This is a genomic window from Stenotrophomonas sp. 22DLJC03, from assembly GCF_056861405.1.
In genome coordinates this window covers 1-57,671 of the sequence record NZ_JBSPUG010000009.1, presented here as the reverse complement: position 1 = coordinate 57,671, position 57,671 = coordinate 1, and the positions used below count along the sequence as shown (strand labels likewise).

The 57,671-nt window shown below is 67.6% G+C and carries 47 protein-coding genes (1 of these 47 running past the window's edge); 24 read left to right on the top strand and 23 right to left on the bottom strand.

The features are described 5' to 3' along the window. From yidC to AC13GA_RS19990, 4 genes are all read left to right on the top strand, one after another. Positions 1-978 carry the 3' portion of a membrane protein insertase YidC gene (gene yidC, locus AC13GA_RS20005; protein WP_253077910.1) on the top strand. The gene continues 738 nt to the left of window position 1, outside the view, so 978 of the gene's 1,716 nt are visible here — the last part of the coding sequence; its start codon lies off the left edge, out of view; its stop codon occupies positions 976-978. A 119-nt stretch (positions 979-1,097) separates the two neighbouring features. After that, entirely contained in the window at positions 1,098-3,770 is a 2,673-nt protein-coding gene (locus tag AC13GA_RS20000) for a polysaccharide deacetylase family protein (RefSeq protein WP_482998815.1), read from the top strand. A 3-nt stretch (positions 3,771-3,773) separates the two neighbouring features. Next, positions 3,774-5,123, top strand: coding sequence for a tRNA uridine-5-carboxymethylaminomethyl(34) synthesis GTPase MnmE (mnmE, locus tag AC13GA_RS19995; protein WP_482998814.1), 1,350 nt, complete (start codon positions 3,774-3,776; stop codon positions 5,121-5,123). A 292-nt stretch (positions 5,124-5,415) separates the two neighbouring features. Further along, positions 5,416-6,531: a glycerophosphodiester phosphodiesterase gene (locus tag AC13GA_RS19990; RefSeq protein WP_482998813.1), complete on the top strand. Its 1,116-nt coding sequence runs from the start codon at positions 5,416-5,418 to the stop codon at positions 6,529-6,531. Positions 6,532-6,658: 127 nt separating this feature from the next. Here the strand turns inward: AC13GA_RS19990 and AC13GA_RS19985 are convergent, their stop codons facing one another. Further along, the gene (locus AC13GA_RS19985; RefSeq protein ID WP_253077907.1) at positions 6,659-7,429 is read right to left on the bottom strand and encodes a rhomboid family intramembrane serine protease; all 771 of its coding nucleotides are present in this window, start codon (positions 7,427-7,429) and stop codon (positions 6,659-6,661) included. Between the two features lie 94 nt (positions 7,430-7,523). After that, a complete protein-coding gene (locus AC13GA_RS19980) occupies positions 7,524-8,486 on the bottom strand; it encodes a TerC family protein (RefSeq protein WP_012512556.1) in 963 nt (320 codons plus the stop codon). A gap of 349 nt (positions 8,487-8,835) precedes the next feature. On the opposite strand from AC13GA_RS19980, the gene AC13GA_RS19975 reads away from it, so the two are divergent. Both AC13GA_RS19975 and AC13GA_RS19970 read left to right on the top strand, forming a co-directional pair. Beyond that, positions 8,836-10,005: a class I SAM-dependent rRNA methyltransferase gene (locus AC13GA_RS19975; protein WP_046983836.1), complete on the top strand. Its 1,170-nt coding sequence runs from the start codon at positions 8,836-8,838 to the stop codon at positions 10,003-10,005. Positions 10,006-10,099: 94 nt separating this feature from the next. Then, entirely contained in the window at positions 10,100-11,341 is a 1,242-nt protein-coding gene (locus tag AC13GA_RS19970; RefSeq protein ID WP_046983835.1) for a dipeptidase, read from the top strand. 58 nt (positions 11,342-11,399) lie between these two features. On the opposite strand, the gene AC13GA_RS19965 is transcribed toward AC13GA_RS19970, so the two are convergent. The 3 genes from AC13GA_RS19965 to AC13GA_RS19955 all read right to left on the bottom strand — a co-directional run bounded on the left by AC13GA_RS19965 (position 11,400) and on the right by AC13GA_RS19955 (position 14,528). Continuing rightward, the gene (locus tag AC13GA_RS19965) at positions 11,400-12,827 is read right to left on the bottom strand and encodes an amino acid permease (protein WP_046983834.1); all 1,428 of its coding nucleotides are present in this window, start codon (positions 12,825-12,827) and stop codon (positions 11,400-11,402) included. A gap of 158 nt (positions 12,828-12,985) precedes the next feature. Then, positions 12,986-13,405 (bottom strand): hypothetical protein, encoded by a 420-nt coding sequence (locus AC13GA_RS19960; RefSeq protein ID WP_482998812.1) that lies wholly within the window; start codon positions 13,403-13,405, stop codon positions 12,986-12,988. A gap of 52 nt (positions 13,406-13,457) precedes the next feature. Beyond that, positions 13,458-14,528 carry an aldo/keto reductase gene (locus AC13GA_RS19955; protein WP_428709493.1) on the bottom strand — a complete coding sequence of 357 codons (1,071 nt, stop codon included), beginning with the start codon at positions 14,526-14,528 and terminating at the stop codon, positions 13,458-13,460. A gap of 113 nt (positions 14,529-14,641) precedes the next feature. On the opposite strand from AC13GA_RS19955, the gene AC13GA_RS19950 reads away from it, so the two are divergent. Then, the gene (locus AC13GA_RS19950; protein ID WP_136639521.1) at positions 14,642-15,544 is read left to right on the top strand and encodes a LysR family transcriptional regulator; all 903 of its coding nucleotides are present in this window, start codon (positions 14,642-14,644) and stop codon (positions 15,542-15,544) included. 124 nt (positions 15,545-15,668) lie between these two features. Here the strand turns inward: AC13GA_RS19950 and leuE are convergent, their stop codons facing one another. Further along, a complete protein-coding gene (gene leuE / locus AC13GA_RS19945) occupies positions 15,669-16,298 on the bottom strand; it encodes a leucine efflux protein LeuE (RefSeq protein WP_046983831.1) in 630 nt (209 codons plus the stop codon). A gap of 15 nt (positions 16,299-16,313) precedes the next feature. Then, a complete protein-coding gene (locus AC13GA_RS19940) occupies positions 16,314-17,285 on the bottom strand; it encodes a LysR family transcriptional regulator (RefSeq protein WP_046983830.1) in 972 nt (323 codons plus the stop codon). Positions 17,286-17,376: 91 nt separating this feature from the next. Between AC13GA_RS19940 and AC13GA_RS19935 the strand changes: the two genes are divergently transcribed. Next, on the top strand, positions 17,377-18,384 hold the full coding sequence (locus tag AC13GA_RS19935) for a zinc-binding alcohol dehydrogenase family protein (protein ID WP_430766764.1): 1,008 nt from the start codon (positions 17,377-17,379) through the stop codon (positions 18,382-18,384). 121 nt (positions 18,385-18,505) lie between these two features. On the opposite strand, the gene AC13GA_RS19930 is transcribed toward AC13GA_RS19935, so the two are convergent. After that, on the bottom strand, positions 18,506-19,111 hold the full coding sequence (locus AC13GA_RS19930; RefSeq protein ID WP_482998811.1) for a glutathione S-transferase family protein: 606 nt from the start codon (positions 19,109-19,111) through the stop codon (positions 18,506-18,508). Positions 19,112-19,156: 45 nt separating this feature from the next. On the opposite strand from AC13GA_RS19930, the gene AC13GA_RS19925 reads away from it, so the two are divergent. The 3 genes from AC13GA_RS19925 (at position 19,157) to AC13GA_RS19915 (ending at position 21,866) form a co-directional block, all read left to right on the top strand. After that, positions 19,157-20,713 carry a DNA recombination protein RmuC gene (locus AC13GA_RS19925; protein ID WP_046983827.1) on the top strand — a complete coding sequence of 519 codons (1,557 nt, stop codon included), beginning with the start codon at positions 19,157-19,159 and terminating at the stop codon, positions 20,711-20,713. A gap of 71 nt (positions 20,714-20,784) precedes the next feature. Then, complete coding sequence (locus AC13GA_RS19920; protein ID WP_482998810.1) at positions 20,785-21,183, top strand: hypothetical protein; 399 nt, start codon at positions 20,785-20,787, stop codon at positions 21,181-21,183. Between the two features lie 137 nt (positions 21,184-21,320). Continuing rightward, a complete protein-coding gene (locus AC13GA_RS19915) occupies positions 21,321-21,866 on the top strand; it encodes a glutathione peroxidase (RefSeq protein WP_046983825.1) in 546 nt (181 codons plus the stop codon). Positions 21,867-21,966: 100 nt separating this feature from the next. Here AC13GA_RS19915 and AC13GA_RS19910 read toward each other — a convergent pair whose 3' ends face one another. Genes AC13GA_RS19910 through AC13GA_RS19885 form a run of 6 tightly spaced genes read right to left on the bottom strand, consistent with a single transcriptional unit; the run spans position 21,967 to position 26,060 of the window. Beyond that, positions 21,967-22,977 (bottom strand): MlaA family lipoprotein, encoded by a 1,011-nt coding sequence (locus tag AC13GA_RS19910; protein WP_337302991.1) that lies wholly within the window; start codon positions 22,975-22,977, stop codon positions 21,967-21,969. Between the two features lies 1 nt (position 22,978). Then, on the bottom strand, positions 22,979-23,290 hold the full coding sequence (locus tag AC13GA_RS19905; protein WP_012512544.1) for an STAS domain-containing protein: 312 nt from the start codon (positions 23,288-23,290) through the stop codon (positions 22,979-22,981). Further along, the gene (locus AC13GA_RS19900; protein WP_046983823.1) at positions 23,280-23,942 is read right to left on the bottom strand and encodes an MlaC/ttg2D family ABC transporter substrate-binding protein; all 663 of its coding nucleotides are present in this window, start codon (positions 23,940-23,942) and stop codon (positions 23,280-23,282) included. Before AC13GA_RS19900 ends, AC13GA_RS19905 begins: the two co-directional genes overlap by 11 nt. After that, positions 23,939-24,463, bottom strand: a complete 525-nt coding sequence (mlaD, locus tag AC13GA_RS19895; RefSeq protein WP_010487482.1) for an outer membrane lipid asymmetry maintenance protein MlaD — start codon at positions 24,461-24,463, stop codon at positions 23,939-23,941. The genes AC13GA_RS19900 and mlaD overlap by 4 nt, the downstream gene beginning before the upstream one ends. A 59-nt stretch (positions 24,464-24,522) precedes the next feature. After that, complete coding sequence (locus tag AC13GA_RS19890) at positions 24,523-25,272, bottom strand: MlaE family lipid ABC transporter permease subunit (protein WP_046983822.1); 750 nt, start codon at positions 25,270-25,272, stop codon at positions 24,523-24,525. After that, positions 25,272-26,060 (bottom strand): ABC transporter ATP-binding protein, encoded by a 789-nt coding sequence (locus tag AC13GA_RS19885; RefSeq protein WP_046983848.1) that lies wholly within the window; start codon positions 26,058-26,060, stop codon positions 25,272-25,274. Before AC13GA_RS19885 ends, AC13GA_RS19890 begins: the two co-directional genes overlap by 1 nt. Positions 26,061-26,253: 193 nt before the next feature. On the opposite strand from AC13GA_RS19885, the gene recC reads away from it, so the two are divergent. The 3 genes from recC to recD are packed head-to-tail and all read left to right on the top strand — an operon-like array spanning position 26,254 to position 35,152. Next, entirely contained in the window at positions 26,254-29,598 is a 3,345-nt protein-coding gene (gene recC, locus AC13GA_RS19880) for an exodeoxyribonuclease V subunit gamma (protein WP_482998809.1), read from the top strand. Continuing rightward, entirely contained in the window at positions 29,595-33,275 is a 3,681-nt protein-coding gene (recB, locus tag AC13GA_RS19875; RefSeq protein ID WP_482998808.1) for an exodeoxyribonuclease V subunit beta, read from the top strand. Before recC ends, recB begins: the two co-directional genes overlap by 4 nt. Beyond that, positions 33,272-35,152 (top strand): exodeoxyribonuclease V subunit alpha, encoded by a 1,881-nt coding sequence (gene recD, locus AC13GA_RS19870; RefSeq protein ID WP_136639517.1) that lies wholly within the window; start codon positions 33,272-33,274, stop codon positions 35,150-35,152. Before recB ends, recD begins: the two co-directional genes overlap by 4 nt. Positions 35,153-35,258: 106 nt before the next feature. Here the strand turns inward: recD and AC13GA_RS19865 are convergent, their stop codons facing one another. From AC13GA_RS19865 to AC13GA_RS19840, 6 genes are all read right to left on the bottom strand, one after another. After that, positions 35,259-35,657 carry a hypothetical protein gene (locus AC13GA_RS19865; RefSeq protein ID WP_046988844.1) on the bottom strand — a complete coding sequence of 133 codons (399 nt, stop codon included), beginning with the start codon at positions 35,655-35,657 and terminating at the stop codon, positions 35,259-35,261. A gap of 94 nt (positions 35,658-35,751) precedes the next feature. Next, the gene (locus AC13GA_RS19860) at positions 35,752-37,791 is read right to left on the bottom strand and encodes an FUSC family protein (protein ID WP_482998807.1); all 2,040 of its coding nucleotides are present in this window, start codon (positions 37,789-37,791) and stop codon (positions 35,752-35,754) included. 3 nt (positions 37,792-37,794) lie between these two features. Then, positions 37,795-39,255 (bottom strand): efflux transporter outer membrane subunit, encoded by a 1,461-nt coding sequence (locus AC13GA_RS19855; RefSeq protein WP_482998806.1) that lies wholly within the window; start codon positions 39,253-39,255, stop codon positions 37,795-37,797. Beyond that, positions 39,252-40,169, bottom strand: a complete 918-nt coding sequence (locus AC13GA_RS19850; RefSeq protein WP_169050359.1) for an efflux RND transporter periplasmic adaptor subunit — start codon at positions 40,167-40,169, stop codon at positions 39,252-39,254. The genes AC13GA_RS19855 and AC13GA_RS19850 overlap by 4 nt, the downstream gene beginning before the upstream one ends. Next, a complete protein-coding gene (locus AC13GA_RS19845) occupies positions 40,166-40,375 on the bottom strand; it encodes a DUF1656 domain-containing protein (RefSeq protein WP_010487502.1) in 210 nt (69 codons plus the stop codon). Before AC13GA_RS19845 ends, AC13GA_RS19850 begins: the two co-directional genes overlap by 4 nt. A gap of 108 nt (positions 40,376-40,483) precedes the next feature. Continuing rightward, positions 40,484-40,939 carry a MarR family winged helix-turn-helix transcriptional regulator gene (locus AC13GA_RS19840; protein ID WP_012481667.1) on the bottom strand — a complete coding sequence of 152 codons (456 nt, stop codon included), beginning with the start codon at positions 40,937-40,939 and terminating at the stop codon, positions 40,484-40,486. Positions 40,940-41,552: 613 nt separating this feature from the next. Between AC13GA_RS19840 and folE the strand changes: the two genes are divergently transcribed. From folE to AC13GA_RS19820, 4 genes are all read left to right on the top strand, one after another. Next, entirely contained in the window at positions 41,553-42,164 is a 612-nt protein-coding gene (gene folE / locus AC13GA_RS19835) for a GTP cyclohydrolase I FolE (RefSeq protein WP_004141296.1), read from the top strand. Between the two features lie 112 nt (positions 42,165-42,276). Beyond that, the gene (locus AC13GA_RS19830; protein WP_046985163.1) at positions 42,277-43,746 is read left to right on the top strand and encodes a DUF3375 domain-containing protein; all 1,470 of its coding nucleotides are present in this window, start codon (positions 42,277-42,279) and stop codon (positions 43,744-43,746) included. Continuing rightward, a complete protein-coding gene (locus AC13GA_RS19825; protein WP_046985162.1) occupies positions 43,733-44,434 on the top strand; it encodes a DUF4194 domain-containing protein in 702 nt (233 codons plus the stop codon). Before AC13GA_RS19830 ends, AC13GA_RS19825 begins: the two co-directional genes overlap by 14 nt. A gap of 16 nt (positions 44,435-44,450) precedes the next feature. Beyond that, positions 44,451-47,831 carry an ATP-binding protein gene (locus AC13GA_RS19820; RefSeq protein WP_046985161.1) on the top strand — a complete coding sequence of 1,127 codons (3,381 nt, stop codon included), beginning with the start codon at positions 44,451-44,453 and terminating at the stop codon, positions 47,829-47,831. Between the two features lie 95 nt (positions 47,832-47,926). Here AC13GA_RS19820 and AC13GA_RS19815 read toward each other — a convergent pair whose 3' ends face one another. Then, complete coding sequence (locus tag AC13GA_RS19815; protein ID WP_012512533.1) at positions 47,927-48,706, bottom strand: sulfite exporter TauE/SafE family protein; 780 nt, start codon at positions 48,704-48,706, stop codon at positions 47,927-47,929. A gap of 103 nt (positions 48,707-48,809) precedes the next feature. On the opposite strand from AC13GA_RS19815, the gene AC13GA_RS19810 reads away from it, so the two are divergent. Continuing rightward, positions 48,810-49,202 (top strand): YchJ family protein, encoded by a 393-nt coding sequence (locus tag AC13GA_RS19810; protein ID WP_482998805.1) that lies wholly within the window; start codon positions 48,810-48,812, stop codon positions 49,200-49,202. Between the two features lie 3 nt (positions 49,203-49,205). On the opposite strand, the gene AC13GA_RS19805 is transcribed toward AC13GA_RS19810, so the two are convergent. Further along, complete coding sequence (locus tag AC13GA_RS19805; protein WP_426354606.1) at positions 49,206-50,486, bottom strand: GGDEF domain-containing protein; 1,281 nt, start codon at positions 50,484-50,486, stop codon at positions 49,206-49,208. Between the two features lie 150 nt (positions 50,487-50,636). Here AC13GA_RS19805 and egtB point away from each other — a divergent pair, with 150 nt between their 5' ends. From egtB to AC13GA_RS19780, 5 genes are all read left to right on the top strand, one after another. After that, a complete protein-coding gene (gene egtB / locus AC13GA_RS19800) occupies positions 50,637-51,908 on the top strand; it encodes an ergothioneine biosynthesis protein EgtB (protein WP_482998819.1) in 1,272 nt (423 codons plus the stop codon). Then, a complete protein-coding gene (gene egtD / locus AC13GA_RS19795) occupies positions 51,905-52,879 on the top strand; it encodes an L-histidine N(alpha)-methyltransferase (RefSeq protein ID WP_428709506.1) in 975 nt (324 codons plus the stop codon). Before egtB ends, egtD begins: the two co-directional genes overlap by 4 nt. Before the next feature lie 84 nt (positions 52,880-52,963). Next, the gene (locus AC13GA_RS19790; RefSeq protein ID WP_482998804.1) at positions 52,964-54,232 is read left to right on the top strand and encodes a lytic murein transglycosylase; all 1,269 of its coding nucleotides are present in this window, start codon (positions 52,964-52,966) and stop codon (positions 54,230-54,232) included. Positions 54,233-54,272: 40 nt separating this feature from the next. Continuing rightward, complete coding sequence (locus tag AC13GA_RS19785; protein WP_100435671.1) at positions 54,273-55,139, top strand: D-hexose-6-phosphate mutarotase; 867 nt, start codon at positions 54,273-54,275, stop codon at positions 55,137-55,139. Between the two features lie 50 nt (positions 55,140-55,189). Next, positions 55,190-55,963, top strand: coding sequence for a DUF2628 domain-containing protein (locus AC13GA_RS19780; RefSeq protein WP_482998803.1), 774 nt, complete (start codon positions 55,190-55,192; stop codon positions 55,961-55,963). 6 nt (positions 55,964-55,969) lie between these two features. Here AC13GA_RS19780 and AC13GA_RS19775 read toward each other — a convergent pair whose 3' ends face one another. Beyond that, positions 55,970-57,157, bottom strand: coding sequence for a benzoate/H(+) symporter BenE family transporter (locus AC13GA_RS19775; protein WP_430766774.1), 1,188 nt, complete (start codon positions 57,155-57,157; stop codon positions 55,970-55,972). Positions 57,158-57,671: the final 514 nt, after the last annotated feature.

The following is a 57,671-nucleotide window of genomic DNA, read 5'->3' as shown; positions in this document are numbered from 1 at the left end:
CAGCGTCGTGCGTTCAAGGACTACCTGGAAGACGGCACGCTGAACCAGAACATCACCGGCGGCTGGCTGGCGATGCTGCAGCACCACTTCTTCACCGCCTGGATCCCGCAGAAGGACCAGACCGCACACTACGTGCTGTCGCAGGTGGCCGGTCGTGACCTGATCGAAGCGCGTGGCCCGGCCTTCACCGTGGCCCCGGGCCAGTCCACCAGCACCGAAGCCCGCCTGTGGGTCGGCCCGAAGCTGGTCAACCTGATCGCCAAGGAAGACGTGCCGGGCCTGGACCGCGTGGTCGACTACAGCCGCTTCTCGATGATGGCGGTGATCGGCCAGGGCCTGTTCTGGGTGCTGAACCAGGTGCACAAGCTGGTTGGCAACTGGGGCTGGGCGATCGTCGGCCTGGTGGTACTGCTGAAGCTGGTGCTGTACCCGCTGTCGGCGACCCAGTACAAGAGTGGCGCCAAGATGCGTCGCTTCCAGCCGCGCATCGCGCAGCTGAAGGAACGCTATGGCGATGACCGCCAGAAGTTCCAGACCGCGATGATGGAGCTGTACAAGAAGGAAAAGATCAATCCGATGGGCGGCTGCCTGCCGATCCTCATCCAGATGCCGATCTTCTTCGCGCTGTACTGGGTGCTGGTGGAATCGGTCGAACTGCGCCAGGCGCCCTGGTTCGGCTGGATCCAGGACCTGACCGCACGCGACCCGTACTTCATCCTGCCGGTGATCAACGTGGCGGTGATGTGGTTCACCCAGAAGTTGACCCCGGCACCGGGCATGGACCCGATGCAGCAGAAGATGATGCAGTTCATGCCGCTGGTGTTCGGCGTCATGATGGCCTTCATGCCGTCCGGCCTGGTCCTGTACTGGGTGGTCAACGGCGGCCTGGGCCTGCTGCAGCAGTGGTGGATGACCAAGCGCCACGGTGGCGAGCCGGTTCCGGCCACCACCGCACCGGCCCCGGTCAAAAAGAAGTAATCGGTAGAGCCGGCCGCTGGCCGGCTGACCTCAGCAAAAGCCCGCCGCAAGGCGGGCTTTTCGCATCCGGCGTTAGAATCGCCGGCACACACACCGTTCCTGCATCCATCGAGTCCGCCATGCCGCGTGCGTCGTCGTTCCGCCTGTTCCTGCCCTCGCTGTTGTTGACCCTGGTCGTTGCCGGCTGTGGCGACAAGGACGCGAAGGCGCCGGCGACCACGGTCACCCCGCCCAGCGCGCAGGCCGCGGCCGCCGCCGATCCCGCCGCTGCGCCGTTGCTGGCTGTGTTGCAGAAGCAGCTGGATGGCTACCGCCGGATCATCGTGCTGCTGGCCGACGAAGAAAGGCAGTCGGCCGCCGACCGCAGCACCTCCACCCAGATTGGCCAGCAACTGTTCCACGATGGGCTGGAGCAACGCGCGGCCATCGCCGCGCAGTTCGACAGCCTGCTGCGCGGTTCCAGCCCGCAGCGCTTCGCCACCCTCGGCACGGTGCTGGATTACATCGAATCCGCACCGGAACTGTTCGATGCCGATCGCCTGGCCTTCCGCGAAGTACTGCGTGATCTGCACGAGCGGGTCGGTACCGATTCGTCGCTGCCGGCGGTGAAGCTGCACCAGCGCATCGGCGAGGACCTGGAGGCGCTCGACGAAATCGAACGCAACTACAACCAGGAACTGACCCGCATCTTCAGCCGCTTCGAGCGCACCCGCGCCATCGAGCTGAAGCGCGAGAAGTGGGATGACTACATCGCCCACCTGCACAAGGACTACAGCCGCGAAGCGATCCTGCGCGACTACGGGGTGATCGAGCCGTACCCGATGTCAATGAAGGACAGCGACCGCGAGATCTTCGGCCGCGACCTGCCAACCAAGACAGTGGTGCTGACCTTCGACGATGGCCCGCACAAGGCCTACACCGATGAAGTGGTGGCGATCCTGAAGCGCTACGACGTGCCGGGTGTGTTCTTCGAAGTCGGCCGCAACCTCGGCAAGGTCGAGAGTGATGGCAAAGTCAGCCTTGGGCCGATGGCGAAGATCAGCCGCAGCCTGATGGAAGATGGGTACGCCGTGGGCAACCACAGCCTGACCCACGCCCAGCTGTCGCGTACCACCGGCGACGCACTGCGCCAGCAGGTGCTCGACACCGATACGCTGCTTAAGGATGTCGACAGCAAGCGCGCACCGCTGTTCCGCTTCCCGTACGGCGCGCGCAATGCCGAAGGCCTGCAGCTGCTCAACGAGGCCGGGCTGAAGTCGATCATGTGGAACATCGACTCGATGGACTGGGCCGACCCGGTGCCGGAGTCGATCGTGCAACGCGTGCTCGACCAGGTGAACAAGGAACAGCGCGGCATCATCCTGTTCCACGACATCCACGATCGTGCGGTGAAGGCGTTGCCGCAGATTCTCGACCGGCTGATTGCCGAGGGCTACCAGTTCGCCGGCTGGAATGGCCGTGAGTTCACTGTCGCCCGCGCGCGCAAGGGCGAGGCCAGTGCCGCCACCGTCACCACCGGCTACGAGAAGTCGTGGGCGATCGTGGTCGGCATCGACACCTACGCCAAGTGGCCGAAGCTGGAATACGCCAGCCATGACGCACAGGCGGTGGCCGATACCCTGACCGGGCAGTTCGGCTTCCCGTCCTCGCAGGTGATCGTGCTGAAGAACGAGCAGGCCACCCGCAACAACATCCTGGCCGCCTTCCACGACCGCCTCGCCGACGACCGCACCGGAAAGAACGACCGCGTGTTCGTGTTCTTCGCCGGCCATGGCGCTACCCGCCAGCTCGCCTCCGGGCGCGACCTCGGCTACATCATCCCGGTGGACTCGGACCCGAAGGAATTCGCCACCGACGCCATCGCGATGACCGACATCCAGAACATCGCCGAAAGCATGCAGGCCAAGCACGTGATGTTCGTGATGGATGCCTGCTACAGCGGCCTCGGCCTGACCCGCGGCGGCCCATCGTCGTCGTCGTTCCTGCGCGAAAATGCGCGTCGCAGCGCGCGGCAGATGCTGACCGCCGGTGGTGCGGACCAGCAGGTGGCCGATGCCGGCCCGAACGGCCATTCGGTGTTCACCTGGGTGCTGCTGCAGGCGCTGGCCGGCAAGGGGGACCTCAATGGCGATGGCCTGATCACCGGCACCGAACTGGCCGCCTACGTGGCGCCGGCGGTGTCCGCGGTTTCACACCAGACACCGGCCTTCGGCAGCCTGCCCGGTTCGCAGGGCGGCGAGTTCGTGTTCCAGGTGCCGGACAGCCAGGAATTCCTCAATGCCGACACGCGCCAGCTGACTGCCGATGCGATCGCGCTGAACAGCAAGGTGGATGCCGCCAGCGAAGCCAAGGGCAGCCAGGCACCGGTGACCGTGGCCGACCTGCAGGGCGGCAAGGCCAAGCTGGTGGTGCCCACTGCCGGACCTGCCTCCGACCGCCAGCGCGCGCAGCAGGCCAATGACCGTGGCCTGCAGCTGTACCGCGAGAAGCAGTACGATGAAGCAGTGGCGCAGTTCACCGAAGCGCTGAAGCTGCGCCCGGACTTCGCCCAGGCTGCCAACAACCTGGGCTTTGTCTACTACCGTCAGCAGCGCTACGCCGAAGCCGCGCGCTGGCTGGAGAACACGCTGAAGATCGACCCCTCGCGTGCGGTGGCCTATCTCAACCTGGGCGATGCCTACTTCAACGCCGGCGACAAGGCCAAGGCGAAGCAGGCTTACACCACCTACCTTGCGCTGCAGCCGCAGGGCAGCGGCGCAGCACAGGCGCGCGCGCAGCTGGAGAAACTCTGAGCCATGAACGAAGCGATCCGCACCGACACCATCGTGGCCATCGCCAGCGCACCGGGCGCTGGTGGTGTCGGCCTGCTGCGCCTGTCCGGTCCGCGCGCCGCGGCCATCGCCAACGCGCTGGGCGCGCCTGCACTGCGCCCGCGCCACGCGCATTACGCACGCCTCCGCGATGCCGACGGCGAGGTCATTGATGATGGCATCGTGCTGTGGTTCCCGGCACCGAACAGCTTCACTGGCGAAGAAGTGGTGGAACTGCAGGGCCATGGCAGCCCGGTGCTGCTGCAGCAACTGGTCGCGCGCTGCATCGCGCTCGGCGCGCGCCAGGCGCGACCGGGTGAGTTCAGCGAACGGGCGTTCCTCAACGGCAAGCTCGACCTGGCCCAGGCCGAGGCCATCGCCGACCTGATTGCCGCCGGTGACAGCCGCGCCGCGCGCGCTGCACGCCGTTCGCTGGACGGCGTGTTCTCGCGCCGCATCGACGCGGTGATCGAGCAGTTGGTACTGCTGCGCATCCATGTAGAAGCAGCCATCGACTTCGCCGACGAACCACTTGATACGCTTGGTGGGGCACAGGTACGGCGTGGGCTGGAGCAGGCGCGCAGCGACCTGGCCTTGCTGCGCCGCGATGCAGAACGCGGTCGTCGCCTGCGCGATGGCCTGCACGCGGTGCTGATCGGCCCGCCGAACGCGGGCAAGAGTTCGCTGCTGAACGCCTTGGCCGGCAGCGAGCGTGCCATCGTCACCGACATTGCCGGTACCACCCGCGACACGCTGCGCGAGACCATCCGGCTGGATGGCCTGGAACTGACCCTGGTCGACACCGCCGGCCTGCGCGATGGCGGCGACGCCATCGAACGCGAAGGCATGCGCCGCGCCCACGTGGAAATCGAGCGCACCGACCTGGCGCTGATCGTGCTGGACGCGCGCGACCCCGTTGCAGGTGAAGCCGCGCTGGGCGAAGCCGTGGCCGCGGTGCCGCACAAGGTCTACATCCACAACAAGTCGGATCTCTTGGATGCGTTGCCGGGACTGGACGATCCTGATCGCGTGTTCGTCTCTGCTGCGACCGGCGCCGGGCTGGAAGACCTGCATGCGCGCCTGCGCAGCATCGCCAGTGCCGGGGCAGGGGAGCAGGTGGATGGCGAATTCTCCGCGCGTACCCGCCATGTGGATGCGATCGAGCGTTCGCAGGAACACGCGCAGCGCGCGGATGGCGAGCTGGTGCACGAGCACCTGGAGCTGGCGGCCGAGGAGCTGCGTCTGGCGCACGACGCGCTGGGCGAAATCACCGGGCAGATGAGTGCCGATGATCTGCTGGGCAGGATTTTCTCCAGCTTCTGCATCGGCAAGTAACTGTAGAGCCGAGCCCATGCTCGGCTGGGGCAGCACCTCGGGGTCAGATCCCCGAAGGGATCTCTGACCCCGTCATCGCTCAATCGCGCGGCTCACGCTCTGGTAGGTGCCAACCTTGGTTGGCACAGGCCGTCTGGGGTCGTGAACGCCCGCTGGCAGAGCGCCGACCAAGGTCGGCGACTACCGGATACATGAGGCCGGGCCCCCTTCGGGGATCCGACCCCAGCTCCCCCAACCTGTCACATTGCCGCCGCATACTGACGCCCATCACATACCGCTTGGGGAAGTCGCAGTGAAGTCGTGGGGTTGTGCATTGCTGTTGTCGCTGGCCGTGTCACCATCGGTGGCCATGAGTGCTGAATCCTCCACCCCGGCCGCGCACAAGGTGTCGGTCTATGGCCATCGCGGCGCAAGCGCGCTGCTGCCCGAGCACACCCTGGCGGCCTATGCGCAGGCCATTGCCGATGGCGCCGACTACATCGAACCGGACCTGGTGATGACCAAGGACGGGGTGATGGTGGCCCGCCACGAGAACGAGATCAGCGGCACCACCGATGTCGCCTCGCATCCCGAATTCGCCAGCCGCCGGACAAGCAAGGTCATCGACGGGCAGAAGGTCGAGGGCTGGTTCACCGAAGACTTCACCCTGGCCGAGCTGAAGACACTGTACGCGCGTGAGCGCCTGCCGGAATTGCGCAGCACCGCTTACGACGGCCAGTTCCGCATTGCCAGCCTGGACGAGATCCTGGCCTTCCTGGTGCAGCAGGCCGGTCGTGCCAACCGCGGCATCGGCCTGGTGCCGGAGATCAAGCACCCGACCTACTTCCAGTCGGTCGGCCTGCCGATGGAAGACAAGCTGCTCGCCGCGCTGCGCGGCAATGCCTATACCAACGTTGGCCCGGTCACCATCCAGTCGTTCGAGACCGCCAACCTGCGCTACCTGCGCGGCAAGATCCCGCGCGGCAGCAACATCCGCCTGCTGCAGCTGCTGTGGAAGGGAGACACCCAGCCGGCCGACATCGTCAATGCAGGCGGCAAGCTGACCTACGCGCAGATGATGACCCCGTCTGGGCTGAAGGACATCGCCGTCTACGCCGACAGCATCGGCCCGGAACTGCGCTCGATCATTCCGCTGGACGCCAAGGGCGCACTGGGGACGCCAACCACGCTGGTACAGGATGCACATGCGGTGGGCCTGATGGTGATCCCGTACACCTTCCGCCCGGAGAATCATTTCCAGGCCAGCAACCTGCGCAGGGGCGCCGACAACGCGCGCAACGCGGAAGGCTCGATCGCCGAGATGCGTGCCTATCTGGCAACCGGCATCGATGCCTTCTTCACCGATGATCCGGCATTGGGCCGGCAGGCGGTGGATGGGGTGGGCGCGGCGGGGAACGCGGCGAACTGACCCGCTCTGGTAGATGCCAACCTTGGTTGGCACACGGCAGGAGTGCCGACCAAGGTCGGCCACTACCGGGTCATGAAAATGCCGGGTGGGGTCGGAGCCCCTACGGGGATCCGACCCCGTCACCGTTTCAACCGCGCGGGTCTTCCGGCCGGCGGAACGGGATCACCACGTAGTCCTGCCCCTCGCGCGGCTGCCACAGCACCGGCACTCGCTGCGGCGACGGCGGCTCGAGTTCGTCGTCGGACAACGGCTCGACCGCGTCCTCTTCGTCTTCCCAGCTGTAGCGCTGGCGTGGCGGCAGCGGATCGGCGTTGCGGAACAGCAGCGCGGCGATGATGCCGGCGAAGGCGCCGCCCATGTGCGACTGCCAGGACACGCCGTCGGCGTGCGGCAGGATGGTCATCAGCATGCCGCCGTAGAACAGCATGCCGATCAGTCCGGTGGCGATTGCTGCGCGGTCGCGGCGCAGCAGGCCGAGGCTGGCCAGCAGGAACATCAGGCCATGGGTCACGCCGCTGGCACCCAGGTGCACGCTGCCCGGATTGCCGAGCATCCACGCGCCGATCCCCGAGCCCAGCCACAACAGCGGCAGCGCGCGAAGAGTAGCCCTGGGGTAGACGCTGCCGGCCAGGGTACCGAGGATCAGGATGGCGATGCTGTTGGCGGCGATGTGCTCGACCGAGGCATGCAGCAGCGGGCCGCCGATCAGGCCAAGCAGGCCCTTCGCTTCCAGTGGTGCGACCGCCCATGGCCGCCAGTCGAACGTGCCCTGCAGTGCGAACACGGCGATCAGTACCAGCACCGCGGCCAGGCTGACGTTGAACGCCCGCAGGATACGCATGCGGTCATTGCGGGGGGCTGGCGCGTCGCCAGCGGGCAGGGGCGCGTTGCTGTTCATACCTCAGCAATGGCGGTGACTGGCGCGAAACCAAGGCCACCGCCGCGGGAGAGTGGGGTGCGGCCGGCGGGACAATCCCGCCGGCCGGCCGTGATCAGGCGTGGCCGGAGCCTTCCTTCGGCGGGTATTTCAGGCTCAGCACCACGGTCGCGGCGATGATCACCGCCACCACGCCCAGCGACACCGGGGTCGGGATCTTGAACAGGTCGATGATCATCATCTTGATGCCGATGAAGCCCAGCACCAGCGCCAGACCGTACGGCAGCAGGTGGAAGCGGTCGGCCATGCCAGCCAGCAGGAAGAACATCGCGCGCAGGCCCAGCACCGCGAACACGTTGGAGGTGAGCACGATGAACGGGTCGGTGGTGATGGCGAAGATCGCCGGGATGCTGTCCACCGCGAAGATCACGTCGGTCACCGCGATCAGGATCAGCACCGCGAACAGCGGGGTGAACCAACGCACGCCGTCGCGCTTCACGCTCATTGCGTTGCCGGCGTAATCCGGGAGCAGGCGCAGGTGCTTGCGCATCCAGCGCAGGGCGGGGTTTGCCTCCAGATCCGGCTCCTGGCCGGCGGCGAACCACATCTTCCAGCCGGTGAACAGCAGGAAGGCACCGAACACGTAGAGCAGCCAATGGAACTGGGTGATCAGCACGCTGCCGGCGAAGATCATGACCGTACGCAGCACGATCGCGCCCAGGATGCCGATGATCAGCACCTTCTGGCGCTGCTCCTCCGGCACCGCGAAGTAGCTCATGATCATCAGGAAGACGAAAATGTTGTCGACGGCCAGCGCCTTCTCGACCAGGTAGCCGGTCAGGAACTCGAGGCCGACCTTGTTGGCCACGACCTGGCCGGCGGTCTCATTGAGGTAGTACCAGAGGCCGGCGTTGAACAGCAGGGCCAGCGCGACCCAGCCAATGGACCACCACAAGGCCTCCTTGAAGGTGACCTTGTGTGGTCCACCATGGCGCATCAATACGAGGTCGACCAGCAGGGCGATGATCACCACTGCTCCGAAGCCGCCCCACAACCACACGTTACCGATCGTCTGCATTGGGAATGTCCGTTGGAAAGATGAATGCCAGGCCGGACGGCGAGGATCTGCAACGGAGGATCGGGAGGGGGATCCAGGGACAGAGCTTCGCCAGTACGGCGAAGGTCTCGCTCGCAGTTCCAGTCGGCTGGAACTGCCGTTGCACCGGAGCCTGCGGGCTCGAAATGACGGCGACAACGTCTGGGAGCTACTCCCCTTCTGGCGCCGATTCTGCGGCCTGGCCGGGCCGCAGTCAAATGGCGGGTGACCGGGGTCCCCGCTCTGATAGGTGCCAACCTTGGTTGGCATACCCGCCGGGGTCAGCGCCCCTGCGGGGATCTGACCCCGGCGCCCGGTTTACAATAGGTGGATGAATACCCCCCTTCCGATTGTCCGCCTCAAGAATGCGTGGCGTTCCAGCCACCCGTGGATCTTCCAGAAACTGGTCGAGAAGCCGACCGTCCGGCCCAAGCCCGGTTCCATCGTCGACGTGGTCGGCGTGGACGGGGAGTTCATCGGCCGCGGGTTCTACAACGGGCACTCGCGCATCGCCGTGCGCATCCTCGAAACCGATCAGAACGTGCCGGTGGATGCCGGCTGGTTCTCGCGCAAGATCGCCCAGGCCGTGTCGCTGCGCCGTGAGGTGCTGAAGCTCGATGCGGTGTCCGACGCCTGGCGCGTGGTGCACAGCGAAGGCGACGGCCTGTCCGGCCTGGTGGTGGACCGTTACAACGATCTGGTGGTGGTCGAGTTCTTCGCCGCCGGCATGTTCCGCCATCGCGAATGGATCTACGAAGCGCTGCGCGAGCAGTTCCCGGGTTGCCGCTTCCACAGCTTCGCCGACGAGCACGTGCAGAAGCAGGAGAGCTTCGACTTCCACGGCAACACCACCACCGAAGCGTCGGTGATCACCGAGTACGGCATCAAGTTCCGCGCCGACCCGGCTGGTGCCCACAAGACCGGTTTCTTCGCCGACCAGCGTGAGAACCGCGAGTGGCTGAGCCAGCAGGTGGAAGGCAAGAGCGTACTGGACCTGTGCTGCAACACTGGCGGTTTCGCGGTGTATGCGGCGGCGCGTGGCGCTTCGGAAGTGGTCGGCATCGACATCGATGAAGACGTCATCCAGATCGCCAAGGGCAATTCGCGCCTGAACAACGTGCGCCCGAAGTTCGTCCAGTCCGACATCTTCCCGTGGCTGCGCGATGCTGCCAACCGCGGCGAACAGTACGACGTGGTGATCCTGGACCCGGCGAAGATGACCCGCGACCGCGACCAGGTCATCACCGCGCTGAAGAAGTACCTGGACATGAACAAGCTGGCGCTGGGCGTGGTGAAGCCCGGTGGCCTGTTCGCCACGTTCTCCTGCACCGGCCTGGTGGCCGAGGACCAGTTCCTCGACATGCTGCGTCGTGCGGCGTACTTCTCCGGCCGTACGATCCAGATCCTGAAGGTGGCCGGCGCCGGCCCGGACCATCCGTTCATGGCCCACGTCCAGGAATCGCGTTACCTGAAGGCCGTGTTCTGCCGCGTGGTCGACTGATCGCGTGATGCCGTAGCGCCGGGCGCGGCCCGGCGCTACCCAATGCGTGGCCGCAGCGCTATGGTCGGGCTCTTCCCATTCGCGGTGAGAGCCCATGCCTTCGTTGCGCCATCTGTCCGTCGTGCTTGCTCTGGCGCTGTGCGCGCCGCTGTCCGCCCACGCCATCGAGTTCAGTGCGCAGGAACTGGCCCGCGCCAAGGCCCTGCAGCAGCGCCTGGTCACTCTCGACAGCCACTTGGACACGCCGGCCAATTTCGGCCGAACCGGCTTCGACATCGAGCAGCGCCACGACCGCAACGCGCTGTCGCAGGTCGACTATCCGCGCATGGTCGAAGGTGCGCTGGACGGCGGTTTCTGGGCGATCTACACCGATCAGGGTGACCGTAGTGCCGCTGCGCACCTGGCCGAGCGCGACCACGGCCTGCAGCGGCTGCTGCAGATCCGCGAGATGCTGGCGGCCAACCCCGAGCGCTTCGCGCTGGCACTGACCGCCGATGACGCCGCGCGGATCAAGGGCGCCGGCAAGCGCGTGGTCTACATCAGCATGGAAAACGCCAGCCCGCTGGTGGCCGATCCCAGCCTGCTGTCCTTCTACCATCGCGCCGGCCTGCGCCTGCTCAGCACCGTGCACTTCGCCAACAACGAGTTCGCCGATTCGGCCACCGACCCCAAGGGCGCGGAGTGGAAGGGGCTGAGCCCGACCGGCAAGGATCTGGTGCGTCAGGCAGTGAAACTGGGCATCGTGATCGACCAGTCGCACGCCTCCGACGCCGTGTTCGATGACCTGTTGGCGATGATGCCGGTGCCGTTCGTGCTGTCGCACAGTTCGGCCAAGGCGGTCTACGACCATCCGCGCAACCTGGATGACGCGCGTCTGCGCAAGCTGGCCAAGGCAGGCGGCGTGATCCAGGTGAATGCCTATGGCGGTTACCTGATCGACACCGCGAAGACGCCGGAGCGCAAGCAGGCCGAGGAAGCGCTGAGCAAGCAGCTGGGCGGCTGGGAAGGGATGGGCATCGAGCAGGGCGTGCAGCTGCTCAAGGCCGAGCAGGCGCTGGATCACGAGCATCCGGTGCGCCACGCCAGCTTGGATGACTTCTTCGCCCACTTCGAGCACATCCTCAAGGTGGTCGGTCCCGAGCACGTGGGCATCGGCCTGGACTGGGATGGCGGCGGCGGCCTGAGCGACCTGCCCGATGTCAGCCAGCTGCCGAAGATCACCGCGTGGCTGCTGCGCAAAGGCTATACCGAGAAGCAGATTGCCGGCATCTGGGGCGGCAACCTGCTGCGGGTGATGCGTCAGGCGCAGGATTACGCGGCAAAGCAGGGCGGCTGAGCGCCCTGCGTGCATCCGGAATTCCGCCGGGCATGGCCCGGCGCTACCGGTGATCCGTTTATTTCGCGATCAACGCGTGGCGGCGGCTGTACAGGAAGTACAGCACCAGGCCGGCCACGTTCCACAGCAGGAAGTACAGCTGGGTGCGGTGCGGCAGGCTGATGAACAGGTAGATGCAGCCCAGCGCGGCCAGCGGACCGACCACGAAGGCCAACGGCGTGCGGAAGCTGCGCTCACGGTCCGGTTCGCGCAGGCGCAGCACCACCAGGCAGATACCCACCGCAGTGAACGCGGCCAGGGTACCGGCGTTGGCGAGTGCGGCGATCTCGTCCAGGCGCGCCACGCCGGCCAGCGCCGACACCACCACGGCGGTGAACAGCGTGGTTGCCACCGGCGTGCCGGTGCGTGCGTTGACCTTGGACAGGCCGCGCGGCAGCAGGCCATCGCGGCTCATCACGAAGAAGATGCGGCTCTGGCCATACAGGAAGGCCAGCAGTACGGTCGGCAGGGCGATGATCGCGATCACACCGATCACCATTGCTGCAGTCGGGTGGCCGAGCTGGCGCATGATCAGCGCCAGCGGCTCGGCGCTGTGGCCGAACACGGCGTAGCTCATCGCACCCACGGCCGCCAGCGCGACCAGCACGTAGACGATGGTGCAGCCGATCATCGATCCGATGATGCCGATCGACAGGTCGCGGCTGGGGTTCTTGGTTTCCTCGGCTGCGGTGGAGATCGCATCGAAGCCGTAGAAGGCGAAGAAGATGATCGCCGCTGCTGCCATCACACCGTGCTCGACGCCGTCAGGGCCCATCGACTTGGCAAAGCCATACGGCATGAACGGCTGCAGGTTGTTGCTGTCGAAGGCGGGAAGGGCCACGGCCACGAAGATGGCCAGCGCGATCAGCTTGAACACCACCAGGATGGCGTTGAGGGTGGCGCTTTCCTTGGTGCCTGCCATCAGCATCAGTGCCACCAGCCAGGTGATGACGATCGCCGGCAGGTTGATCATGCCGCCTTCCACGTGCGGGCCGGCAGCCAGCCAGGCAGGCAGCTGCACGTTCCAGCCGAACTGGGTGTGGACCCATTCGAGGAAGCCGACGAAGTAGCCCGACCAGCCGACCGCCACCGTACTCACCACCAGCGAGTACTCCAGGATCAGGCTCCAGCCCACCACCCAGGCGAACACTTCGCCCAGCGCGCTGTAGCTGTAGGTGTAGGCGCTGCCTGCGGCCGGCATCATCGTCGACAGTTCGGCGTAGGACAGCGCCGCGCAGGCGCACACCGCACCGGCGATGGCAAAGGAGATCAGCACCGCCGGGCCGGCCAGGTTGGCGCCGACGCCGATCAGCGTGTAGATGCCGGTACCGACGATGGCGCCGATACCCAGCGCGATCAGGTGCGGCCAGCTGAGGGTCGGGACCAGGCGCCTGCCGGCTTCGTGGACGGTGACGGAATCTAGGGACTTGCGCCGGAACAGGGACATGCAGGCCTCGGAAGGGGTGACTGAGAACGACAAGTTCCCGAGTGTGACCGAACGCAGCGCAGCATTACCACTGACGGGGGTCATACCCGGCAAGACGCGCGCTGCACCGCGATCAGGGTGCCGGAATCGGCATAAAGGGAGGCCAGTCCGATCCTGGCTCAGGAGGCTCCGGGCCAGTGGCAGCCGTCTTCCTGCCAGGCCTCGATGTCATCGTGGAAGGAGGTGCGACGGCCATCGCGGGCGCGTTCGTAGCGCAGATCCAGCACCAGCGCCCCCTGCGTGCTGATCGTGTAGCGACCGTTGAGGCGGCCGTCGACGTGCTCTTCCCAGACGCTGTCGAACTGGTAGGGGCGGTCTTCGGCCAGCACCGTGGTCTCCATCGAAACCCGGCGCAGCAACAGGCGTTCACGCTGCCCGGCATAGCGAACGTCGGCCTGGCCGTCATCCAGCCAACGCCATTCCAGATGGATGCCGTCATTGCGGCCGCCGCTCAGGCAGCGATGGTCCTGCGCGGTGGCCGCAATGACGGCACCAGCCAGCAGCAGCAACGGCAGGGTGAAGCAGGCCAGGCGGGCCATCCTCTCGCATCCTTCCAGCACGGGCTGCCAGCATAGCGCCGCTGCCGCGACCTCAGCGCGCGCGTGGGCGCAGGCGGGTGCCCCCGCTCATCAGCATTCGCGGCAAAGGCATCTGCAGGAAATCGTGCGGGAATGCCGGCGCGACCGCACTGATTGCATCGAGGCGGGTCAATGCCTCGGTCGGCAGCTCCAGATCCAGCGCGATCAGATTGTGCTCGAACTGTTCCAGAGTGCGGGCGCCGATGATCGGCAGCGCATCCGCACCGGGTCGTCGCAACAACCAGGCCAATGCTACCTGCGCAGGGGAATGCGAAAGATCGGCGGCGATCTTTTGAACTTCATCGGCAATCTGCAGCGAACGGGATGTCAACGCGCCATTGATCAGGGCCACGCTGCGGCGCGATCCGCCCGGCGTGGCCTGCAGCGCGTCGGCGCTGGCCAGATCGGCCGTGCTGTACTTGCCGGTCAGCACGCCGCTGCCCAGCGGCGACCACGCCACCACGCCCAATCCCAGCGCGTCGGCCATCGGCAGCAGTTCGTGTTCGACGCTGCGCTGGATCAGGCTGTACTCGATCTGCAGCGCCACCAACGGCGACCAGCCGCGCAGGTCGGCCAGGGTCTGCATGCGCGCGATCTGCCAGGCCGGCGTATCGGAGATGCCGGCGTACAGCACCTTGCCGCTGCGGACCAGGTCGTCGAAGCCACGCATTACCTCGTCCACGCCGGTGGTGTCATCCCAGGCGTGCAGGTACAGCAGATCCAGATAGTCGGTACCCAGCCGGCGCAGGCTGTCCTCCACCGAGCGCAGCATGCTCTTGCGATGGTTGCCGGCGTTGTTCGGGTCGCCGGGCACGGTGGCCAGGGTGTACTTGCTGGCGATCACCAGCCGGTCGCGCTGCCCTTGGACGAAGCGGCCGAGCAGGGTCTCGGCGCTGCCATTGGTGTAGTTGTTCGCGGTATCGATGAAATTGCCGCCCCGATCGACGTAACTGTCGAAGATGCGGCGGGCCTCGGCTTCGTCCGCGCCCCAGCCCCAATCGGCGCCGAAGGTCATCGTACCGAGCGCCATCGGGCTGATTCGCAGGCCGGAGCGGCCGAGCAGGCGATAGTGGTCCAGCGACATGGGAGGTCTCCATTACAGGAAGGCGGGCGTGCCGCCGGGAGGCACAGCATCCGCCGCCCGATCCTGTGGATAAACTGGATGGAACCGGACTCACCATGAAGAGTGGCTTCACAATGGATCCCTCCGCCCCCTTGTCGGCAGTGGTCGCCTTCGTCCACGTTGCCGACCATGCCAGCTTTACCCGTGCCGCTGATGCGCTGGGCGTCTCCACTTCCGCGCTGTCGCAGAGCGTGCGCGCGCTGGAAGCGCGGATGGGCGTGCGCCTGCTGCAGCGGACCACCCGCCGGGTCGGCCTGACCGAGCACGGCGCGCGCTTCCTCGAGCGCGTGCGCGGCGGACTGGCACAGATCGAATCGGCGTTTGCTGATCTCGACAGCGCGCGTGCGGTGCCGGCCGGCAAGCTGCGCGTCACCCTGCCACGCATCGTTGCCGAGCGCCGGGTGCTACCGGCCCTGCCTTCGTTCCTGGCGCGCTACCCGCAGGTGGATGTGGAACTGTGCGTGGAGCCGGCGCTGACCGATCTGGTGGCCGAGGGCTTCGATGCGGGCATCCGCCTTGGCGAGTCGCTGGCACGCGGCATGATCGCGGTGCCGATCGGGCCGCCGGAACGGCAAGTGGTGGTGGCCACGCCCGACTACTTCGTGCAGCACGGCATACCGGCGAGCCCGCACGACCTGCAGGGCCATCCGTGCATCGTCCATCGCCGTGCCAATGGCCGGCTGATGCCCTGGGAGTTCAGTCGCGATGGCCACGACATGGAAGTGGAGGTTGATGGGCGGCTGGTGTTCAACGATGCCGAACTGGCTTATGCCGCAGTGCTGGCCGGGCTCGGCATGGCGCAGGGGTTCGCGTCACTGGTGGCCGATGATCTGGCGGCAGGGCGGCTGCAGGCAGTGCTGCAGGACTGGCAGCCGCTGTTCCCCGGCTTCCACCTGTATTACCCCGCCCGCGAGCACATGGCGCCAAAGCTGCGGGTGTTCATCGACCACCTGCGCGCGGAAATGCTCGGCGGGTAGAGGCCAGCCTCATGAACGCCGATGGCGCCAGCGCCGACCAAGGTCGGCGACTACCGGATCCCGCGCTCTGGTAGAGGCCAACCTTGGTTGGCAGACGTAGCGTCGAGCCTGCTCGCTTGCGGTATCAGCCGTTCAGCCCCAGCCGGATGCCGAACCCCACCAGGAACAGGCCAGCCACGCGGCGCAGCGCATCGCTGATCCGTGGGTGCTGGATCAGGCGGCGACGGGCCAGGTTGCCGACCCCGATCAACATCGAGCAGTAGGCGATGCTGACCACCAGGATGATGCCCGCCAGCGCTGCGAAGGTAGCGATGCCCTGGTGCGCCTTGGGATCGATGAACAACGGCAGGAAGGCCATGTAGAACAGGATTGCCTTCGGATTGAGCAGGCTGACCAGGATCGCCTGCTGGAAGTAGCGGCCCGGCTGCATGCGGATCGGGCCGGCGTCACCGCCGTCATGCTTGGGCGTGCGCAGCAGGCTGATGCCCACCCACACCAGGTAGGCCGCACCCAGGTACTGCACCGCGTGGAACACCAGCGGGTTGGCCTTGAGCAATGCGGCAACGCCGGCCAGCGCCAGCCACATCAGGATCTGATCGCCGACCAGCAGGCCGGCCAGCGCGGTGTAGCCGCCACGCACGCCGCCACGGCCGGTGGCGGTCAGCAGGGTGAAGGTGCCAGGGCCGGGCAGGGCGAGAAACACCAGCACAGCGACCAGAAACGTCCACAGGTCCTGGATGCCCATCCACGGCATGGCGGCGTTCTCTTGTTACGGGGGGCCGCCATTGTCGGTCAGCGCCGGGATTGGCGACAGGGGGCCGGTGGACCCACCAGGCATGCCAGACAGCAGCGGTTGCAGGTGCTGGCGCAGCTGCGCGTGCAGTTGTCGCACGGCCGGCGAGAACTGCTTGCGGTGCGGGCATACCAGCTGCAGCGGGATGCTGCTGCCAACACCGTCCAGCAGCAGCTGCAGGCGCCCGGCCAGCACGTCCTCGCGCAGGTCCAGCCAGGACTTGTAAGTGATGCCTTCGCCGGCCACCGCCCAGCGTCGCACTACATCGGCGTCGTCGCAGACCAATGGGCCGCGCACCGGCATCACCACGCGGCGTCCATCCACGTCGAACGACCAGCGATCGTAGGCGCGGCCACTGAGCTGGTAGACCAGGCAATCGTGCTCACGCAGATCCTCCAGGCGGGTGGGCGTGCCACGCCGCTGCAGGTAGTCGGGCGAGGCCGCGAGTACGCGCCGATTGCCTTCCAGCAGGGGCAACGCCACGTAGCTGGCGTCGTCGAAGTGGCCGATGCGGATGGCCACGTCGACCGGGTCGCGGAACACATCGGCCACTTCGTCGGACAGGCGCAGGTGCAGGCGCAGCCGCGGGTGCGCAGCGCGGAAGGCGCTCAGCCAGGGCAGCAGCAGGTTGCGGCCGAGGTCCGAGGGAGCCGACAGCTGCAGGGTGCCGTGCAGCTCGGTGTCCTCGCCCTGCACGCGCGCCTGGCCCTCGCGCAGGGTGGCCAGCACCTCCTGCGCGTACGGCAGGTACAGCGCGCCCTCGCCGGTCAGGCGCAGGCTGCGGGTGGTGCGCACGAACAGGCGCAGGTCCAGCTCGCGTTCCAGCCGCGCCACAGCTGCAGCCACCTGGCCGGGCAGCAGGTCGGCCTCGCGCGCGGCCTGCGAGAAGCTGCCCAGCGCGGCAGTGCGGACGAACAGCTGCAGATCGTCGAAGCGGATCATCTTCATTGCCAGAGTGAAAGTGCTGACCGATTCTGCGCCTTTCTGCGGGAGCGCGCGCGGCGCAACCTGTCGCCTCCTTCCCCACTGGACCGCTGCCATGCGCGCCATTGCCTACACCCAAGCCGGCCTGCCGATCGATGATGCCCAGGCCCTGATCGACATCGAACTGGAGCTGCCGCAGCCCGGCCCGCGTGATCTGCGGGTGGCGGTGCGCGCGGTGGCAGTGAACCCGGTCGACACCAAGGTCCGCCGCGGCGTGGCCACCGATGGCCCGCGCGTGCTGGGCTGGGATGCGGTCGGCATCGTCGACGCAGTGGGCAGCGAGGTCACCCTGTTCCAGCCTGGCGATGCGGTCTACTACGCCGGCGTCATCGACCGCCCGGGCAGCAATGCCGAGTACCAGCTGGTGGACGAGCGCAGCGTCGGCCGCAAGCCGGCCAGCCTCGACGATGCGGCCGCCGCCGCGTTGCCACTGACCGCAATCACCGCCTGGGAGCTGCTGTTCGACCGCCTGCGCATTCCCGAGGGCGGCGGTGAAGGCCAGACCCTGCTGGTGATCGGTGCTGCCGGTGGCGTTGGTTCGATCCTGGTGCAGCTGGCGCGGAAGCTGACCAAGCTGACCGTGATCGGCACCGCCTCGCGTCCGGATACCCAGGACTGGGCGTACGCAATGGGCGCACACCACGTGATCGACCATAGCCTGCCGCTGGCCGAGGGACTGGCGCGGTTGGGCATCAGCGAGGTGCAGCACGTGGCCAGCCTGACCCACTCCGACCAGCACTACGCGCAGATCGTGGAACTGCTGGCGCCGCAGGGCCAGTTGGGGCTGATCGATGATCCCGGCCAGGTCGACGTGATCGCGCTCAAGCGCAAGGCGTTGTCACTGCACTGGGAATCGATGTTCACCCGGCCGCTGTACCGCACCGCCGACATGCAGCGCCAGCATGACCTGTTGAATCGGGTGGCCGAGCTGATCGACGGCGGTGTGCTGCAGACCACCCTGGGCGAGCACTTCGGCCGCATCGATGCCGCCAACCTGCGGCGTGCCCACGCGCTGCTGGAAAGCCATCGCGCCAAGGGCAAGATCGTGCTGGAAGGCTGGTAAGGCCCGGTTTCTCCTGTAGAACCGAGCCTGCGCTCGGCTCTACAGCGCTTCATCCACGCATGGCGTGGATCAGCCGTGTCGACCAAGGTCGACACCTACCAACAGCTGCGGAAGCCACTGCTCAGGCCACACCGTTGTCGACGTGGGCGGCGAAACCCGGCTGCTGGCGCAGGCGTTCGAACCACGCCGCGAGGTGTGGCAGCACGGGCTTGTTGCCAGGCGTGCTGCGCCAGCGTTGGGTCGACAGCCCGAGCACGATGTCAGCGAGAGTAAAGGTGTTGCCTGCCACGTAGCCGTCGGTAGCGCCCAGCTGTGCATCAAGCACTGCCATCAGCCGGTTCCACTGCACCAGGCTGGCCTCGGCGCGGGCGTCATCCGGATAGTCCGGATGCTGGCGCACGCGCGCCATGAACACCAGTCGCCAGGCACTGTTGAGGTCGCTGGCCTGCCAGTCCATCCATTGCTCCACCCGTGCACGGGCCTGCGCCGCGGCGGGCAGCAGGTCCTCGCGTCCGCCGCGCGTGGCCAGGTAGCGGCAGATGCTGTTGGATTCCCACAGCACGAAGTCGCCATCGCGCAGCACCGGGACCTGCCGGTTCGGGTTCAGCGTGGCCAGCAGCGCCGACGATGGCGTCGGTTCGTGGTGGAGCGGGAGATCCAGCACGGCGCCCAGCCACAGTACCTTGCGGACGTTGATCGAGGTCGTCTTTCCGTACAGGGTGAGCATGGTCCTGACGCAGCAGTTGAGACTCGGCCAGCCTACACTTGCCCCATGCAAACCGAATATCTGCTTATTGGCGCCCTTCTATTGGCCGTGCTCATCCTGCAGCTGGTCGCCCTGCTGCGCCGCCCGCCGCACGATCGCCTGGAACAGGCGGTGCGTGAGGAAGCGCGCTCCGGGCGCAGTGAACTGCGTGAACAGCTCGATGGCTTCGCCCGCGCGCTGACCGATCTGTCCACCCGCACCGACCAGCGCCTGGACCTGCTGCGCGAAGCGCTGGGCGAAGACGCGCGCAAGGCGCGTGCCGAAGCGGCCGAGAGCCAACAGCGGGGCGCGGCGTTGATGGGACAGCGCCTGCAGGAACTGCGCGCGCAGCTGGAAGTGTTCGGCCAGCAGCAGGAGGCCCGCATCCATGCCTTTGGCCAGCAGCTGCAGGAACTCACCGGGCGCACCGATACCCAGCTCGGCGCGCTGCGCCAGACCCTGGTGGACGATGCGCGCAAGGGGCGCGAGGAAGGTGCGCAGTCGCAGCAGCGCCTGACTGAAAGCCTGGGCCTGCGCCTGCAGGAACTGACCCAGCGCAACGAACAGCGCATCGCCGAGATGCGTACGACCCTCGAAGAACAGCTGCGCGCGCTGCAGAACGACAATGCGCAGAAGCTGGAGCAGATGCGCCACACCGTGGATGAGAAGCTGCAGTCGACGTTGGAAACCCGCCTGGGCAATTCCTTCAAGCTGGTCTCCGAACGCCTGGAGCAGGTGCAGCGCGGCCTCGGCGAGATGCAGCAGCTGGCCACCGGCGTCGGCGACCTCAAGCGCGTGCTGACCAACGTCAAAAACCGCGGCAGCTGGGGCGAAGTGCAGTTGGAGAACATTCTCGAGCAGACGCTGACCCAGGAGCAGTACGCGCGTGCGGTGAAGGTGCGCCCGGACAGCGGCGAGATGGTTGATATCGCGGTGCGCCTGCCGGGTCGCAGCGGCGACGACACGCCGGTGTGGTTGCCGATCGACTCCAAGTTCCCGCGTGAGGACTACGAGCGGTTGCTGGACGCGCAGGAGCAGGGCGACGCCGAGGGTGTGCGCCTGCAAGGCATCCAGCTGGAGCGCGCGGTACGCGTGCAGGCGAAGTCGATCTGCGACAAATACATCGCGCCGCCGCACACCACCGACTTCGCGGTGATGTTCCTGCCCACCGAAGGCCTGTATGCCGAAGTGATCCGGCGCCCGGGCCTGGTTGATCTGCTTCAGCGCGAGCACCGCGTGGTGGTGGCCGGGCCAACCACGGTCACCGCCCTGCTCAACAGCCTGCAGATGGGCTTCCGCACGCTGGCCATCGAGCAGCGTTCCAGCGAGGTGTGGAGCCTGCTGGGCGCGGTGAAGAGCGAGTTCGGCAAGTTCGCCGGCATCCTGGAAAAGGCCGAGAAGCAGATCACCACGGTTGGTCGCAGCATCGGCGAGGCCAGCCGCAAGACGCGTACGATCGAACGGCGCCTGCGTGGCGTGGAGTCGCTGGCATCCGAACAGGCGCAGTCGCTGCTGGGCGATCTGGCCGAGAGTGATGCGGCGGGCGAGGACGAAGGCAGCGACGGCGACACCGACGAGGCCTGAGTCACGCGGATACGCCGCCTGCATCGTCGATGCGTATGCTGGCGGCCTGTCCGTCTCGATCAGGTACCGCCATGCGCCTGTGCCTCTGTACCAGCCTCGTCCTGACCGCGTTGCTTGCCGCCTGCAGCAGCGCACCACCGGCTGCCGATACGGCGGGGACACCTGCCGCAGCCACCAGCCCTGAAGCAGCCGAGGCGTACCGCGAAGCGCGTGACGTCGACTGCCAGGCAGCGGGTGGCACCCTGCAGCGGCTCGGCCGGCTGCAGCGCGAGCAATGCGTGATTCCCCATGCTGATGCCGGCAAGGCCTGCAGCCGCAAGAGCGACTGCACCGGCCAGTGCCTGGCCACGGGCGAAGTGGCCGCCGGCAGTGCCGCCACCGGTACATGCCAGCGCGATGCCAGCCAGAACTTCGGTTGCCGCCAGCGCATCGAGGATGGAAAGGCGCTGGGCACGATCTGCGTGGATTGATCGTAGCGCCGGTCGCAGGCCGGCAACCGCATGAACCCTTGCGAACGGTCGCACGATTGCCGGCCAGCGGCCGGCACTACCGGCATCGCGCGGCGCTATGCTGGTGGGCCATTCCCCGCTGTTGCCGGAGCCCCCGCGTGAGCACCCCGATCCAGGACATTTCCCTCACCACCATTGACGGCCAGCCGTCCTCGCTTGCCGACTACCAGGGCAAGGTGCTGCTGCTGGTCAACGTCGCCTCCAAGTGTGGCCTGACCCCGCAGTACGAAGGCCTGCAGGCGCTGTATGCGGAAAAGCACGCGCAGGGCCTGGAAGTGCTGGGCTTCCCCGCCAACAACTTTCTCGGCCAGGAGCCGGGCAGCGAGGCGGAAATCCAGCAGTTCTGCCAGCTCACCTACGACGTCAGCTTCCCGATGTTCTCCAAGATCAGCGTGGCCGGTGACGACACCCACCCGCTGTACCAGCAGCTGACCGCCGCACAGCCGCAGTCGATCGGCGAAGGCCCGCTGCGTGAGCGCCTGGCCAGCAAGGAGATCCCGATCCATCCGGCACCGGCGGTGCTGTGGAACTTCGAGAAGTTCCTGATCGGCCGCGACGGCAAGGTCATCGCCCGCTTTGCCCCGGACGTGGCCGCTGACGATGCGCGCGTGCGCGAGGCCATCGAGGCAGCGCTGGCCGCCTGAGGAAAGCGTGCCAACCAAGGTTGGCACCTACCGGAAAAGAATCTCGCTGGAAAAGAAAAACCCCGCCGAGGCGGGGTTTTTCATGCGTCGATGGAAGGACTCAATGCGTCCACTGCGGCATCGGCATCGCATCGACCGGGATCGGCGAATTGGCGTCGTCGTGACCACGGTCGCGCTTGCTGCGCAGATCGTTCTCGATCTGGTAGTTGCGGCGCTGCATCCACGCGTCGCGGACCAGAGAGTACTCGTCCACGGCGGTGTCGCGAAGGTCGTCGATCGCCAGCAGCTGGGCGCGGGTATCGACCAGCTGCAGGCCCTGCAGGCCGATGCGCAGCTTGTCCTCTTCGATGCGGCGGATCGGCGACAGCGGAATGTCACCGGCCAGGCCGAACACATCGCGCACGGTGCGCGGGCCGAAGAACGGCAGTTCCACGTAGCGCGAACGACGCCAGCCCCAGGCACCCAGGGTCTGCCCGAAGTCTTCATTGCGACGCGGCACCATCGCCTTGCTGGCCGGATCGAACAGGCCACCGATACCCAGCGTGCTGTTCATCAGGAAGCGGCCCAGGCTGTCCCAGGCATCGCCACCGCGGCCCTGCAGCAGCTGGTTGGTGATGGTCACCGGCGCACGCAGGTTGCTGAAGAAATTGCTGACACCGGTACGCGCGAAGCGCGGCACCACGTGGGTATAGGCGGTGGCCAGCGGGCGGGCGATGCCGCGGTCAACCGCGTTGTTGAACTTGTGCACCTTGCGGTTGAACGGTTCCCACGGGTCGTAGGCCGCTGCACTGCCGGTGTTGCCGGCACCACCGTAGAGGGCATCGAAGTCGTCGTCACCGCCCGGTGCGGTGGCGGCTGCAGCCTTCGCAGCGTCGGTGTCGGCGCTGGACGCGGCCGCTGCCTGAGGCAGACTGGCCGCAGCCGGCGGGCTTGCGACGGGTGCGGCCGAGCCGGCTTCGGCCGCTGCGGTATCGACGGCAGGGGCCTCGGCGGTGGTGCTGGCCGGGACCACGGTGCTGGCCACCGGTGCATCGCTGCGCGCGGGTTTGCCGGCGCAGGCGGTGAGGGCGGTGGCCAGGACGATCAGGGGGAGAGTGCGTACGACGTTCATGTCAGCTCGCAGCAGAAGTAGCGTTGAAATCCAGGTCGGGCGACAGCCGGTAGGCCGCGCTCAATTCGTTGTAGCCGGCCGGCGCGCCGGAGATCGCCAGCGGATGGCCGCTCGTGCGTGCACGCGCGGCCAGCTCAGCCAGCAGGGCCAGGCCGGCGCTGTCCACGCGCTCGACCTCGCCCAGCTCCAGCCGTGCCAGTTTCGCCGGCAGTGCCTGAAGTTGCGGCCACAGTGCGATCACCGCGGCACGGTCGAGCACCCCGCGCAGGCGCAGGGTGTCGCCTTCCAGCAGCGCCAGCGCGTTACTTGCCATTGCCCGCGGGCCCGGCCTGCATGCTGCCGCTGTGCAGTTCGGTGGCCACCTGCTTGATGCCCTTCTGGCGCAGCGGGGTGTCAAACTGGTTGCGGAAGGTCTGCACGTAGGAGATGCCTTCGATGTTGACGTCGAAGATCTTCCACTGGCCGTTCACGTTGCGCATCCAGTACTCGACCGGGGTCGGCTCGTTGCCGGCGCGCACCAGTTCGGTGCTCACGCGCACGCCACGATTGCCCGGCAGCGGGCTTTCACCCTTCAGGCGGAAGCTCGGCTTGCCCTGGATGTTCAGCAGGGTCGAACCGTAGCGCTGCATCAGGCTGTCAGCCATCGCATCGGCGAACAGCTTGATGTCAGCATCGGAAGCACCGCGGGCGTGCGGGCCCAGCACCAGGCGCGCGGCATAGTCGCGGTCGAAGGTGCGGGTCAGCTCGCTGTCGATGTAGCTGCGCAGGCTGGCCGGGTTGCTGGTGAATTCGCTCTTGCGCTGCTGCAGGGTGCTCAGGATGCGGCTGCTGGCATCGATCACCACCTTGCCCGCCTGCCCCTGCGCCGCGGCTGCGGCGGGAGCGGCGGCCTGCGCCTGGGCGAGGAACGGAGTGGCTGCCAGCAGCGCCGAGGCGAGCAGGGCCGGGATCAGTTTCATCTTCATGGTTGCGGTTCCGTTGCAGGCGCCTGCGCGCCATCGTTGGGCTTCTGAGCAGCGCCGCCACCGGCGCCGCCACTGAACATGTACTTGCCGACCAGCTGGATCAGGTCCACGGCGGGCTGGGTGAAGACGATCTCGTCGCCGGCCTTGAGCACGTCCGGATCACCGCCCGGCTGCAGACCGATATAGCTCTCGCCCAGCAAACCGCTGGTGAAGATGCCGGCCGAGGTGTCCGCCGGCAGGTCCTTGACCTTGCTGTCCATGCGCAGGGTCACGATCGATTCGAACTTCACCGGGTCCAGGTCGATCGAAGCGACCTGGCCGACGGTGACGCCGCCGATCTTCACCGGCGCCTGCTTGCGCAGCTGCCCAACCTGGGAGAAGCGTGCCTTCAGGTCGTAGCCTTCGCTGCCCCAGCTCCAGCGCTGGTTGGTCGAGGCCACGGCCAGCACCATCAGCGAGGCCAGGGCCAGCAGCAGGAAGGCGCCGACGGAGAATTCGAGTCTGGGACCGCGGATGGCCATGTGGATTACCTGATCGAGTCGTTGTGGCTGCGCGCCGATGCGCACCGCCGGTGGAGGGGTTAGGTGAACAACATTGCCGACAGCACGAAGTTGAACATCAGCACCAGCAGCGAGGCGTTGACCACCGCACGGGTAGTGGCGACAGAGGTGCCTTCGATGGTCGGTTCGGCATGGAAGCCGACGTAGGACGCGACCAGTGCCGCGGTGCCGCCGAAGATCGCCGACTTCAGCATCGCCACGCCGAAGTCGTCCCAGAAGTCCACGCTGTTGCGCAGCGCCGACCAGAACACGCCATTGTCCAGGCCCAGCACGTGTACTGCTTCAAAGTAGCTGGCGCTGATCGCCAGCGAACAGAACACGCCGGTCAGCAGCGGCACGGTCAGCACCGCCGCCCAGAAGCGCGGCGCCACGGCCTTGGCCACTGGATCGATGGCCATCAGCTCCAGTGCCTTGATCTGGTCGGTGGCACGCATCAGGCCCAGTTCGGCGGCGATCGAGCTGCCGGCGCGGCCGATGAACAGCAACGCGGTCAGCACCGGTGCCAGTTCGCGGTACAGCGACAGGCCGAGCAGGGTCGATAGTGCGTCGGCCGCACCGAAGGTGGTCAGCGTGCGGTAGCCCTGCAGGGTCAGCACCAGGCCGACGAAGGCACCACCGACGGCGATGATCGGCAGCGAGCGCGCACCGATCTTGTAGATCTCGCGGGTCAGCTCGCCCAGGAAATCACGGGTCGGCAGCGAACCACGCAGCACGGTCAGCGAGAACAGGCCGGCACGGCCCAGCGAGCGGGTGGCTTGGACGAACGGCATCAGGCGACCCTCGCGCGCGGCGCGGCATCGAACGGAATGGGGCCATCGGGCTGGCCATGCAGGAACTGCCGCAGCAGCGGGTCCTGGCTGGACTGCAGCGCTTCGGGAGACCCCTGGAACACGACGCCGCCATTGGCGATCGCGATCACCTGGTCGCAGATCGGCAGCGTCTCGTGCACGTGGTGGCTGACGATGATGCTGGTCAGGCCCAGGCTGTGGTTGAGGCGCTGGATCAGGCTCATGATCACCCCCGAGGCGATCGGGTCCAGCCCGGTCAGCGGCTCGTCGTAGATCATCAGTGGTGGGTCCAGTGCCAGCGCGCGGGCCAGCGCTACGCGCCGGGCCATGCCGCCGGACAGCTCACGCGGCCAGGCATCGGCGGCGGCCAGCAGGCCCACCGCATGCAGCTTCATCTGCACCAGCCGGCGCAGTACCGCAGCGGGCAGGCGGGTGTGGGTGCGCAGCGGCAGCGCCACGTTCTCGGCCACGGTGAGGTCGGTCAGCAGGCCATTGCCCTGCAGCAGCACGCCCACGCTCTTGCGCATTTCCAGCAGCGCGCCGCTGTTGTGCGGAATCGGCTTGCCGAACAGGGTGACCTCGCCGGCGACCGGGCGCAGTTCGCCGGTCAGCGCCGCCAGCAGGGTCGACTTGCCACTGCCGGACGGACCGAGCACCGCAGTGATGCTGCCCTTGGGCACCTGCAGCGACACGTCGCGCAGGATCGTGCGCCCGCTCCGGTCGATGCGGACGTTGGATAACTGCACCAGACTGGAGGCGGAAGCCGACATGGGCACCATTAACGTTTTTTAGACATCGAAGGATCGGGCCCGTCTGCTGAACATAAGCAGACTGGACGGTCCAGTATTGTTGCACGGCAAGCCCTCGCGCAGGCCGGGACAATCGACAGGGGTCCCGGAACAATCCGTACCGGCGATGGCCCGGATCATTGAATACTGCGTGCCGTGCTGCACACTGTGCACGATGAGTGACCCGGGCAGCGATTTCCGCCTCTACCATTCCAACTCCCTGGACGTGCTGGCCGCGCTGCTGGCGCGCAACGTGCGTGCGCCGGTATCTGGCCAGCCGTTGCTGGCACCGGAAGTGGTGCTGATCCCGCAGGTGGCGATGCGGCGTTGGCTGCAAGCGACACTGGCGGCTGAGTTTGGCGTTGCCGCCAATCTTGAATTCCTGACCCCGGGCGAGTTCGTGGCCCGTGCGCTGAAGGCCAATGTCAGCGGCGAGCAGGACGACCTGGACGCGGCCGGCCTGCACTGGAAGCTGTACCAGGCACTGCGTGACCCGGTACTGCTGGCGCAGCCCCCGATGCGCGCGCTGCAGTCCTATCTTGCCGGTGGCGACGCGTTGAAACCGTGGGCGCTGGCCGGCGAGCTGGCCTCGGTGTTCGAGAAGTACCAGGCCTGGCGTCGTGACTGGCTGCTGCGCTGGGCCGCCGGTGCCGATCCGGCCGACCCGCAGGCGATCCTGTGGCGCACCATCACCCACGGCCACGACTATCGCGCGCGCCGCATCCAGGAATACCTGGGCCGCTTCGAGGGTGCCGGTAAGCCGCTGCCGCAGGGCTTGCCGCTGCGCATGTCCGCGTTTGCGACGCTCAACATCTCGCCCGACGTGCTGCGGGTGATGGCCACCCAGGCGCGTGTCGGCGAGCTGCACTTCTATATGCCCACCCCGGTGCAGTCGTACTGGGGCGATCTGCAGACCCTGGCCGAGCGCCTGCGCAGCGGCGCGCCGGACCCGTTCGGCGAGGCCGCAGGCGAGAACCGCCTGCTGGAAGCCTGGGGTGCGGCGGGCCGCGACTTCATGGCGGTGCTGGGCAGCTACGAGGTGGTGCACCCGGCCGGCGAGATTGCGGCCTATTCCGATCCGGAGGAGGACACACGCCCGAGCCTGGACCAGGGCGGCCTGTCCGATAGCCTGCTGCATCGCCTGCAGCGCGATCTGTTCCACCGCCGCGCGCTGCCCTCGGGCGAGCTGCGCGACGGGCTGCGCAGCGACGACCCCAGCCTGCAGGTGCACGCCTGCCACACCCGCCTGCGTGAGCTGCAGGTGCTGCACGACCAGCTGCGCAGCCTGCTGCAGGACCCGCGCTTCGACCCGCCGCTGCAGGCGCGCGAGATCGCGGTGCTGGCGCCGGACATCGATCCCTACGTGCCGTACCTGGAAGCGGTGTTCGGCGGCCGTGGTGGCGAGGAGGAGCACATCCCCTATGCGCTGGCCGACAGCAGCCCGCTTGCAGGTGAACCACTTGCCGATGTGTTCGTGCACCTGCTGGGGCTGCCGGTATCGCGATTCGGGCTCAATGAAGTGCTGGACCTGCTGGCCAGTGCACCGCTGGCCGAAGCGGCTGGGCTGGAAGCGGTGGACTTCGACCGCCTGCATGGCTGGCTGCAGCAGGCCGGTGCACGCTGGGGCCTGGATGCGAAGCACCGCCACCAGCACCAGGCGCCGGCCGACGACGCCTACACCTGGCAGTTCGCGCTGGACCGCCTGGTACTCGGTCACGCCACCGGCAGCGAGACCGACCTGGCCGGCGTGGCGCCGTGGATCGAGCTGGAAGGGGGTGCGCTGGAAGCGCTGGACCGGCTGCTGCGCCTGCTGCGCGTGCTGGCGATCTACCAGCGTCGCCTCGGCGAGCTGCTGACCCCGGCGCAGTGGCGGCAGCGGCTGCTGTCGCTGCTCGATGCACTGTTGCCCACCGCGCCCAGCTCGCCCAACAGCCAGCGCGCGCTGGAGCGCCTGCGCAAGCTGCTCAACCAGTTTGCCGACGATGCCGCCAAGGCCGGTTTCGAAGACGGCGTGCCACCGGAGGTGGTGCGTTCGCACTTCGCCGGTGCGCTGGGCGAGGCCGATACGCGCGCACCGCTGCTGACCGGTGGCATCAGTTTCGGCCGCATGGTGCCGATGCGCCTGCTGCCATTCCGGGTGATCTGCGTGCTGGGCCTCAATGACGGTGATTTCCCGCGCCGTGACCCGGCTGCCGGTCTCAACCAGCTCACCGCCGAGCTGGATACGCCGCGCCGCCGTCCGGGCGACCGCTCCACGCGCGAGGACGACCGCTTCCTGTTCCTGCAGCTGTTCGCCGCCGCGCAGGAGGTGTTCTATCTCAGCTATCTCGGCGCCGATCCGCGCGATGGAAGCGTGCGCGAGCCCTCGGTGCTGGTCAGCGAACTGATCGATGCCGCCGCTGCGTATCACCTCGATCCGCCTCTGGCGGTCCGCGACTTCACCGTGCGCCACGCACTGCAGCCGTTCTCGCCAGCCGCGTTTGGTGATGGCGATCCACGCCGCTTCAGCTATCGCCGCCAGTGGCATCCGGCGGCCGGTCGCCTCACCGGCCAGCGTGGTGGACTGCAGCCGTGGTTCGATGCACCGTTGCCACCGCCGCTCGACGATGCGGTGGAAGACGAGGTCGCGCTCGATACCCTGCGCCGTTTCCTGTGCGATCCGGCCGGGCAGTTCCTGGCGCAGTCGCTGGGCCTGCGCCTGGCTGACGAGGTCGAGGAGGTCGATGACCTGGAACCGCTGGTGCTGTCTTCGCGTGGCCCGGAAAAGCGCAGTGTGCAGGCGGCGGTGGTGCGCGCTGCGCTCAGTGGCGATATCGAGCCGTTGTACCCGCGCTTGCGCGCACGCGGCCTGCTGCCCTCGGGTCCATTGGGCGAGCGCCAGTTCGAGGTGGAGCAGTTGAAGACGCGCCCGTATGCCAGTGCATTGCTGGGCTGGATGCAGGGCGAACCACTGGAAAGCCGTCGCTATGAGGTGGAGATCGATGGCGTGCGCCTGCATGGCCGCGTGGCCGATCGGCATCCCGAAGGGCTGGTACGCCTGCGCGCCGGCACGCTCAATGGCAACGCAGTGATCCGTCAGGGCCTGGACTGGCTGCTGGCCAACGCCGCCGGCGACGCATTGCCCCTCGTGCAGTTCCACGATGGCGGCGATGCCGGTCCGGGCCCGCATGTGCTGCCGGCACTGAGCGTTCCCGCTGCACGGGCGGCGCTGCGTGCACTGCTGCAGCTGCGCCAGCGTGGCCTGCGTGAACCGCTGCGCTTTGCCCCGTATACCGGCTGGGTGCTGTACAACGCGCCGGCAGAAAAACAGCGCAGCGAAGGCTGGAAGCAGTGGCACGGCAGCGACCGCAGCTGGGGTGAAGCCAGCAGCGACGCCTGGCAGCTGCTGCTGCGTGGCGCCGACCCGTTCGCCACCGATGCCAGCTATGCCGACCTGCTGCGCAACAGCCAAGTGGTCTTCAGCGCGGTGCGCGAAGGCCGCACCCTCGGCGCCGAAGCACGCCAGGAGGGCGGCGCATGAACACCGCCATCGCCGAAGACGGCATCGAATCCCTCAACCGCGATCCCTATCTGGCCCTGCCGCTGGACGGCATCCGCCTCATCGAAGCCAGCGCCGGCACCGGCAAGACCTTCACCCTGGCCACGCTGTTCACCCGGCTGGTGGTGGAGCAGGGCCTGCGTATCGGCCAGATCCTGGCAGTGACCTTCACCGATGCCGCCACCCAGGAACTGCGCAAGCGCATCCGCGAGCGCCTGGCGCTGGCCGCGCGCCTGGTCGATCTGGAAGCGGCCGAGGGTGAAGCACCGGACGTGCGATTGACCCGCGAGGTACTGCAGCGCCATCTACAGGTCGGAACCGAGAGCGCGGCCGCATTGAAGCGACGCCTGCAGGTGGCCGCCGATGAGATCGACCTGGCTTCGATCTTCACCATCCACGGCTTCTGCACCCGCGTGCTGCGTGAGCATGCGCTGGAAAGCGGCCATACCTTTGATCCGCCGGAACTGCTGGCCAGCGATCGTGAACTGCTGGAGGAGCTGGCCGCTGACCTGTGGCGCGTGCATGCCAACGACCCGGCCACGCTGGAGCCGCTGACCTGGCTGTGGTCCAACCCGGATGCGCTGGCCGCCGATCTGCGCGCGCTGCTGGCTGCGCCGCCACTGCACCCGTTGCCACAGGCGGTGGCGCTGGCCGATCCACACCCGGCATTGCAGTGCGCGGCGGAAGCACTGTCGGCAAGCGTGCGCGAGCATGGCGAGCAGTTCTTCATCGACCTCTGCGATGCCGTCGACAACAAGTGGATCAACGGGGTGTCCTACAAGCTGGGCTGGCTGCACCCGCTGGGCCGGCAGCTGCTGGCCTGGGCCGAGCGTGCCGACCCGCGCGAACTTCTGGCCAGCGAACGCCTGCCAGCACTGCTGCCGGATGTACTGGCCGAAAAGACCAACAAGAAATTCCCCGATCGCACGCCGTCGTCGCCATTGCAGGCGCCGTTGGTGCGCTATGTCGCGCTGTTGGCCGAACGCGATGCCTGGTTGCGTGCCACTGCATTGAATTTCCTGCACGTGCTTCGCGCCGAAGCCACGCAGCGGCTGCAGGCGCTGAAGCGCACGCGCCGGGTGCAGACCTACGACGATCTGATCGATGGCGTGGCGGTGGCGCTGGAAGGCCCGCAACGGCTGCCACTGGTGAAACAACTGCGCGCGCAGTACCGCATCGCGCTGGTCGATGAGTTCCAGGACACCGACGACCGCCAGTGGGGCATCTTCCACACCGTGTTCGGCGATTCGCCGGAGGTACGCGAGCTCGGCCTGGCACCGGCGCTGTTCCTGATCGGCGACCCCAAGCAGGCGATCTATGGTTTCCGCGGCGGCGATATCCATACTTACCTGAAGGCCAGGCAGGTGGCGCAGCAGGCGCCTGTGCTGGACCAGAACTTCCGCTCGCGCCCGGCTGTGCTGCGTGCGCTGCAGGCGCTGTACGACAACGGTGGTGAGGACGCCTTCCTCGAACGCGACATCCAGTTCGAGCCGGTGCGGCCCGGTGGCGTGCGTATCGATACGGACTATCTGCGCAACGGTGATGCCGCCGTGGCGCTGACCCTGCGCGTGCTGCGCAGTGGCGGTGACAAGGTAATGAGTGCCGATGCCTCGCGCGATGCGGCCACCCAGGCCTGCGTGGCCGCGATCCATCAGACCCTGGTCGCTGCGCGGGCCGGCAATGCCGTGTTGCGTGGGCGCCCGGTGCAGCCTGGTGACATCGCGGTGCTGGTGCGCTCGCATCGCGAGGCCACCCTGGTACAGCGCGCGCTGGCCGCGGTCGGCATTCCCGCGGTGGCAGCCGGCAAGCAGAGCCTGTTCGCCACCACTGAAGCGCGCGATCTTCGTGCGCTGCTGCTGGCACTGCTGCAACCCGCCGACGAAGGCCGCCTGCGTGCGGTGCTGGCCACCGTGCTGCTTGGCCAGCGGGCAAGTGCGATCGCCGCGATGGAACGCGAGGGCGACCTGCAACGCGAGTTCCAGGCGCGGCTGCTGCATTGGCGCGAGCGCTGGCAACGCGGCGGGCCGTTCGCGGTGATTGCCGATGTCTGCGCCGCACAGGGCGAACGCCTGCTGGCGCTGATCGACGGCGAGCGCCGTCTGACCAATTACCTGCAACTGGGTGAACTGCTGCAGGAAGCCTCGGCGCAGGCGCTGGGCATGCACGGCCTGCTGGACTGGCTGCAGGGGCAGATGGCCAGCGCCGACCAGGATGACGAGCAACAGCTGCTGCGCTTGGAATCGGACGCGCGCCGCGTGCAGATCATAACCCTGCACAAGAGCAAGGGCTTGGAGTATCCGCTGGTGTTCCTGCCGTTTGTCGGCATCGACGGTGGCGCACCGAACACTGCCTCGCACTGCACGGTGCATGTGGGCGGCCAGCGCCAGCTGCACTGGAAGCTGGACAGGGACGAGGCCTGGGAAGCGGCGAGTGCCCAGCGCGAGCGTGAGCAGCGTGCCGAGGATGCGCGCCTGCTGTATGTGGGACTGACCCGTGCCGAGCATGCGCTGTGGATCGCAGTGGGCGATCTGGCGGGGCTCGGCAAGACGCGTCTGGCGCCGCTGCTGGGTGACCTGCAGGCGCTGCGCTCGCACGCCGATGTGTACATCGATGACAGTGAGGCACCGTCCTCGCTGCCACCGCTGGCGGCCGAAGTGGAAGGTGACCTTCCGGCGGTGCGTGCCCTGACCCGGCGCGTACCGCACGATTGGTGGGTGTACAGCTTCACCCAGCTCGCCCATGCCGATGCCGGCGCGGGCAGTGATATCGAAGCCGCCGCGACCGAGCTGCCGGCGCCCGCTGCTGACGAACCCGCTGGCCCGGAACTGCCACTGGAACCGGCGTTGCCGGAAGCCGCGGCGGCGGCCGAGGACAGCACACCGATCGACCCGCGCTTCATGGGCAGTCGTTTCGGCAACGTGCTGCACGAAGCCATGGAGAACGTCGATTTCGCTGCCTGGGGCGATTGGCAGCCCGGCCAACAAGCGCCAGAAGGCCAGGCCGAGGTGCTGCGCAAGGCGCTGCACGATGAGGGCTATGCCGATGCCGATCTGGACGATGGCGTGGCGGTGCTGGTGCCGCTGGTCGGCCACACGCTGACCGTACCGCTGCCCGAAGGCGGCGCGCTGCACAGTCTGGGCGAAGGCGAGCGCCGCGCGGAAATCGACTTCCATTTCGCCATCGAACCGACGACGGTGCCGGCGCTGCTGCAGGTGCTGCATGCGCACGGTGTTTCCAGCACGCGACGCGGCTTCGGCCAGCGCCGCCGGTTGGAAGGGCTGATGACCGGCATGATCGACCTGACCTATGTGCGCGACGGGCGCTGGTACGTGCTCGACTACAAGTCCAACCGCCTGCCTGGTTACAGCCCGGACCTGCTGGCCATTGCCATGCGCCACAGCGAGTACGACCTGCAGGCGCTGATCTACACCGTGGCCCTGCATCGCTGGCTGCGTTTCCGCCTGGGTGCGGCCTACGACTACGAGCGCGACATGGGCGGCATCCGCTATCTGTTCTGCCGCGGCCTGGATGCCGCCGGCAACGGTGTGCATGTGGACCGCTTCCCGTTGGCGCTGGTGGATGCCCTGGATGCGTTGTTCGCCGGTGGCGAACAGGCCCAGGCCGAACTGGCCGCGCGTGCCCGTGGAGCCGGCGCATGAGCCTGTTGAAGGAGCTGCACAAGAAAGGCTTGCTACGCACCCTCGACCATGCATTGGCGACCAGCCTGCAGCGGCTGCGCGACGACACGCCCGAGAGTGTGGCACTGGCGGCCGCCCTGGCTTCTTTGGCGGTATCGCAGGGACACGCAGCGTTCGATCCGGCACATCCGCAGCGGTTGCTGGAAGGCGTTCCCGAGTGGCCTGCCGCGCAGGACTGGCTGGCACAGTTGCGCGCATCGCCCTGGATCGCGACGCCGGAGCAGGCCGACGCCATCGCCGAGGATGCACCGCTGGTGCTGGAAAACGGGTTGCTCTACCTGCGCCGCTACCGTGAGTACGAGCGTCAGCTGGCGGCTGGGCTGCAGCGCATCGGCCGGCATCCGCTGCCGGCGCCGGACATGGCAGCGTTGGCGCCGTTGTTCGCGCAGCTGTTCCCACAGGCACTGGGCGGCGAGGATCACCAGGCACGCGCCGCCGGCGTGACCCTGCGCCATCCGCTGGCGCTGGTCACCGGCGGCCCCGGCACCGGCAAAACCACCACCATCGCGCGCCTGTTGCTGCTGCTGGCCGCGCAGGCCCGGCAGGCCGGCCAGCCGCTTCCCGAGGTGGCGCTGGCTGCGCCTACCGGGCGCGCCGCCGAGCGCATGGCCGAGAGCCTGCGCGTGGCCGTGCAAAGGCTGCAGGAACAAGGACTGGACCCGGCGTTGTGCACGGCGCTGCCCAGTACCGGCACCACCCTGCATCGCCTGCTCGGCGTGATTCCCGATTCACCGCGCTTCCGCCATCACGCCGATAACCCGCTGCCGGTGGACGTGGTCGTGGTCGACGAAGCCTCGATGATCGATCTGCCGATGATGGCCAAGCTGGTCGATGCGATCGACAGCGGCACCCGGCTGATCCTGCTCGGCGATCCCGACCAGCTGCCGTCGGTCGAAGCCGGCGACGTGCTCAGCGCGATCCTGCGTGCCAGCGGCGACGGCATCGGCACCCGTGCCGACGACGCGCAGGCGTTGCACGGCCTGCTGGCGCCGGCCACCTTGCAGCCGCAGGCCTCGCCACGCGCCTTCGCCGGCCGCCGCGTGCAGCTGCAGCGCGGTTACCGGCAGAGCGATGCGCTGGACCTGGCACCGCTGGCACATGCCGTGCGCGAGGGCGACAGCAGCACCGCGCTGCAGCTGCTGCGCAGTGGTGAACTGGCCGGCGTGCATTTCCACGAAGGCGAAGCCGATCCGCTGCGTGGCCAGCGTGAGCACCTGCTGGGCCATTGGCGCGCGCTGGCCGACACCGCCGATCCGGTACGGGCCCTGCAGCAGGCGGGTCGCCTGCGCGTGCTGACCGCCTTGCGCGAAGGCCCGCAGGGCGCGCGCGGGCTCAACAGCCGTATCGAACAGCTGCTGGCCGGCAACACCCCCGGCTACTTCCAGGGCCGCCTGCTGCTGGTCACCGAGAACAGCTACCGGCATCGCCTGTTCAACGGCGATATCGGCATCTGCCTGCGTGATGGCAGCGGCGCGATGGTGGCCTGGTTCCCCGGCGACAGCGTCGATCAGCCGCGCGCCTTCCACCCGGCCGCACTGCCCGCGCACGAAAGCGCCTTCGCGATGACCGTGCACAAGGCGCAGGGCTCGGAGTTCGACGAAGTGTGGTTGCAGCTGCCGCGCCAGGACAGCCGCGTGCTGTCGCGCGAACTGGTCTACACCGGCCTGACCCGCGCCCGTCAGGTCCTGCATGTGGCCGGCAGTGCCGACGTGCTGCAGGCCGCGCTGAAGCGCCACGCCAGCCGGTTGGGTGGCCTGGCCTGGCGACTGGGTGCGGAAGCGGTGGTCGAAAAATCGGCGCGTACTGAACAGCCTACGGTGCAGGGCACATTGTTCTGAATCGGGGTCGGATCCCGTTCCCAATGGGAACGGGCTCTGACCCTCGTCGCCGAGGCACGCGTGCTCCGGGTCAGAGCCCTCCCTCCGGGAGGGGGCCGACCCTGCGTCATTCCGCGATCAGTACCAGCCCATCGGGGAACACGATCGCCGCTTCGTCCGCACTGACATCGAAGAACCCCACGCCGTGCTTCTCGGCCAGGTCCTGCACGCGGCCATGCGCGCGCTCGGCCACCGAATAGGCGAATGCACCGTAGATCACCTGACTACCGATGCTGTACTCGGTCACCTCGGCACGATCATCGTCGTCATTGCTCAACGGCCCGTTCATTGGCGGGAACTCCTGCGCCATCTCCGCGAACCACGCCTGCAACGCGGGACTGCTGACCACTGGGTCGTCGTACTCGTGGCGCTCGTTCCACTGCGTCTGCTTCTCGAACCAAGCGATGAAGGCCGCGGCCTCGCGTGGGGCGGCACTGGCCTCGAACACCATCATGTCGTAACTCATTGAACCGTCCTGTTGCAGCGGCAGGGTCGGATCCCTCTCTGCAGGAGAGGGCTCTGACCCCTGCGCGGAGTCTGTGGTCGCACAGGGTATCGCGCTACGGCTGTGCGTCCGCACTCATCGCCAGCCCCGGCGCCAATGCCTTGGCCTCCGGGAACAGCGCGAAGCGCAGGCCGATCAGGCCCATCAGGGCTTCATCGCGGGCCTTGCAGGCAGCCACGCTGCCGACCCGGCCCAGCGAGGTATCCAGCCGCTCGCGCAGCGCTTCGGCCGCCACAATCGGCTTGCGCGCGGCAATCTGTCGCCGGTAGTGCACGGCCACTTCTTCCAGGATGTGCTCGACCGCTTCGCGGCTGCGCTCGGGCAGTTCCAGTCGCGCGCGGCGCAGCTGCAGGATGTTCAGGCCGATGCGCGCTTCGTTGAGCATATCAACCGAGGCGATGTCGCTGCCCTCCGGCGTCGCCGCCAGTCGTGGGGCGAGCAGGCCCAGCAGGTCGAGCATGCGTGCGGCGAAGCGCTGCCGATCCTGCTGGCCCCGCCCCTCGGCGGCTTCGGCCAGCGTGGTCCAGCCCTGCCGCACCAGTCGGCGTGCGGTCCACTCGGCACCCACCGAACGGAACAGGCGGGTCATCACCACCGCAAAACCAATGCCGATGAACATCGCGATCGACGAGTTGAGGAAGGTCTGGATGTTGGCGCTGTAGGTGTTCTGCAGGCTCAGCAGCGCGGCCAGGTTCACCGTCAGCGGCAGTGCGAACAGCGCGCTCTTCGGATGGTGCAGCATCAGCCCCAGCGGCAGGAACGCAACCGCCAGCACCAGCGCTAGCAGGCCGAAGTCGTGCACCGCCGGGAACACGCCGAACAGGTACACACCGGCCACCACGGAGGCGACCATCGCCCACACCAGGAACGACACCATGCTCGGTGCCGGGTCGTCCTGTGCGGCGAAGAATGCGGCAGTCACCGCGGCCATCATTGCGCCGTTGCCACCGCCTTCCCAACCCAGTGCGATCCACAGCACGCAGTAGCTCATCAGCGCCACGCCCGCACTGAGCGCGGAAAACAGCGCCATGCCGTAGTCGACGTGCTTGTCGGCGGGCACGCGTTCGGTGCGGATGCGGTAGTGCGCGCGGTCCAGCGGCGCAGTGCCGTGGTCGATCGCATGCTGCAGGGTACGGCAGTCCTGCCACAGGTCCACCAGCTCCTCCAGGCGCAGCAGCAGGCTGGCCAGCTGCAGATGCTGCAGGTCGCGGTCCACCTGCGGCTTCAGTGCGCTGATGCGCGCGCGCAGGCGGGCGTACTCGCTGGCGTTGGTCGGCCCGTCCAGCCAGTCGTGGATGTCATCGACCAGCGCCGGCAGGCCTTCGGGCAGGGCGTGGCCATCGCTGCGCAGCGCGCTCAGGCGGTCGGCAATCGAGGACAGCACCGGCAACAGCAGCAGCATGCGCTCGCGCAGGCGCTCCATTGACACCGCCGAACCGGCATGGCGCGGATCATCACGGCGCAGGAATTCGATCAGCGCCTCGAACTGCACCAGGTCGGCGGCCAGCCGGTTGCGTGGCGCATGCGCGCGGCCACGTTCAAGGATCTGCCGGCACCACTGCGCGGCGTCCTCCATCCAGTTGCCGATGCGCGCGCGCAGCATCGGGCGTACCGAGGCCGGGAACAGCAGCGAAGCAAACAGCACTGCCACCACCGTGCCGAGGATGATCTCCTCGCTGCGTGCCACCACCGTGTCGAAGATGGTTTCCGGCGAGGTCACTGCCGGGAAGCCGATGAAGGCGGTGGTGTAGCCGGCCAGCAGGAATGCGTAACCGCGCGGGCCACGGTTGAGCAGGGCCATGAACAGGCAGCCGGCCAGCCAGATCGACATCGCCGCGCTCAGCACCAGCGGCGTTTCCACCAGCGCCGGCAGCACCAGCAGGGTGGCCAGGCCCGCTACCAGCGTGCCGACGATGCGGTACACGCCCTTGGCCCGGGTGGGGCCGAGCAGCGGTTGGCTGACGATGTACACCGTGCCCATCGCCCAGTACGGGCGCGACAGGTTGCCGGCCATGGCGATGTACAGCGCGGCTACCGCGGCCAGGTAGGTCTTGATCGAGAACAGCCAGGCCTGGCGGTCGGTCAGCGCGTTCATGGCTTACTTCGCTGCGGTCGGGGCGTTGGGCGCGGCGGCGCTGGCCTGCCAGCCACCACCCAGCACCAGGAACAGGTGTATCTGGTCGCGCGAGACCTGCGCTTCGGCGGCGGCCAGGGTGGCGTCGCTGGTGGCCAGGCTGCGGTCGGCATCCAGACTGGACAGGTACGGCGTGCGGCCGCCCCGGTACAGCCGGCGGTTCTGCTCGGCGGCCAGCGCGGCCTGCTCCTGCGCGATGCGCAGCGACTGCAACCGGCGCAGGTCCTGCGCATAGCGATCCAGCGCGGTCTGGGTCTCGCGCAGCGCCTGCAGCACGGTGTGGTCGAACTCGGCCAGGGCTGCATCGGCACCCGCCTCGGCGGCGTGGATGCGCGCATGCGTGCCCGAGGACGGCAGCGTCCACGAGATCAACGGGCCGATCGACCACTGCTGGGTCATCGGCGTGCCGAAGTCTTCCAGCAGGCCGGCGGCACCGAGCGAGGCACCCAGGCGGATGTCCGGGTACAGTTCGGCAGTGGCGACACCAATCCGCGCCGTGGCCGAGGCCAGCTTGCGCTCGGCCTGGCGCACGTCCGGGCGACGCTGCAGCAGCGCACGGCCATCACCGACCGGCAGCGGCTGCGCCAGGCTGGGGGCATGTGCACAGTCGATCACGCCGGCCGGCAGCTGACCCGGGGTCTGCCCGAGCAGGGCGGCCAGCGAATAGGCGGCGGCCGAGCGCTGCGCATGCAGCGGTGGCAGTGCGGCTTCCAGCAGCGCCACCTGCGCATTGGCGCGGGCCAGTTCCGGCGGTGTGCCGCGACCAGCCGCGATCAGGCGCTCGGTGACCGTACGGCTGCGCTGCTGCAATTGCAGGGAATGCTCGGCCACGTGCAGCTCGTGGTTGGCGTGGCAGATTTCCAGATAGCTGTCCGCCACCTGCGCGACCACGCTGACCTGGGCCAGATCGCGTGCTGCGGCGACCGACTGCTCGTCGGCACGCGCCGCTTCGGCGCCGCGCTTGAGCTTGCCGAACAGGTCGAACTGGTAGCTGACCGCGAACTTGCCATCGGCCAGGTTGATCACCGGCAGCTCGTGCTCCTGCAGGAACGATTCGGCCGACAGCTGTGCGCGGCTGACCCCGGCCTCGGCCTCGTACTCGAAGCCGCCAGCGTCCAGCGCCTGCTCGTACACCGCCGCAGCGCGACGCAGATGCGCATTGGCGGCCTTCAGTTCAACGTTGTCTCGCAGCGCCTGGGTGATCAGGCCTTCCAGTACCGGGTCGTTGTACAGCGACCACCAGCGGTCGGGCAGCGCCTGGTTGGCGGCAATCTGCGGGTTCTGCGTGTCGATGAAGGCGGCATTGGCCTGCGGACGCTTGAACGCCGAACCTTCCGGCAATGCGTAGTCGGGACCGACGGTCCTGCACGCGGCCAGGCTGGCCAGCGCGACGATCAGGCCGAGACGGGGCAGGGCGGCGTTCACAGGCCCGCCTGTGTCGGCGCGGTGCCGGCCTTGTCGTTGTGCGGGTGGCGGCCGGTGTCCACGGTTACGGTGGCGGTGCGGCCGGCGATCAGTTCCACGCCCTTGGGTACTTCATCAATGGCGATGCGCACCGGAATGCGCTGCGCCAGCCGCACCCAGTCGAAGGCCGGGGTCACGTTCGGCAGCAGGGTGCTGCCATTGCTGCGATAACGGTCCTCGATGCCGGCGGCGATGCTTTCGACATGGCCACGCAGCGGGGTCGATTCGCCCATCAGGCGGATGTCCACGGCTTGTCCCGGGGCCACGCCACGCAGGCGGGTTTCCTCGAAGTAGCCGTCAATGCGGAACGAGCCGGTATCCAGCAGCGCCAGCACCGGCTTGCCGGCCACCACGTAGTCGCCCACGCGCATGGTGCGGTCGTTGACGCGGCCATTGGCCGGCGCACGCACTTCCGTACGGGCCAGGTTGAGTTCGGCCAGGTCGACCGCCGCCTGCGCGGTGGCCAGCGCGGCCTGGGCGGCCTGCAGCTTGGCGCGGCGTACTTCGGCATCCTCGGCGGCGACCAGGTCCTGCAGGCTGCGATCACGCCCGATCTCGCGGCGCAGCTGCGTTACCGATGCCTGGCGTTCGGCCAGGCTGGCGCGGCTCTGTTCCAGCGCGATGCGGTAGCGCGCCCGATCAATCACGAACAGCAGATCGCCCTTCTTCACCGCCTGGTTGTCGGCCACCTGCACTGTTTCCACCAAGCCGGACACATCCGGTGCGACCTGCACCACGTCGGCGCCGACATGGGCGTCGCGGGTCCATGGCTCATCCATGTAGTAGACCCACAGCTGGCGCAGCACCAGCAGGGCGACGATCACGGCTGCGCTGGTGAGCAGCACCGGCAGGGTCTTCTTCACGATCTTGTTCACGATTGCATCCAACGCAGAAGGTGGAACAGCAGGCCAAGCACGATCCCGTACAGGGCCAGGTTGAACAGCGCCGGGTGCCATACATGGCGATAGGCGCCGGCACGCTGCAGCAGCGCGTGCAGGCCGCTGTTGACCAGATAGGCCAACAACATCAACCCGAGCAGGGTCGGGACGAACACTCCGTGGAGACTGAATTCACCGGGCATCGGTAGGGGCGGGGGCGAGGTGGGGGAGGGGAGGAACAACGAAACAACGGCAACGGGTAAAAGCCGCTGACGTGTGAACGGCAGCGGCGGTGCTCGGGAGCAGCGGTCTTACGTGATGCGGTCGGCGGCCTCGGCCAGCAGGCGCCATGCCTTCAGCACGGCGTGCAGTTCATCCATGGAAAGCTCGCCGAACACGTCCTGGCGCAGGCCGATCAACTGGTCTTCCAGCTCGCTGACCAGCGCGTGGCCGGCGTCGGTCAGCCACAACAGGTTGGCGCGGCGGTCGCTGGCGTCGCTCTCGCGGCGGACCAGGTCGCTGGCGCACAGCTTGTCCAGCAGGCGGACCAGGGAAGGCCCCTCCATGCCCAGCTGCTGGGCCAGTGCCACTTGGCGGATGCCACCCCCCGAGCGGCCGATCATCAGCAGCGGCATGGTGCAGGCGGTGGAGATGCCATAGCTGCCGAGCCGGCTGTCGGCCAGGCGCTGCCACTGCCGCCCTGCGTACAGCAGGCCGGAGCTGAGCTGCATCTGCAGCACGGTGCGCTCGTCGAGGGGGCGGTCCATAAGAGATAGATAGGATACTACTAATTTCATTCCTATCAATGGGTTTTTCTGAATGGGCGGGGTGCAGTGAGGAAAGCGTTGCGCTTACCTGGTGTGGGATGGGGCAGCGGGGGGCAGGCGGTGCAGGACACGCCGTGAACCCATCCTTGGGGGCTCGGCCGCGGCATCCATGCCGCGGACGGTCCTGCACCGCCTGCCCCCCGCTGCCCGCCCATCACCCCGCGAGCGCGGTGGGTTGGCTCTTTAAAGGCAGGAGCAGAAGCCAAAGCTGTGCGGACCAACGGTCCGCACCCACCACAGCAGTCGCGCAGTCGCGCGCGGTGCTTCCGAAGCCATGAACCCCAGCTTTTGACCCCGCTTTCGGGCGGTCCGGCCGCGCCCGCAGGAAACCGTCAAGGAGGGGGAGGGGGGGCTGCGCAGGACCGTTGGCGCCATGGATGGCGCCAACGAGCCCCCATGGACGGGTTTACGGCGTGTCCTGCGCAGCCCCCTCTCCCACTCCAGACCGATAGCAAGCACGCGCCGGAAGTACCCCCCGATGAACCGTCCCAACAGGACGACCCACCCCCCGGTCGGGTACGATGCTCGCCCCCCGATCGGGACGCTGTACGCAATGAGCAAGAACAACGAAAAGGCCGCCCCGCAGGGCGACGTGACCCAGGACCAGGCCGAGGATGCCGTGCGCACCCTGCTGCGCTGGGCCGGTGAGGACCCGTCCCGTGAAGGCCTGCTGGATACCCCCCGCCGTGTTGCCGAAGCCTATGGCGACTGGTTCAGCGGTTACCGCGACGACCCGCGCGCCTACATGGAGCGGACCTTCGAGGAAGTGGCCGGCTATGACGAACTGATCGTCCTGCGCGACATCGAGTACGAAAGCCACTGCGAGCACCACATGGCGCCGATCATCGGCCGCGTGCACGTCGGCTACCTGCCGGCCGGCAAGGTGGTGGGCATCAGCAAGCTGGCCCGCGTCGTCGAAGCCTACGCCCGCCGTTTCCAGGTGCAGGAGAAGATGACCGCGCAGATCGCCCAGTGCATCCAGGATGTGCTGCAGCCGATCGGTGTCGGCGTGGTCGTCGAAGGCGCCCACGAATGTATGACCACCCGCGGCATCCACAAGCGCGGCGTCAGCATGGTCACCTCGAAGATGCTGGGCAGCTTCCGCGACGACGCGCGTACCCGCGCCGAGTTCCTGCGTTTCATCGAAGTGGGCGGCAAGCGCTGAGCCGCTTGCCCGCACCCCGCTGGCCCCGCGTGGCCGGCATGCCCACGGCTGCCTGCACGGCAGCCGTGCGTGGCTGCTCGTCCCCGCCAGCCCTCATGACTCCTTTCGCTGCATGAAGCACCGCGAACGCATCTCCCGTTACCGCCATCTGCGCGAACAGCCCCAGTGGAAGCTGCTCGCCGCCGACCACGCTCCGGAAATCATCGGCCTGCTGCAAGGGCTGCTGATGGACGGCGAGCGCACGCTGTCGTCGTCGGTACTCAACGAGCGCCTGCAACGTGCGCTGGACCAGCTCAACGGCGACGAACTGTCGCGCGACCTGCCGCGCACCGCGCAGGCCTACATCGCGCACTGGCTGGCCCAGGGTTGGCTGGAACGCCGCCTGCCCGAGGGCGCCGACCAGGAGCAGTACGAACTGTCGACCGCGGCGCTGCAGGCCATCCGCTTCGCCGACGGCCTCGAGCAGGCCCGCGTGGCCGCCACCGAAAGCCGCCTGGCGCTGGTCATCGAACAGCTCTCGCAGCTGGCCGCACAGACCGAGTCCGATCCGGACGCGCGCCTGTCGGCGCTGCGCGACGAGCGTGACCGCATCGACGCCGAGATCGCCCGTGTCGGTGCCGGTCGTGTGATCGCGCTGGACGGCAAGCGCGCGCTGGAACGTGCGCGCCAGATCATCGGCCTTGCCGACGAACTGACCGAGGACTTCCGCCGCGTACGCGACGACTTCGAGCAGCTCAACCGCGATTTCCGCGAACGCATCATTGACGATGAGGGCGAGCGCGGCGATGTGCTGTCGCAGCTGTTCGAAGGCGTGGATGTGATCGGCGAAAGCGATGCAGGACGCAGCTTCCAGGCTTTCTGGCGCTTGCTCAACGACGCCGAACAGAGCGCTCAGCTCGATGCAGCGCTGGAAGCGGTGCTGGCGCGTGGCTTTGCCCGTCGCCTGGACCGCAACGAACGCAACTTCCTGCGTGGCTTCACCAGCACCATGCTTGAACGCGGTGGCCAGGTGCACGACGTGCTGCAGAACTTCGCGCGCAGCCTGCGCGGCTTCGTGCAGAGCCGTGGCTACCTGGAACAACGCCGTCTCAACCAGTTGCTGAAACAGGCGCAGTCTGAAGCGCTGGCGCTGCGCGACGAGTTCCCCGCACAGCGTGGCATCGGCCGCGACCTGCAGCTGACCACCAGCCGCCTGCGTTCGTGGTCGCAGTGGAAGCTGCATGATCCGCGCAGTGCCCAGGTCGATGGCAACGTCGAATACAACGACGCGGCCGCGATCAGCCTGGAAAGCGTCGGCGACCTGGTCGCCTCGTCCGAAATCGACTTCCGCACCCTGCGCCGCGACCTGCACGACCTGCTCGATGCACAGCCGCGGCTCAGCATTGCCCAGGCGCTGTCGCAGCGTGAAGCGCCGCAGGGCCTGGGCAGCGTCATCGGCTACCTGTCGCTGGGCACGCGCTTCGGCAACGTGATCGCCGGCGAGCAGGAGCTTGCCGAATGGCGTGGTGGCGACGGCCAGATCCGTCGCGCCCGCATCCCGCTGGTTTGGTTCACCCAGGAGAGACGCCATGAGCTGGCATGAAGATCCCATCGACGCAGCGCAGGCCGACGTGGCGGAAGACGCCTACGAAGCCGAACCGGTGGCGACCGTGGCGCAGCCCCGCCGTGGCAACGACGTGTACTACCTCGGCGATACCGGGCGCCTGCCGCTGGATGCGCGCCGCGCGCTGTGCCAGCTGCTGATCGGCCCCAGCATCGACCAGCTGCGTCACGCCAAACTGTGGCCGGCGCTGATCCGCAGCGAAGCCGCCATCCGCTCGTCGCTGGCCGACCTGTTCCTGGAACTGGTGCTCGACCGTGACAGCGGTGTGGCCTTCACCCGCCAGGCCGATACCGAAGACGTTGATGCGCCGGTGCTGCTGCGCACCTCGCCGCTGACCTTCATCGATTCGGTGCTGCTGCTGTACCTGCGCCAGCAGCTGGCCGAGGCCGATGCGCGCGGCAATCGCGCGGTGGTTGCAGACGCCGAGATGGCCGAAGCACTGGCCATCTACGAGAAAAACCTGTCCACCGACCGCGCCGGCTTCAACCGCCGTGTCGCCTCGGCGGTGCAGAAAATGAAGGACAACCACATCCTGACCCGCCTCAGCGGCCAGGAAGACCGCCACGAAGTCTCGCCGGCGCTGAAGCTGTTGTTCTCCGCCGAAGACGTGTCCCAGCTTTCGGCGGTATACCGCCAGCTGCGCGAAACCCCGGCCGCCGAGGCCTGAGAGACCCGACCATCGCATGGCTATCTCCAAGCACACTCCCGCCCTGTTCAACGAAGGCCTGCCGGACCCGCGCCTGCAGCAGTTCCGCATGCGCCGCCTGCAGGTGCACAACTGGGGCACCTTCAATGGCCTGACCGAAGTGCCGATCGCCGAGCGCGGCTTCCTGTTCGTCGGCCGTTCCGGCTCGGGCAAGTCGACCCTGCTCGATGCCATGTCCGCGCTGCTGACGCCGCCGGCCATCGTCGACTTCAACGCCGCCGCGCGTGAAGCCGAGCGCAGTGGCCGCGACCGCAACCTGGTGTCCTATGTGCGTGGCGCCTGGGCCGACCAGCAGGACAGCGGCACCGGTGAAATCGCCACCCAGTACCTGCGCAAGGGCGCGACCTGGACCGCACTGGTGCTGGAATACCGCGCCGGCGACGGCCGCGTGGTCAGCCTGGTGCGCCTGCTGTGGATCTCCGGCAACGGCACCTCGGCCGGTGACGTGCGCAAGCACTACATGATCGCCGAGCGACCGTTCGACATCGCCAAGGATCTCGGCGGCTTCGACCTGGACCTGCGCAAGCTCAAGCAGAAGCTGTCCGACCTGCATCACTTCGACACCTTCTCCGGCTACGCCGAACGCTTCCGCGACCTGCTCGGCATCGACAACGAGATGGCGCTGCGCCTGCTGCACAAGACGCAGTCGGCGAAGAACCTGGGCGACCTCAACGTCTTCCTGCGCGACTTCATGCTCGACACGCCGAAGACCTTCGACGCCGCCGAGCGCCTGGTCAGCGACTTCGCCGAACTCGATGGCGCACATCAGGCCGTGGTCACCGCCCGTCGCCAGGTGGAAACCCTGCTGCCGGCACGCGCCTACTACAACGACCTGAAGGAAATGCACCGCCAGCGCGGCGACGACGAAGCACTGAAGCTCGGCGTCGACAGCTTCCGCGAAAGCCGCCGCCAGGCGCTGATCGAAGCGCGCCTGCGCGAGATGGATGTGCGTGACCGTGGCCTGCTCGGCGAAGAAGCCCAGCGCCGTGCCGCGCTGGACAACCACACCGAGCGTCTGGCCGAACTGGAACTGCAGCGCCGCCAGCAGGGCGGTGAGCGCATCGAGGAACTGGAACGCGAACAGGGCCGCGCCGAAGCCGAGCGCGACCGCCGCAAGGCCAAGCGTGACCAGGCCCAGGAAGCCGCACAGCAGCTGCAGGCCGAACTGCCCGACGATGCCCATGGCTTCGCCGAGCTGGTCGAGCGTGCGCAGAATGAACTGCAGGACCGCCAGCGTGCCTCGGCAGCACTGGACGATGCGATCAGCGATCGCCTCGGCGGCAAGCGCGATGACGAGCGCCGCTTCGGTGAAGTGCGCAGCGAACTCGAAGCGATGCAGCGCACGCCCTCCAACATCCCGGCGCCGATGCAGAAGCTGCGCGCGCGCCTGGCCGAGGAAACCGGCATCGCTGAAGCGGCGCTGCCGTTCGTCGGCGAGCTGATCCAGGTCCGCTCGGAAGAGCAGGGCTGGCAGGGCGCCATCGAGCGCGTGCTGGGCGGTTTCGCGCTGTCACTGCTGGTCGATGACAAGCATTACAACGACGTCGCCGAGTGGGTAAACCGTACCCACCTGGGCATGCGTTTCACCTATTACCGTGTGCGCCGCAATGACGATGCGTTCGCGCGTGAGCCGTCGGCGAAGTCGCTGCTGCACAAGCTGGAACTGCGCGAGCACGTGTTCGAAAGCTGGCTGCGCCGCGAGCTCGGCAAGCGCTTCGACTACGAATGCGTTGATGCCAAGCAGCTGCGCAATGTCGACCGCGGCATCACCCGCGAAGGCCAGGTCAAGCATCCGGGCGACCGCTTCGAGAAGGACGACCGCAGTGCCGTGGGCGACCGCCGTCGCTGGATCCTCGGCTTCAACAACCACGACAAGGTGGGCGCCTTCGAGCGCGAAGCACAGGAACTGGCCAAGCGCATCGCCAGCTGCGAGACCGACATCGCGCGCCTGCGCGGCCAGCGTGACCGCGACAATGAACGTCGCCTGGCCTGCCACGAGCTGGTCAGCATCAGCTGGAACGAGATCGATATCGCCGCCCCACAGCAGCGTCTGAGCGATATCGAGGCCACCCTGCGCGATCTGCGCGAAGGCAACGCCGATCTCGCCAAGCTGGCCAAGCAGATCGACGCGGTGCGTGCCGACATCGAGCAGGCGCGCCGTACCTATGAAGACGTCCGCGTCGAACGTGGGCAGCTGGTCAAGGAACGTGATCGCCTGGACCGTGCACGCCAGCAGAGCCGTGCACTGGTGCTGCCGAGCCTGGCCCAGGAGCACGAGGCTGGACTTGCCGAGCGCCTGCAGGAGCAGGGCCCGCTCAGCCTGGAAACGCTGGAAGCGCACATGCGCCAGGTCAGCAACGCGCTGAACGAGCAGCTGTCGTCCTCGCAGCAGGACCTCAACCGCATCGAGAACCAGCTGATCGGTTGCTTCCGCCGCTTCATCCAGCAGTGGCCGGAGGAATCGGGCGACTTCACCGTGTCGGTGGCCTCGGCCGAGGACTTCCTTGCACGCCTCGAACGCCTGGAGCGCGATGGCCTGCCGCAGCACGAAGAGCGTTTCTTCGACCTGCTGCAGAACCAGAGCAAGAACAACCTGCTGGCCCTGCAGCGCCACAGCGCCGAGGCCCGCAAGTCGATCGGCCAGCGCCTGGACGAAGTGAATGCCAGCCTGGAACAGGTGCCGTTCAACCGCGGCACGCTGCTGACCATCGAACTGAGCGACCGCCGCCTGCCGGAAGTCGGCGAGTTCCATCTGCAGCTGCGCGAAGTGTTGTCGCAGCAGCAGACCGAGCAGCGCGAGCTGGCCGAATCGCAGTTCACCGTGCTGCGCCAGCTGGTCAACCGCCTGGGTTCACAGGAAGGCGAAGACAAGCGCTGGCGCGAGCTGGTGCTGGACGTGCGCATGCACGTGGAGTTCATCGGCGTCGAGCTGGATGCGGAGACGCGCCAGCAGGTCGAGATCTACCGCAGCGGTGCCGGCAAGTCCGGTGGCCAGCGCCAGAAGCTGGCCACCACCTGCCTGGCGGCTGCCCTGCGCTACCAGCTCGGCGGCGCCGACAGCCAGCTGCCCAGCTATGCCGCGGTCGTGCTCGACGAAGCCTTCGACAAGGCCGACAACGAGTTCACCGCACTGGCGATGAACATCTTCGACAACTTCGGCTTCCAGATGGTGGTGGCCACCCCGTTGAAGTCGGTGATGACGCTGGAACCGTTCATCGGTGGCGCCTGCTTCGTCGAAATCAGCGGCCGCCACGATTCCGGCGTGCTGCTGATCGAGTACGACGAAGAGGGCAAGCGCCTGAAGCTGCCCGAGCGCAGCCGCCAGCAGGCCAACGAACCGGAAGAAGCGGAGGCCTGACCTGGCCGATTGAATGGGAATGCCGGCCAGCGGCCGGCACTACCCATGGCGGGGTTCATGGCCCGGTAGTGCCGGCCGCTGGCCGGCAACCGCATTCACGCTCCGCGCAACGTATCCCACGCCATCCGCGCGATCAGCACCACCACCAGCCCCACGAACAGCTTGCGGATGAACGGCGTACCACCCTTCAGCGCCAACCGCGTGCCCACCACCGATCCAATGATGTTGGCCGCCGCCATCGGCAGCGCGAACAGCCACAGGATGTTGCCGGTCGGCACGAAGAACGAGATCGCCGCCACATTGGTCGCCAGGTTCACCACCTTCGACGCGGCCGATGCGCGCAGGAAATCCAGGCCGAAGAAGCGCACGAACAGGAAGATCAGGAAGCTGCCCGTACCCGGCCCGAAAAAGCCATCGTAGAAGCCGATCGCCGCACCAATGGCCAGTGCGATGGCCAGCTCGCGGCGGCCGATCTCCTGCGGCCGGTGCAGTGCACCGAAATCCTTCTTCCAAAGCGTGTAAGCCAGCATCGCGATCAGCAGCACCAGTACCAGCGGGCGCACCGCATCCTTGGGCAGCAGGCTAACCGCGGTGGCCCCGGCGAAGGAGAAGATGAAGGCCGTGCCAGCCGCGAACAGCACCGGCTTCCACGGGAAGCGCACATTGCGTGCATAGCGCCAGGCCGCTGCACCCGTGCCGAACATCGAGCTGAACTTGTTGGTACCGAACAGCATCGCCGGCGTCTGCTGCGGCAGCACCGTGAACAGGCCGGGCAGCTGCACCAGGCCACCGCCACCGACGGCGGCATCCACAAGGCCGGCGATGAAGGCGATCACCACCAGCCACCACAACTCAGGGGGAACCAGTTCCAGCACGGCGATCAATCAAGGTGGGGGGCGCGACAGCATACGCCTGTCCTGCATCAGCTGACCCGTGCCGCGCGTGGATCAATCCATGCAACCCGGCGACAATGCCGGCATGAGCCGAAAACCCGCCGATCCCTGTCCCTGCGGCCTGGCCGCCGACTACACCGCCTGCTGCGGCCGTCTTCACGCCGGCGAGGCCGCGCCCGATGCCGAGCGCCTGATGCGTTCGCGTTACAGCGCCTACGCGCGGGGTCTGGCCGACTACCTGCGCCAGACCTGGCACCCGGACACGCGTCCGGCCGAGCTGACGCTGGACGATGCGCCGGGCCAGCGCACGCATTGGCTGGGCCTGACCGTGCACGAGCACACCGTTACCGGTGCCGACAGCGCCGACGTCCGCTTCACCGCGCGCTACCGCATCGGCGGCGGCAGCGCGGTGAAGATGACCGAACACAGCCGCTTCCTGCGCATCGACGGCCGCTGGTACTACCTCGACGCGGTCTGAGCCTCAGCCGCCACGCATGGCCAGCACGCGCTGGCCGGCCTGCGCGTGCACCTGGTTGCGGCCCCCGTCCTTGGCCGCGTACAGCGCCTGGTCGGCGGCCTTGACCACCGCCATCGGTCGCCGGTCCACACGACTGTCGGCCAGGCCGATGCTCACCGTCACCTGCACGACCTGGCCGCTGCCACCGCGTCCGCGCTGCTGGCGGCCGGCTTCGTCATCGCGGCTGCGGGTGCTGCGGTCGCGCAGCTGCATGCGGGTGTCCTCGATGCTCTGCCGCAGCGCCTCCACGGCATCCATGCAGGCCGCCGCAGGGCGGTCCAGGAACACCACCGCGAACTCCTCGCCGCCATAGCGGAACGCGCGGCCGCCGTCACCCACCCGCGCCAGCCGCGAGGCTACCAGGCGCAGCACGTCGTCGCCGGTGTCGTGGCCATGGGTATCGTTGAACGTTTTGAAGTGGTCTACGTCCACCATCGCGATGCTGTAGGTGCCGCGTGCCCGTTGCAGGGTCTCGTTGAACGCGCGGCGCCCCGGCAGGCCGGTCAGTTCGTCGCGGAACGCCATGTGGAAGGATTCCTGCAGCATCGCACCCAGCACCAGCAGCAGGGCGGCGCAGCTCAGCGCCGGCAGCAGCACCGGCTGCAGGAACACCCGCGGCAGCATCCACCACAGGCACAGCATCGCAAGCAGCATCGACGTATGCAGCGGGCGCGGGTGCCGCCAGGCCTGCCAGCCCAGCGCAGCGGTGGCCAGCAGGAACAGCAGCGCCGGCAGTTGTGCCAGCGCGTTCCAGTCGGCCGGAATCCAGCTCCAATGGCGGTTCGACAGCAGGTCGTGCATGCCACGCGGTTGTTGTGCCGCCAGCAGGAGGAAGATCAGAAGCGCGGTGCCACTGGCAATACCACGCAGCAACAGGTCGTGGCGTCGGCGCCCGCGCTCCGGCCACAACGCCAGTCCGGCGAACAACAGCGGCAACCAGGTTGAGATGGCGTGGAAGCGAAGCGGCGTCAGTGCGGTGACATGGCCACTGCGCAGGTAGCCAGCGACATCGTGGTGCAGTAGCGCAAATACCACCGCCACCAGCAGTAGCAGGCACAGCGCGCGCATCTGATGGTAGAGCAGGGCCAGCCCCGCGCCGAGGCAGGCCAGCAGCCAGGGCAGGATGCGCTGGGCGGGACTGGCCACGTCTTCAGCACCCAATGCGGTGCACAGCACCACGGCGACCAGCATGGCGGGCAGCACGAACAGGTAATGCGCAGGCTGGCGGAGCGGATGCAGGGGCAAGCAGGAATTCCAGCGCGGTGACGACGCGGCCGCAGCATTGCCGTTAGCGGCGTTCGTGCCTGCATCTTGAATGCGGGTGGCTTACCCATGTGAACAAAGTGACGCCGAACCATGACATCGCACTCACCGTTCTGCGCCGATGCTGCCCGCATGGACAGCGTACCCGCCGCCGTCGCTGCCCCGCAGCACGATCTCACCCACCAGTTCGCCCGCATCCGGGCGCGCAGCCTGCAGCTGGCCGCACCGCTCAGTGCCGAGGACGCCATGCTGCAGAGCATGGCCGACGCCAGCCCGAGCAAGTGGCATCTGGCCCATACCACCTGGTTCTTCGAGCGCTTCGTGTTGGCGGGACTCGCCACCACACCGGCGCATGACCCGGCCTGGGACTATCTGTTCAACAGCTACTACAAGAGCATCGGCCCGGCGCATGCGCGGCCGCAGCGTGGGCTGCTGTCGCGACCCTCGCTGCAGCAGGTGCGCGACTACCGGCAGCAGGTCGATGCGCAGGTACAGGCACGCCTGATGGCAGGCGACCTTGATGAGCAGGCGCTGCAGCACCTGCAGCTGGGACTGCAGCATGAGCAGCAGCATCAGGAGCTGCTGCTCACCGACATCAAGCACGCGTTCTGGTGCAATCCGCTGCAGCCGCCGTATCGCGAAGACCTGCAACCCACCGCAAGCAGCGCCAGCGCTCAGGGTTGGATCGAGTCACCCGAGCGCATCGTCACCGTCGGCGCCGCAGCCTGGCCGCAGCAGGCCGCGTTCGCGTACGACAACGAATCGCCAGCGCACCGCGTGCTGCTGCCCGCCCACGCCCTGGCCGAGCGCCCGCTCAGCAATGCCGAATACCTCGCCTTCGTCGAGGCCGGTGGTTACCGGGAGCCGCGCTGGTGGCTCAGCGAAGGCTGGGCGCTGCGCGAAGCCGAGGGCTGGCAGCACCCGCTGTACTGGGATGACGCTCTGCAGCGCGAATACACCCTCGGCGGTTGGCGTGAGCTGGATCCGCACGCGCCGGTCTGCCACCTCAGCTACTACGAGGCTGATGCCTGCGCCCGCTGGGCCGGCGCGCGCCTGCCCAGCGAGTTCGAATGGGAAGCGGCTGCGACGTCGCAACCGGTCAGCGGCCACTTCGCAGAGGATGACCACCTGCACCCGCAGGCGGGGCAGGGCAGTGGACTGCGGCAGCTGTTCGGCGATGTATGGGAATGGACCCAATCGGCCTATGGCGCCTACCCCGGCTTCCGCCCATTTGCTGGAAACCTGGGTGAGTACAACGGCAAGTTCATGTGCGGGCAGTGGGTGCTGCGCGGCGGGAGCTGCGCCACGCCGCGCGGACATGTGCGCGCCAGCTACCGCAACTTCTTCATGCCACCGGCGCGCTGGCAGTTCTCTGGGCTGCGCCTGGCCAGGGACCTTACATGAGCACCGTGCATGACGCGCTGCAGGCACTGACCGATCTCACTCCCGGCCGCCAACAGATCCTGGCCGACGCGGTGACCGGGCTCTCACGTTCGCCGCGGCAACTGCCGTCCAAGTACTTCTACGACGCACGTGGCTCGCGCCTGTTCGAGCAGATCACCCAGACCCCTGAGTACTACCCCACGCGCACCGAGCTGGCCCTGCTGAAGCGCGTGCTGCCGGACATTGCCCGCAGCGTCGGCGCGCGCCTGCACGTGGTGGAACTGGGCAGCGGCAGCGGCCGCAAGACCGCGCTGCTGCTGGCCGCCCTGCACGACCCGGTGGCCTACACACCGATCGAAATCTCACGCGCCGCACTGCTGTCCAGCATCGACCATCTGGCCCCGGCGCTGCCCCAGGTCGAGATGCTGCCGGTCTGTGCCGACTTCACCAGCCCTGTGACCGTGCCCATGCCCGAGCGCGAACCCGCGCGACGCCTGTTGTTCTTCCCCGGTTCCACACTGGGCAACTTTGAAGGCGAAGACGCGGTCGCACTGCTGCGCGCGATGCGCCAGACCATGGGCCGTGACGGGCTGGCCCTGGTCGGCATCGACCTGCACAAGGACCCGGCGCTGATCGAAGCGGCCTACAACGATGCGCAGGGTGTCACCGCCGCGTTCACTCTCAACCTGCTGGCCCGGCTCAACCGCGAGATCGGCAGCGACTTCGACCTCGACGGCTTCCGCCACCGCGCCTGCTACAGCACCGCGCGGCTGCGCATCGAGACTGATCTGGTCAGCCGCTGGGCGCAGGATGTGCATCTGGACGGCCGCACTTTCCACTTTGCCGCCGATGAACCGATCCGCGTGGAGTACAGCCACAAGTACACCGACGACAGCTTTGAACAGCTGCTGCAGCAGGCCGGGCTGCAGGTGGTGCAGCGCTGGGATGCCGACGCCCCGGCCTATGGCCTGCGCCTGCTGCGCGCTCTGTAGGACCGATCACCCGCCGGTGCCGCTTCAGGTTCGGCTGCACCGCTGGCCCTAAGATGGCCCTGCACCGGCAACACGGAGGACGCCATGCCCATTCTGATCACGCTCGGCCTGGCCGCCGCCCTCGCCTCGACGCCGGCGCAGCCGACGGCACCCGATCCCGGCCTCGATCCGGCCTTCAGCCGCTGCCTGGCGGGCCTGCAGGCCGCGGCCGCCAGCCAGGGCATCAGTGCCGACCGCTTCAACGAAATCACCGCCGGCCTCACCCCGGACCCCAGCGTGCTCGGCCTGCTCGATGCGCAGCCGGAATTCACCACGCCGATCTGGGATTACCTGGCAGCCCTGGTCGATCGCCAGCGCGTTGATGATGGGCGCGCGATGCTGCAGCAGCATCGTGACCTGCTCGATCGTGTGTCCGCACAGTACGGCGTCGATCCGACCACCATCGTCGCCGTATGGGGCGTGGAGAGCGACTATGGCCGCGTGTTCGGCAAGCGCCCGCTGCTGCAGTCCCTGGCCACGCTGTCCTGCGCCGGCCGTCGCCAGGCCTTCTTCCGTGGCGAACTGCTGGCCCTGCTCAAGCTGATCGACCGGGGTGACCTGCAGGCGCAGGGGCTGACTGGTTCCTGGGCCGGCGCGTTCGGCCATACCCAGTTCATGCCCAGCACCTATGCACGCATCGCGGTCGACGGTGACGGCGACGGTCGTCGTGATCTGGTCGGCAGCATTCCCGACGCGCTGGCGTCCACCGCCAACTACCTCAAGCGTGCCGGCTGGCGCAGTGGCGAGCCATGGGGCATGGAGGTCCGTATCCCGGCCGGCTTCAACGCCAGCCAGGCAGGTCGTACCCAACGCCGCGCGCTGGCCGACTGGCGCGCGCAGGGCGTGACCGCGCTGGATGGCAGCGCGCTGGCACCGGCCAACCTCCCGGCCGACGCGCGCGCCGCCCTGCTGCTGCCGGCCGGCAACAAGGGCCCGGCATTGCTGGTGTTCCGCAACTACGACGCGATCTACAGCTACAACGCCGCCGAAAGCTATGCGCTGGCGATCGCGACGCTGGCTGACCAATTGCGTGGCGGCAACGGGTTGGCCACCGCCTGGCCGACCGACGACCCGGGCCTGGGCCGCGATGAGCGCCGCCAACTGCAGACCCTGCTGCTGGCCCGCGGCCACGATATCGGCAGCGCCGATGGCATGATCGGTACGGCCACGCGTCGCGCGATCCAGTCCGAGCAGCAGCGCCTCGGCTGGACCAATGCCGATGGGCGTGCTGGGCAGCGCATCCTGCGCACGCTGCAGGAAGAGGCCGCAGCGGCAGCGCCCGGCGTGCAGAAGGCCTTGCCCCAGGCACGCTGACCGCGACATCATCGCCGCGGTCTTCAAGGAGCGTCATCGCATGCAGTCGAATCCGGACATCAGCAGCGGCCTGTATCACGGGCTGGAGGCCTGGCAGGTGCGAACCGCCAATGCCACGGCGGTCATCAGCGTGTTCGGTGGACAGCTGCTGTCGTTCATTCCGGAAGGGCAGCACGACCTGTTGTGGCTGTCGCCCACGCGCGCCGAACTGCCCACGCCGATCCGCGGAGGTGTGCCGGTGTGCTGGCCGTGGTTCGGACGCCAGGGCCAGGACACTGATGTTCCCGCACACGGGTTGGTGCGTACCGTGCGCTGGGAACTGCAGCAGGTGCGCCAGAACGACACGGGAGAGCTGGAGCTGCAGCTGGCGCCGCCATTGCCTGCAGACCTCGGCCTGCGTCTGCAGATGCAGCTGCGTATCGGCCACCAGCTGCATCAGCAGTTGACCAGTGAGAACATCGGCAGCGCCCCGGTCACTTTCACCCAGGCCCTGCACAGCTATTTCCGTGTTGGCGATGCCGGTCGCGTCGAGGTCGATGGCCTCGATGGACTGCAGTATCTCGACAAGTACGAGGATTACGCGCAGGCGCGCCTGCAGCAGGGACCGTGGTCATTGCGCGATCCGCGTGATCCCGGCCGCAGCGATCGCATCTATACCGGTGCTGGCGGCCATTACGCGCTGCGTGATCCCGTACTGCAGCGGCGGATCGAGATCCGCAGCGAAGGCAGCCAGACGCTGGTGGCATGGAACCCGGGTGCGGACGCGGCGGCGAAGATGGCGGACGTCGGCGATGGCTGGCACGATTATGTCTGCCTGGAGGTGGCCAATGCCGGCCCCGAGCAGATCACCCTCGCACCGGGGGAGCGCCACCGGTTGGCGCAGACCCTGGCCAGTGCCCCGCTATAGGTGGTGGCAGCAGTTCCAGTTTGATGATGTACGCAGGAAGGATGGAGAACATGCAGGAAGCACAGTGGTGGTATGCCAATGGCAGGCAGAGCAGTGGGCCGGTCGACCCGGCCGGTCTTCGCAAGCTGCAGCAGGACGGGACGGTAACGGCACGCACGCTGCTGTGGTGCGAAGGGATGCCGTCGTGGCGTCCATTGGCCGAGCTGGATCAGGTTCCAACGCCCATCGAAGTGGTTCCGGCCCCGGATATCGACGCAGCCCCTGTCGTGGAGGGCATCGCGCCGAGCGTCGGCGATCCCTCCGATCCGTATCGTGCGCCGGCCACTGCACCGGATACGACAGCGGCGGCTGGGCTGGAAGGCGAATTGGCGCTGTACGCCAGTGTGGTGGGAGGCAACTTCCCGATCTATCGCCAGCGCTGGCGGCTGGATCAAGGCATCGCCACGGGCACTGGCACCTGGCACTGGCCGGCCTTCCTGCTCGGCCTGGTGTGGATGATGTACCGCAGGATGTACCGTCTGGCGGCGATGTGGGCTGGCCTGCTGCTGCTGATCAGCGTGGTCGAGACCTTGCTGGATGTGCCTGATGGCCTGTCGCTGGTCATCACCTTCGCGCTCAGCATCACCACCGGCATCTTTGGCAACAGCTGGTACCTGGCGCACTGCCAGCGCCTGATCGCCCAGGCCCGTACCGTGGCCGGCGGCGATGACGCACGGCTGCGCAGCGAGCTGACTGCACGCGGCGGCACCAGCGTGGTCGCCACACTGATCGCCATCGTCATCGCGGTGGTGCTGAGTACGGTCGGCGCTGCGTTGGCGGGGTAGGCCGGATCAGCCGGCTTGGCGTGGCCGCAGTACCAGCAGGCACAGGGCTCCGGCCACCAGCCCCCAGAACGCCGAGCCGATGCCGGCCAGGCTGACCCCGGAGGCGGTGACCAGGAAGGTGACCAGTGCCGCCTCGCGGTCCCGCTCTATCGCCAGCGCACTGGCCAGGCTGTTGGCGATGGTGCCGAACAGCGCAATACCGGCCACGCAGGCCACCAGTTCCTTCGGGAACGCGGCGAACAGTGCCGCCACGGTGGCACCGAACAGTCCGATCACGATGTAGAAGGCGCCCGCTGCCATGGCCGCGGTATAGCGTCGCGCCGGATCTTCATGCGCATCGCGGCCCATGCAGATCGCGGCGGTGATTGCAGCGAGGTTGAGCGCATAGGCACCGAAGGGGGCCAGCAGCGTGTTGACCACACCGATCCAGCCGATCAGTGGCGACACCGGTGCTTCGTAGCCGGATGCGCGCATCACCGCGACGCCGGGAATGTTCTGCGAAGCCATGGTGACCACGAACAGGGGCAGGGCGATGCCTGCCACCGCCGTCCACGATAGTGACGGCGTGACCCACTGAGGTACTGCCAGTTGCAGTTGTACCTGTTGTGCGTGCAGCAGGCCGCGGCTGGCCGCGACCGCGATACCTACCGCCAGGGTGGCGATCACTGCATAGCGTGGGAACAGGCGGCGCCCGGCCAGCCAGGTGGCGAACATCGCCAGCGCCAGCACCAGTTGGGTGTTCATCGCCACGAACACATCCAGGCCGAAGCGCAGCAGCACGCCGGCCAGCATGCCGGCGGCCAGCGCCATCGGCACCCGTTGCATCAGGCGGGCGAAGATGCCGGAGAAGCCGGCCAGCATGCCCAGCACCGCGGCAAGCAGGAAGGCGCCGGTCGCTTCAGACAGTGAGGCGCCACCGGCACCGACCACCAGCATCGCCGCGCCCGGGGTCGACCATGCGGTCACCACCGGCACGCGGTAGCGCAGCGACAGGCCGATGCAGGTCACGCCCATGCCCAGCCCCAGTGCCCACATCCATGAGGCGATCTGCGCCTGGTCGGCACCGACGGCCTGTGCAGCCTGGAACACGATCACGGCCGAACTGGCGAAGCCGACCAATACAGTAATGAAGCCAGCGACGATCGCCGGCATCGAAAGATCGCGCCACCACACCCGCCGCACCTGCATGTTCATTACTGTCCCTCTACTGTGCATCCGTGCATTGATAGCCGCTGCGGTGTTGACCGCGCAACGCGCGGTCAACACCGCAGCGATCTTCGAGCGTACGTCATGCGTGATGTCATGGCGGTTCTGTCATCACCCTGCAAAAAAAGGCTTGACGAAATCTGCAGGATCTCTAGAATTCGCTCCCTTGCTGCAGCACACCGCTTCTTCGGAAACGGCACGCGAACAGCGACGCCACCACCGACGAACGAGTTGATCGAACGAAGGTGTTGACGGACTCGAAAAGTCCGGCATAATAGGCGGCTCGCAACGACGAAAGACCCTCGGGTCCAACGCCGAAGCGGCATCGGCAACAACGTCCACTCCGGTGAGACGGCCTTGAAAAAAGGTGTTGACGAAGCGGAAAAGCCGGCTATAATGGGCGGCTCGCTACGAAGGAAACTTCGCAGCACACGGGAATGGCGCTGAGGCCACTTCCCAAGATCTTTGAAAGTATGCGCAGGTATCTTGTGAAGGCGCCTGC

Excerpts from the sequence above, each read along its gene's own strand:
- AC13GA_RS19785 (WP_100435671.1), top strand. The coding sequence starts at position 54,273 with ATGCAGTCGAATCCGGACATCAGCAGCGGCCTGTATCACGGGCTGGAG.
- AC13GA_RS19885 (WP_046983848.1), bottom strand. The coding sequence starts at position 26,060 with ATGTCGGCTTCCGCCTCCAGTCTGGTGCAGTTATCCAACGTCCGCATC.
- mnmE (WP_482998814.1), top strand. The coding sequence starts at position 3,774 with ATGAACGAAGCGATCCGCACCGACACCATCGTGGCCATCGCCAGCGCA.
- AC13GA_RS19935 (WP_430766764.1), top strand. The coding sequence starts at position 17,377 with ATGCGCGCCATTGCCTACACCCAAGCCGGCCTGCCGATCGATGATGCC.
- AC13GA_RS19965 (WP_046983834.1), bottom strand. The coding sequence starts at position 12,827 with ATGTCCCTGTTCCGGCGCAAGTCCCTAGATTCCGTCACCGTCCACGAA.
- AC13GA_RS19810 (WP_482998805.1), top strand. The coding sequence starts at position 48,810 with ATGAGCCGAAAACCCGCCGATCCCTGTCCCTGCGGCCTGGCCGCCGAC.
- AC13GA_RS19910 (WP_337302991.1), bottom strand. The coding sequence starts at position 22,977 with ATGAACGTCGTACGCACTCTCCCCCTGATCGTCCTGGCCACCGCCCTC.
- AC13GA_RS19860 (WP_482998807.1), bottom strand. The coding sequence starts at position 37,791 with ATGAACGCGCTGACCGACCGCCAGGCCTGGCTGTTCTCGATCAAGACC.
- AC13GA_RS19780 (WP_482998803.1), top strand. The coding sequence starts at position 55,190 with ATGCAGGAAGCACAGTGGTGGTATGCCAATGGCAGGCAGAGCAGTGGG.
- AC13GA_RS19840 (WP_012481667.1), bottom strand. The coding sequence starts at position 40,939 with ATGGACCGCCCCCTCGACGAGCGCACCGTGCTGCAGATGCAGCTCAGC.
- AC13GA_RS19960 (WP_482998812.1), bottom strand. The coding sequence starts at position 13,405 with ATGGCCCGCCTGGCCTGCTTCACCCTGCCGTTGCTGCTGCTGGCTGGT.
- folE (WP_004141296.1), top strand. The coding sequence starts at position 41,553 with ATGAGCAAGAACAACGAAAAGGCCGCCCCGCAGGGCGACGTGACCCAG.
- AC13GA_RS19980 (WP_012512556.1), bottom strand. The coding sequence starts at position 8,486 with ATGCAGACGATCGGTAACGTGTGGTTGTGGGGCGGCTTCGGAGCAGTG.
- AC13GA_RS19930 (WP_482998811.1), bottom strand. The coding sequence starts at position 19,111 with ATGCTCACCCTGTACGGAAAGACGACCTCGATCAACGTCCGCAAGGTA.
- AC13GA_RS19970 (WP_046983835.1), top strand. The coding sequence starts at position 10,100 with ATGCCTTCGTTGCGCCATCTGTCCGTCGTGCTTGCTCTGGCGCTGTGC.
- AC13GA_RS19905 (WP_012512544.1), bottom strand. The coding sequence starts at position 23,290 with ATGGCAAGTAACGCGCTGGCGCTGCTGGAAGGCGACACCCTGCGCCTG.
- AC13GA_RS19920 (WP_482998810.1), top strand. The coding sequence starts at position 20,785 with ATGCGCCTGTGCCTCTGTACCAGCCTCGTCCTGACCGCGTTGCTTGCC.
- AC13GA_RS19925 (WP_046983827.1), top strand. The coding sequence starts at position 19,157 with ATGCAAACCGAATATCTGCTTATTGGCGCCCTTCTATTGGCCGTGCTC.
- AC13GA_RS19950 (WP_136639521.1), top strand. The coding sequence starts at position 14,642 with ATGGATCCCTCCGCCCCCTTGTCGGCAGTGGTCGCCTTCGTCCACGTT.
- AC13GA_RS19790 (WP_482998804.1), top strand. The coding sequence starts at position 52,964 with ATGCCCATTCTGATCACGCTCGGCCTGGCCGCCGCCCTCGCCTCGACG.
- egtB (WP_482998819.1), top strand. The coding sequence starts at position 50,637 with ATGGACAGCGTACCCGCCGCCGTCGCTGCCCCGCAGCACGATCTCACC.
- AC13GA_RS19900 (WP_046983823.1), bottom strand. The coding sequence starts at position 23,942 with ATGAAGATGAAACTGATCCCGGCCCTGCTCGCCTCGGCGCTGCTGGCA.
- AC13GA_RS19955 (WP_428709493.1), bottom strand. The coding sequence starts at position 14,528 with ATGTCGCTGGACCACTATCGCCTGCTCGGCCGCTCCGGCCTGCGAATC.
- AC13GA_RS19975 (WP_046983836.1), top strand. The coding sequence starts at position 8,836 with ATGAATACCCCCCTTCCGATTGTCCGCCTCAAGAATGCGTGGCGTTCC.
- AC13GA_RS19940 (WP_046983830.1), bottom strand. The coding sequence starts at position 17,285 with ATGAAGATGATCCGCTTCGACGATCTGCAGCTGTTCGTCCGCACTGCC.
- egtD (WP_428709506.1), top strand. The coding sequence starts at position 51,905 with ATGAGCACCGTGCATGACGCGCTGCAGGCACTGACCGATCTCACTCCC.
- AC13GA_RS20000 (WP_482998815.1), top strand. The coding sequence starts at position 1,098 with ATGCCGCGTGCGTCGTCGTTCCGCCTGTTCCTGCCCTCGCTGTTGTTG.
- recD (WP_136639517.1), top strand. The coding sequence starts at position 33,272 with ATGAGCCTGTTGAAGGAGCTGCACAAGAAAGGCTTGCTACGCACCCTC.
- AC13GA_RS19845 (WP_010487502.1), bottom strand. The coding sequence starts at position 40,375 with ATGCCCGGTGAATTCAGTCTCCACGGAGTGTTCGTCCCGACCCTGCTC.
- AC13GA_RS19825 (WP_046985162.1), top strand. The coding sequence starts at position 43,733 with ATGAGCTGGCATGAAGATCCCATCGACGCAGCGCAGGCCGACGTGGCG.
- AC13GA_RS19820 (WP_046985161.1), top strand. The coding sequence starts at position 44,451 with ATGGCTATCTCCAAGCACACTCCCGCCCTGTTCAACGAAGGCCTGCCG.
- leuE (WP_046983831.1), bottom strand. The coding sequence starts at position 16,298 with ATGCCGTGGATGGGCATCCAGGACCTGTGGACGTTTCTGGTCGCTGTG.
- recB (WP_482998808.1), top strand. The coding sequence starts at position 29,595 with ATGAACACCGCCATCGCCGAAGACGGCATCGAATCCCTCAACCGCGAT.
- AC13GA_RS19775 (WP_430766774.1), bottom strand. The coding sequence starts at position 57,157 with ATGAACATGCAGGTGCGGCGGGTGTGGTGGCGCGATCTTTCGATGCCG.
- AC13GA_RS19890 (WP_046983822.1), bottom strand. The coding sequence starts at position 25,272 with ATGCCGTTCGTCCAAGCCACCCGCTCGCTGGGCCGTGCCGGCCTGTTC.
- mlaD (WP_010487482.1), bottom strand. The coding sequence starts at position 24,463 with ATGGCCATCCGCGGTCCCAGACTCGAATTCTCCGTCGGCGCCTTCCTG.
- AC13GA_RS19985 (WP_253077907.1), bottom strand. The coding sequence starts at position 7,429 with ATGAACAGCAACGCGCCCCTGCCCGCTGGCGACGCGCCAGCCCCCCGC.
- AC13GA_RS19830 (WP_046985163.1), top strand. The coding sequence starts at position 42,277 with ATGAAGCACCGCGAACGCATCTCCCGTTACCGCCATCTGCGCGAACAG.
- recC (WP_482998809.1), top strand. The coding sequence starts at position 26,254 with ATGAGTGACCCGGGCAGCGATTTCCGCCTCTACCATTCCAACTCCCTG.
- AC13GA_RS19865 (WP_046988844.1), bottom strand. The coding sequence starts at position 35,657 with ATGAGTTACGACATGATGGTGTTCGAGGCCAGTGCCGCCCCACGCGAG.